54 protein-coding genes (2 of these 54 only partly in view) are annotated in these 57,671 nt (G+C 52.9%); 15 read left to right on the top strand and 39 right to left on the bottom strand.

The annotated features are described in order from the left end of the window. From ABD920_RS12630 to ABD920_RS12610, 5 genes are all read left to right on the top strand, one after another. Window positions 1–645, top strand: partial view of a hypothetical protein gene (locus ABD920_RS12630; RefSeq protein WP_345159488.1) — the 3' portion only. Its footprint begins 348 nt before the window's first position; 645 of the gene's 993 nt are visible here — the last part of the coding sequence; its start codon lies beyond the left edge, outside the window; the stop codon is at window positions 643–645. 138 nt (window positions 646–783) lie between these two features. Beyond that, a complete protein-coding gene (locus ABD920_RS12625; RefSeq protein WP_345159487.1) occupies window positions 784–1,089 on the top strand; it encodes a helix-turn-helix domain-containing protein in 306 nt (101 codons plus the stop codon). Then, window positions 1,083–1,652: a hypothetical protein gene (locus ABD920_RS12620; RefSeq protein ID WP_345159485.1), complete on the top strand. Its 570-nt coding sequence runs from the start codon at window positions 1,083–1,085 to the stop codon at window positions 1,650–1,652. The genes ABD920_RS12625 and ABD920_RS12620 overlap by 7 nt, the downstream gene beginning before the upstream one ends. Before the next feature lie 35 nt (window positions 1,653–1,687). After that, on the top strand, window positions 1,688–2,614 hold the full coding sequence (locus ABD920_RS12615) for a phage/plasmid replication domain-containing protein (RefSeq protein WP_345159483.1): 927 nt from the start codon (window positions 1,688–1,690) through the stop codon (window positions 2,612–2,614). Window positions 2,615–2,941: 327 nt separating this feature from the next. Beyond that, window positions 2,942–3,472, top strand: coding sequence for a hypothetical protein (locus ABD920_RS12610; protein WP_345159482.1), 531 nt, complete (start codon window positions 2,942–2,944; stop codon window positions 3,470–3,472). A 157-nt stretch (window positions 3,473–3,629) separates the two neighbouring features. Here ABD920_RS12610 and ABD920_RS12605 read toward each other — a convergent pair whose 3' ends face one another. The 4 genes from ABD920_RS12605 to ABD920_RS12590 all read right to left on the bottom strand — a co-directional run bounded on the left by ABD920_RS12605 (window position 3,630) and on the right by ABD920_RS12590 (window position 8,816). Then, window positions 3,630–4,616 carry an SGNH/GDSL hydrolase family protein gene (locus ABD920_RS12605; protein WP_345159481.1) on the bottom strand — a complete coding sequence of 329 codons (987 nt, stop codon included), beginning with the start codon at window positions 4,614–4,616 and terminating at the stop codon, window positions 3,630–3,632. Next, a complete protein-coding gene (locus ABD920_RS12600) occupies window positions 4,582–6,069 on the bottom strand; it encodes an MBOAT family O-acyltransferase (RefSeq protein WP_345159479.1) in 1,488 nt (495 codons plus the stop codon). Before ABD920_RS12600 ends, ABD920_RS12605 begins: the two co-directional genes overlap by 35 nt. A gap of 646 nt (window positions 6,070–6,715) precedes the next feature. Further along, window positions 6,716–7,687, bottom strand: coding sequence for an acyltransferase family protein (locus tag ABD920_RS12595; protein WP_345159477.1), 972 nt, complete (start codon window positions 7,685–7,687; stop codon window positions 6,716–6,718). 700 nt (window positions 7,688–8,387) lie between these two features. After that, the gene (locus ABD920_RS12590; RefSeq protein ID WP_345159475.1) at window positions 8,388–8,816 is read right to left on the bottom strand and encodes a hypothetical protein; all 429 of its coding nucleotides are present in this window, start codon (window positions 8,814–8,816) and stop codon (window positions 8,388–8,390) included. Window positions 8,817–9,786: 970 nt separating this feature from the next. Here ABD920_RS12590 and ABD920_RS12585 point away from each other — a divergent pair. Then, window positions 9,787–10,281: a hypothetical protein gene (locus ABD920_RS12585; protein WP_345159473.1), complete on the top strand. Its 495-nt coding sequence runs from the start codon at window positions 9,787–9,789 to the stop codon at window positions 10,279–10,281. Window positions 10,282–10,521: 240 nt separating this feature from the next. Here ABD920_RS12585 and rodA read toward each other — a convergent pair whose 3' ends face one another. The 31 genes from rodA to ABD920_RS12430 all read right to left on the bottom strand — a co-directional run bounded on the left by rodA (window position 10,522) and on the right by ABD920_RS12430 (window position 38,232). After that, window positions 10,522–11,814, bottom strand: a complete 1,293-nt coding sequence (rodA, locus tag ABD920_RS12580; RefSeq protein WP_345159833.1) for a rod shape-determining protein RodA — start codon at window positions 11,812–11,814, stop codon at window positions 10,522–10,524. 46 nt (window positions 11,815–11,860) lie between these two features. Then, window positions 11,861–13,687: a penicillin-binding protein 2 gene (mrdA, locus tag ABD920_RS12575; RefSeq protein WP_345159471.1), complete on the bottom strand. Its 1,827-nt coding sequence runs from the start codon at window positions 13,685–13,687 to the stop codon at window positions 11,861–11,863. Next, a complete protein-coding gene (locus tag ABD920_RS12570) occupies window positions 13,684–14,217 on the bottom strand; it encodes a hypothetical protein (RefSeq protein ID WP_345159469.1) in 534 nt (177 codons plus the stop codon). Before ABD920_RS12570 ends, mrdA begins: the two co-directional genes overlap by 4 nt. Further along, the gene (gene mreC / locus ABD920_RS12565) at window positions 14,207–15,073 is read right to left on the bottom strand and encodes a rod shape-determining protein MreC (RefSeq protein ID WP_345159468.1); all 867 of its coding nucleotides are present in this window, start codon (window positions 15,071–15,073) and stop codon (window positions 14,207–14,209) included. Before mreC ends, ABD920_RS12570 begins: the two co-directional genes overlap by 11 nt. A 9-nt stretch (window positions 15,074–15,082) precedes the next feature. Further along, window positions 15,083–16,108: a rod shape-determining protein gene (locus ABD920_RS12560; RefSeq protein WP_115565171.1), complete on the bottom strand. Its 1,026-nt coding sequence runs from the start codon at window positions 16,106–16,108 to the stop codon at window positions 15,083–15,085. Window positions 16,109–16,420: 312 nt separating this feature from the next. Beyond that, on the bottom strand, window positions 16,421–17,944 hold the full coding sequence (gene purH / locus ABD920_RS12555; RefSeq protein ID WP_345159466.1) for a bifunctional phosphoribosylaminoimidazolecarboxamide formyltransferase/IMP cyclohydrolase: 1,524 nt from the start codon (window positions 17,942–17,944) through the stop codon (window positions 16,421–16,423). A gap of 18 nt (window positions 17,945–17,962) precedes the next feature. Further along, a complete protein-coding gene (purN, locus tag ABD920_RS12550) occupies window positions 17,963–18,568 on the bottom strand; it encodes a phosphoribosylglycinamide formyltransferase (RefSeq protein WP_345159464.1) in 606 nt (201 codons plus the stop codon). 126 nt (window positions 18,569–18,694) lie between these two features. Then, window positions 18,695–19,150 (bottom strand): DUF1801 domain-containing protein, encoded by a 456-nt coding sequence (locus ABD920_RS12545; RefSeq protein WP_345159462.1) that lies wholly within the window; start codon window positions 19,148–19,150, stop codon window positions 18,695–18,697. 578 nt (window positions 19,151–19,728) lie between these two features. Further along, complete coding sequence (locus ABD920_RS12540; RefSeq protein ID WP_345159461.1) at window positions 19,729–20,517, bottom strand: phytanoyl-CoA dioxygenase family protein; 789 nt, start codon at window positions 20,515–20,517, stop codon at window positions 19,729–19,731. A 405-nt stretch (window positions 20,518–20,922) separates the two neighbouring features. Further along, window positions 20,923–21,435, bottom strand: a complete 513-nt coding sequence (locus tag ABD920_RS12535; protein ID WP_345159459.1) for a hypothetical protein — start codon at window positions 21,433–21,435, stop codon at window positions 20,923–20,925. Window positions 21,436–21,586: 151 nt separating this feature from the next. Continuing rightward, window positions 21,587–22,084, bottom strand: coding sequence for a DUF4442 domain-containing protein (locus ABD920_RS12530; protein ID WP_345159458.1), 498 nt, complete (start codon window positions 22,082–22,084; stop codon window positions 21,587–21,589). Between the two features lie 56 nt (window positions 22,085–22,140). Further along, window positions 22,141–22,587: a Fur family transcriptional regulator gene (locus ABD920_RS12525; RefSeq protein ID WP_345159456.1), complete on the bottom strand. Its 447-nt coding sequence runs from the start codon at window positions 22,585–22,587 to the stop codon at window positions 22,141–22,143. Between the two features lie 471 nt (window positions 22,588–23,058). Next, window positions 23,059–23,901, bottom strand: coding sequence for a geranylgeranylglycerol-phosphate geranylgeranyltransferase (locus ABD920_RS12520; protein WP_345159454.1), 843 nt, complete (start codon window positions 23,899–23,901; stop codon window positions 23,059–23,061). Window positions 23,902–24,005: 104 nt separating this feature from the next. Continuing rightward, on the bottom strand, window positions 24,006–24,200 hold the full coding sequence (locus tag ABD920_RS12515) for a cold-shock protein (RefSeq protein WP_345159453.1): 195 nt from the start codon (window positions 24,198–24,200) through the stop codon (window positions 24,006–24,008). Window positions 24,201–24,321: 121 nt separating this feature from the next. After that, a complete protein-coding gene (locus ABD920_RS12510) occupies window positions 24,322–24,819 on the bottom strand; it encodes a KdsC family phosphatase (RefSeq protein ID WP_345159452.1) in 498 nt (165 codons plus the stop codon). 160 nt (window positions 24,820–24,979) lie between these two features. Further along, complete coding sequence (iscX, locus tag ABD920_RS12505) at window positions 24,980–25,222, bottom strand: Fe-S cluster assembly protein IscX (RefSeq protein WP_115565180.1); 243 nt, start codon at window positions 25,220–25,222, stop codon at window positions 24,980–24,982. Window positions 25,223–25,327: 105 nt separating this feature from the next. Beyond that, on the bottom strand, window positions 25,328–25,657 hold the full coding sequence (locus ABD920_RS12500) for a 2Fe-2S iron-sulfur cluster-binding protein (protein ID WP_345159447.1): 330 nt from the start codon (window positions 25,655–25,657) through the stop codon (window positions 25,328–25,330). Between the two features lie 105 nt (window positions 25,658–25,762). Then, window positions 25,763–26,581 carry a Rossmann-like and DUF2520 domain-containing protein gene (locus ABD920_RS12495; RefSeq protein ID WP_345159446.1) on the bottom strand — a complete coding sequence of 273 codons (819 nt, stop codon included), beginning with the start codon at window positions 26,579–26,581 and terminating at the stop codon, window positions 25,763–25,765. Window positions 26,582–26,687: 106 nt separating this feature from the next. Beyond that, window positions 26,688–29,291, bottom strand: coding sequence for a cytochrome c biogenesis protein CcsA (ccsA, locus tag ABD920_RS12490; RefSeq protein ID WP_345159445.1), 2,604 nt, complete (start codon window positions 29,289–29,291; stop codon window positions 26,688–26,690). An 86-nt stretch (window positions 29,292–29,377) separates the two neighbouring features. Further along, the gene (locus ABD920_RS12485; RefSeq protein WP_345159442.1) at window positions 29,378–29,803 is read right to left on the bottom strand and encodes a cytochrome c maturation protein CcmE domain-containing protein; all 426 of its coding nucleotides are present in this window, start codon (window positions 29,801–29,803) and stop codon (window positions 29,378–29,380) included. A gap of 140 nt (window positions 29,804–29,943) precedes the next feature. Continuing rightward, window positions 29,944–30,273 (bottom strand): hypothetical protein, encoded by a 330-nt coding sequence (locus ABD920_RS12480; protein ID WP_345159441.1) that lies wholly within the window; start codon window positions 30,271–30,273, stop codon window positions 29,944–29,946. Window positions 30,274–30,397: 124 nt separating this feature from the next. Continuing rightward, a complete protein-coding gene (locus ABD920_RS12475) occupies window positions 30,398–30,679 on the bottom strand; it encodes a CcmD family protein (RefSeq protein WP_345159438.1) in 282 nt (93 codons plus the stop codon). After that, window positions 30,666–31,331, bottom strand: a complete 666-nt coding sequence (gene ccsA, locus ABD920_RS12470; protein WP_345159436.1) for a cytochrome c biogenesis protein CcsA — start codon at window positions 31,329–31,331, stop codon at window positions 30,666–30,668. Before ccsA (ABD920_RS12470) ends, ABD920_RS12475 begins: the two co-directional genes overlap by 14 nt. 113 nt (window positions 31,332–31,444) lie before the next feature. Continuing rightward, complete coding sequence (locus ABD920_RS12465; protein WP_345159832.1) at window positions 31,445–32,086, bottom strand: heme exporter protein CcmB; 642 nt, start codon at window positions 32,084–32,086, stop codon at window positions 31,445–31,447. Between the two features lie 144 nt (window positions 32,087–32,230). Continuing rightward, window positions 32,231–32,491, bottom strand: coding sequence for a hypothetical protein (locus ABD920_RS12460; protein ID WP_345159434.1), 261 nt, complete (start codon window positions 32,489–32,491; stop codon window positions 32,231–32,233). A gap of 12 nt (window positions 32,492–32,503) precedes the next feature. Beyond that, window positions 32,504–33,181: a phosphate signaling complex protein PhoU gene (gene phoU / locus ABD920_RS12455; protein WP_345159432.1), complete on the bottom strand. Its 678-nt coding sequence runs from the start codon at window positions 33,179–33,181 to the stop codon at window positions 32,504–32,506. Window positions 33,182–33,253: 72 nt separating this feature from the next. Next, window positions 33,254–34,018, bottom strand: a complete 765-nt coding sequence (pstB, locus tag ABD920_RS12450) for a phosphate ABC transporter ATP-binding protein PstB (protein WP_345159431.1) — start codon at window positions 34,016–34,018, stop codon at window positions 33,254–33,256. Between the two features lie 7 nt (window positions 34,019–34,025). Continuing rightward, window positions 34,026–34,883: a phosphate ABC transporter permease PstA gene (gene pstA / locus ABD920_RS12445; protein ID WP_345159430.1), complete on the bottom strand. Its 858-nt coding sequence runs from the start codon at window positions 34,881–34,883 to the stop codon at window positions 34,026–34,028. Beyond that, window positions 34,876–35,751 carry a phosphate ABC transporter permease subunit PstC gene (gene pstC, locus ABD920_RS12440; RefSeq protein ID WP_345159428.1) on the bottom strand — a complete coding sequence of 292 codons (876 nt, stop codon included), beginning with the start codon at window positions 35,749–35,751 and terminating at the stop codon, window positions 34,876–34,878. Before pstC ends, pstA begins: the two co-directional genes overlap by 8 nt. A 73-nt stretch (window positions 35,752–35,824) precedes the next feature. Beyond that, on the bottom strand, window positions 35,825–36,829 hold the full coding sequence (locus ABD920_RS12435) for a PstS family phosphate ABC transporter substrate-binding protein (RefSeq protein ID WP_345159426.1): 1,005 nt from the start codon (window positions 36,827–36,829) through the stop codon (window positions 35,825–35,827). Window positions 36,830–37,047: 218 nt separating this feature from the next. Beyond that, window positions 37,048–38,232, bottom strand: a complete 1,185-nt coding sequence (locus ABD920_RS12430) for a porin (protein ID WP_345159425.1) — start codon at window positions 38,230–38,232, stop codon at window positions 37,048–37,050. A 480-nt stretch (window positions 38,233–38,712) separates the two neighbouring features. Between ABD920_RS12430 and ABD920_RS12425 the strand changes: the two genes are divergently transcribed. The 7 genes from ABD920_RS12425 (at window position 38,713) to ABD920_RS12395 (ending at window position 53,088) form a co-directional block, all read left to right on the top strand. Next, window positions 38,713–41,505: a TonB-dependent receptor gene (locus ABD920_RS12425; RefSeq protein ID WP_345159423.1), complete on the top strand. Its 2,793-nt coding sequence runs from the start codon at window positions 38,713–38,715 to the stop codon at window positions 41,503–41,505. Between the two features lie 43 nt (window positions 41,506–41,548). Beyond that, window positions 41,549–42,895, top strand: a complete 1,347-nt coding sequence (locus ABD920_RS12420) for a T9SS C-terminal target domain-containing protein (protein WP_345159421.1) — start codon at window positions 41,549–41,551, stop codon at window positions 42,893–42,895. A 1,227-nt stretch (window positions 42,896–44,122) separates the two neighbouring features. After that, a complete protein-coding gene (locus ABD920_RS12415; RefSeq protein WP_345159831.1) occupies window positions 44,123–47,224 on the top strand; it encodes a SusC/RagA family TonB-linked outer membrane protein in 3,102 nt (1,033 codons plus the stop codon). Window positions 47,225–47,254: 30 nt separating this feature from the next. Then, window positions 47,255–48,820 (top strand): RagB/SusD family nutrient uptake outer membrane protein, encoded by a 1,566-nt coding sequence (locus tag ABD920_RS12410; RefSeq protein ID WP_345159420.1) that lies wholly within the window; start codon window positions 47,255–47,257, stop codon window positions 48,818–48,820. A gap of 202 nt (window positions 48,821–49,022) precedes the next feature. Beyond that, window positions 49,023–50,489, top strand: a complete 1,467-nt coding sequence (locus ABD920_RS12405; RefSeq protein ID WP_345159419.1) for a Gfo/Idh/MocA family protein — start codon at window positions 49,023–49,025, stop codon at window positions 50,487–50,489. A gap of 138 nt (window positions 50,490–50,627) precedes the next feature. Further along, window positions 50,628–52,370: a GMC family oxidoreductase gene (locus ABD920_RS12400; protein ID WP_345159417.1), complete on the top strand. Its 1,743-nt coding sequence runs from the start codon at window positions 50,628–50,630 to the stop codon at window positions 52,368–52,370. Between the two features lie 16 nt (window positions 52,371–52,386). Continuing rightward, window positions 52,387–53,088: a gluconate 2-dehydrogenase subunit 3 family protein gene (locus tag ABD920_RS12395; protein ID WP_345159415.1), complete on the top strand. Its 702-nt coding sequence runs from the start codon at window positions 52,387–52,389 to the stop codon at window positions 53,086–53,088. Between the two features lie 200 nt (window positions 53,089–53,288). On the opposite strand, the gene ABD920_RS12390 is transcribed toward ABD920_RS12395, so the two are convergent. From ABD920_RS12390 to ABD920_RS12375, 4 genes are all read right to left on the bottom strand, one after another. Then, the gene (locus tag ABD920_RS12390) at window positions 53,289–54,281 is read right to left on the bottom strand and encodes an AAA family ATPase (protein ID WP_345159413.1); all 993 of its coding nucleotides are present in this window, start codon (window positions 54,279–54,281) and stop codon (window positions 53,289–53,291) included. Window positions 54,282–54,430: 149 nt separating this feature from the next. Further along, window positions 54,431–54,868, bottom strand: a complete 438-nt coding sequence (locus ABD920_RS12385; protein WP_345159411.1) for a hypothetical protein — start codon at window positions 54,866–54,868, stop codon at window positions 54,431–54,433. A 313-nt stretch (window positions 54,869–55,181) separates the two neighbouring features. Beyond that, window positions 55,182–55,574 carry a hypothetical protein gene (locus ABD920_RS12380; protein WP_345159410.1) on the bottom strand — a complete coding sequence of 131 codons (393 nt, stop codon included), beginning with the start codon at window positions 55,572–55,574 and terminating at the stop codon, window positions 55,182–55,184. Between the two features lie 316 nt (window positions 55,575–55,890). After that, on the bottom strand, window positions 55,891–56,994 hold the full coding sequence (locus tag ABD920_RS12375; protein ID WP_345159408.1) for a hypothetical protein: 1,104 nt from the start codon (window positions 56,992–56,994) through the stop codon (window positions 55,891–55,893). 32 nt (window positions 56,995–57,026) lie between these two features. On the opposite strand from ABD920_RS12375, the gene ABD920_RS12370 reads away from it, so the two are divergent. After that, complete coding sequence (locus tag ABD920_RS12370) at window positions 57,027–57,362, top strand: 2Fe-2S iron-sulfur cluster-binding protein (protein ID WP_345159406.1); 336 nt, start codon at window positions 57,027–57,029, stop codon at window positions 57,360–57,362. 81 nt (window positions 57,363–57,443) lie between these two features. Further along, a protein-coding gene (locus tag ABD920_RS12365; protein ID WP_345159404.1) for a thymidine kinase crosses the window boundary here: on the top strand, window positions 57,444–57,671 show its start. Its footprint extends 366 nt past the window's final position; 228 of the gene's 594 nt are visible here — the first part of the coding sequence; it begins with the start codon at window positions 57,444–57,446; its stop codon lies beyond the right edge, outside the window.

The raw sequence follows: 57,671 nt of genomic DNA, 5'->3' as shown, positions 1-57,671 counted from the left end.
GATACCTACTTATCAGTAACAGCTGATAGTAGATCAATAGAAATTTTTGTTCATCATTTCATGACAGATATTGAAGATGCAGGTATAGAGTTTGAAGAAGAAGAAAAAGCTCCTTTTAGATATATTTTAAGGTCTAATTTCTACAACTGGCTCGTTTGGTTTAAAGGGCAGCAAAAATCAAAGAATAATGAACCAAACTTAAAGATTAACCCTAGTGTGATGCCAAAAGAGATAGCAAATCTTATTGGCAATAATAAGAGCTATACTTGGTTAGGCAATGATGATGAGTTGCCCAAACTATACAAACTACTGAAAGAGAATAAACTAATACACACAAGCACGACAGAAGAAAACTTCAAGGCAGTATTTGAAGCTAAGGCATTGCAGGAAATAAAAGAGCGTATTAAATGGCATGATGACAACGCAAGCGAGCTTTTATACTTTATCCTGCAGTTAGAGGGCTCAGATGGCTGGCTTATAGAAAAAGGAGAGCGAGCAAATTACCAACGCCTTAAAGGCTGCTTTGTAAAACCCAATGGAACACAGTTTACAGAGAAACTTAGACAGGCTAAGCAGAACCTTAAGAATTATGGCTTAGCTCCAGCCAAAAAGCAAATTATAGATATTATCATTCAGCAATTCTAACAAGCCTTTACATCTTTACCTTTACCATTACCTAAGCCTGATGTAAATACTCATTCTTTACTTGCTTGCCTATGTTTGTACTGTTATAACAGACAAAGGAAAGGCCTTTCCATTTCACTAACTTTTAACAGTTTAGGAATGGATTTACAACAAGTAGAGCAGGAACTAAAGAGTATCAAAACTTTACTCCTTAGCCAGAAAGTAGTATTCAATTTTGATGAGGTGGCAGCCTATACAGGGCTATCTAAGAGCTATCTGTACAAGCTAACCCACACCGCCCAAATACCCCACTTCAAGCCACAGGGGAAGCACATCTATTTCAACAAAGTAGATATAGACCAATGGCTGCAAAGAAAGCCAGTAACGCCTGTAGATGAGGCTGCCATAGAAGAACAGGCGGCTACTTACATCACGCTAAAGAAGATGGGAGGTGCAAAATGTTAAGTGCAGCATCCTACAAATCTGAAAGCGGGTTAATAGCGGCCTACTACAAGTATGAAACCCTGCCTGATGTTGTAAAGGCACAGCACGGCATCAGGAGCAAAGCCAGGCTGGACTGTACAGCCTACACCAATTTAACAGGGTACACAGGATTGACAGATTTTGTCAGCCTAAAAGGGCAGATATACCTGTTCAAAATTCCTGCCAGGGAGTTTGTAAGAGCCAACAGCAAAAGGCTAGCAGAATGGGCCTTGTCCAATGGAAAGCTAAACCTGTCCAGCATTTACTTTGAGGATATAGATTACCCAGAGTATGGCTATGGCTACCCAAATGCAAACAGGCTGCTAGGCAACGGCAGCAATAACCCGCTGTTCCCCTATAGAAACGACTGCTACCTGTTTATTACCAATGCAGATATAACACAAGTAGAGATACTTGTTATCATGAATGGCAGGAACCTAGTACCAGGTTACTACCAGTGCCTGATTAATGGGGATATAGACAGGGAATTGCAAAGCCTAAGAATGCAGGCCAAGCCGTTCTTTGATTATAGAATTGCTTTATAGTAAGTGGTATCTTCTGACAGCTTTTGTCATAGCACATGATAGATACTACAAAGCTATACCTCAGCCAGGAGCAAGCGGGCAGTTCTGTATGGGACTGCCTGCCATTCCTCACCAACCTCTCAGAAACCTACAGGCAGGACACCGGGCAAACCTATGTTGCTGGCCACATAGGTAATTTAAGAATAGGTGTTTTTGAGCATGGAATAAGCATTGCAGGCAGTCTGCCAAAATTCTACTTAGGCACTAACCTGTACACCTTAAACCGGTCAGATAGCAGGCGGGCCTTTGAGATGATGGCCGACACCCTGCACCTGCCTGTACAGAAAGCAACCGTGTCCAGAGTGGATATAGGCATGAACCTGCTGACTAACTGCAAGCCAGAGCTGTACTATCCTTACTTAGGGCAAAGCAGCTACTACAACCGGCTGACACAGCCTAAAAGCATCAGCTATCAGAATAACCTCAGGAGCAAGAAGTTTTATAACAAGATAGCAGAAAGCAAAAGTACAGGCACCGCCATTCCTGCCATATACCAGGGCAAGCACGTGCTTAGGTATGAGGTGTGCTATACACAAAGGCTATGCAAGCAGTTTAACCGGGCGCTCATAACACCAGGCACCCTGATTGATGAGGCGTTCTATATGAGCCTGATTGACCGTTTTGTGAAAGAATATGAATCAATAAAAAAGATAGGTATACCTAAAATGGACAAAATGAAAATGAGAACACCCAAAGGCTTTTGGGAGCAAGTGAGCACTCTGGCCATACCGCTCTTAGGGCAGGAGAACCTGCTGAGCCTGCTGGAAGAGATGAAAGCTGAAAATGGCTTCAGCACCGACAGGAACTACTACCGGATCAAGGATGAGCTAATTAAACGTGCCGGCCAAACCTCCACAGAACAGCCTGAACTGATTCAGGAACTGAATAAAAAAGTAGCCAGGGCAAAGCAAAGCTACAGGTAGGCTGAGACGCTGGTTCCCTAATAAATTCAAGCTAAGCATGTTAAGAAATGTTAAGGTTTCAGGGTATTTTGTATAGGTAGAAGAACCTGATAAAACCTGATAATTTGAGGTGCTATAGATGCTGTAGAGACTACATAAAGCTTCATATATCAGCTTTAATAGCCAGTATATGCACTTATGCACGCCTATATAGAACAGTGAAATAACAGTGAATTATTGTCAAAGTTCCCTAAGGATTTAGGTTTCATTTTTCAGCAAATCTCATTCAAAATGCCAAAATTCCCAACATTCCCGACCTTATATGATGAGGTAATAGCCGTTTCAATAATGAAGCTCAGAGAGTGGGGCTATCTAAAGCCCAACCAGAGGAGAAGCGGCACCCTTAACTGGAGCAGCAACGGCCATACAATAGGCAGCATCAGTATTGTAGTTGATACCCGCTATGATTGGTCCCATGTAGAATTGAACTACAAACACAGAGACAAGCCCGTGAACTACACCGTTGACCTTGTCTCAGTACCCTCCAACATTGGCAAAGGGGTGGTGTGGTACTTCCAGTGCCCCCACACCGGCAAACGCTGCAGAAAGCTCTATTCCATTGGGGAAAGGTTCCTGCACCGGGAAGCCTACACCGGCTGCATGTACGAATCCCAGACTCACAGCCAAAAGAACAGGAAGCTGTTCAAGCTATATGAAAAAGTATTCAGTTCTGATAAGCTATATGAGCAGCTATACAGCAAGCATTTTAGAAGTAGCTATGCGGGCAAGCCTACTAAACGGTTTGTAAAGCTGATGCAGAAGATAAAGGAGAGCGAGCGGATTACCTATAGGGAAAAACAGCTGCTGTTGATGGCTTAAGTTATATCTACAGAGGTTACAAATAAAAAATACTGGTTTTCAAGCTCATTTAAGTAGCTGCAATATCCACACAAGGTAGAGATTCAATGTAAGAGCTGATGCTAATGCAAGAAGAATTCTTAATGAGGAGTGAATATTAGCGTAGGCTTGAAATTAATTAACTTCCTATCAAGTCTGCCTTGTTTAACTTCGCTGAGAATTCTGCAGAGAAAATGTTTGCACCTTTTGCATTGAGATGAGTATTGTTGCGAAAGAGCTCTTTTCTGTTGCAAATATCACTTTGCGTAAAATCCATAAATATGTTTTCTTCCCCAGCTAAATTCTTATAAACATCTTTTATCTGATTCAAATTAACAATATGACGCTGTCCTTGAATGTATATTGGAGAAAGTACAAGAATTACTTTTATGCCTTTGCTATTGGCTTTTCTTAAAATCTCTTGATAGTTAATTATCGTCTTCTCACTTATTTCAACTTTGATTGTATCGTATTTTTGATTACTCCAATCTATAGTAACAGGATGGAAACCCTTATAATCCTTTGCATCTGCTATGTTGTGATCTAATAATTTAAAATCAAATTTGGTTTCGACCAATATATCATAAAAGTCCTTGTTATACTGAATTAAATTATAAAAAGGCACATACCTTGACTTCCACGCAAGCTCAGAGTCTATATCAGATAGGGCGTTGTATAAATTTTCATTTCCTAAATATGGTTCATATTTTTTGAATTCATAAATCTGTGTCCTTTCAGCAAGCTCAGAATAGGTTCCTGCCAAAACGATTACTTCAGCGGTTGAATAACTTAAAAACTCATTCAATATGCCTTTGTATTCATTTAAAGGAGTGCCATCTAATCCAAAGTTGTAACAAGTCTTATTTACTTTACTGGAAATGATTGAAGGGTTGAAATGAGTATATGCTACTGAAGAGCCAAATATAGCGATATCACTATCCAATGTATGATCCATCACGCCATCTATTTTTGCTTTATGCCTTAGTGCATATTTAGCATTTATCAAATTATCTAATCCGTAACCTATCAGTTTGAGAATTACTATGAGTAAAATATTAAATAATAATACTCGTGCTATGATTCTAATCTTGTTAGAATTGAAAATATATAAATGCGTTGCTTTCATAGACTCCAAATAAAATAATAGTTATTATTAACGCATAAGTTAAACCCCATCTATATATGATAGATGCATTAGACATCGCTGATCTTAAGCTTTTCTTTCTTTGAAATAGCTCAGCTAAGACCAATATTAGTATAAAGCAGATGGCTAGCGCATAATGTTCAATCTGTTGCCCTATATATAGAAGCTTTAATCTCGCGAAGTCAACATTTGATACAATAGCTTTGGCGCTTTCAGCCAGTCCGCTGAATATATGGGTGGTGATGTACCAGGCATCACCAATGGAATTGGCTCGAAAGTAAATCCAAGCAAAACAAACGAGCGCGAAAGTTGTCCCCACCTGAACAACCCTGTAGAAGTCCTCGTGCCTGTCAAGCCCAATTTTCCGGACCAGCATATCCCTTCTCTTGGACGTCAGGAAGCCGAACACCTGGTAGAACCCATGCAGGGCACCCCACACGATGAAGGTCCAGTTGGCCCCGTGCCACAGCCCGCTCACCAGGAAGACGATGAAGATGTTGTAGTACCAACGCCACTTCAGCACCCGGTTACCGCCCAGCGGGATGTACAGATAGTCCCTGAACCAAGTGGAGAGGGAGATGTGCCAGCGGCCCCAGAACTCCCGGATGGACTTGGAGAAATAAGGCCTCCTGAAGTTCTCCATCAGCCGGAAGCCCATCACCTGGGCAGAGCCGATGGCAATGTCAGAGTAGCCCGAGAAGTCGCAGTAAATCTGGAAGGCAAAGAAGACGGTGGCGATAATTAAAGGGATGCCTTCATAGTCTGTGGGATTGTTGTACACCTGATTCACCATCACAGCCAGGCGGTCTGCGATAACCACTTTCTTGAACAGGCCCCAGGCCATGAGCTTCAGGCCATCAGTCACGCGCTGGTAGTTGAAGTCGTGCTTCTTCCTGAGTTGGTCCAGCAGGTTCCCGGCCCGTTCAATCGGACCCGCCACCAGTTGCGGGAAGAAGATAACGAATAGAGCAAATATTCCTAAGTGCTTTTCAGCCTTTATCCTGCCATAGTACACGTCGATGGTGTAGCTCATCGTCTGGAAAGTGTAGAAGGAGATGCCCATCGGCAGCAGCAACTCAAAGGCCGGGGCCGCATATCCTACTCCTAAAACCTCTGCCAGATCTTTAGCCGCTGTGTTGAAGAAGTTGTAGTACTTGAAGGTGAACAGGATGCCCAGGTTAGACAACATGCTCACCCACAGCCACGGCTTGCGTTTATCCCTTTCCTCCTCAGGGTATTTGTCCATCATCCTGCTGCACCCATAGTCAATCAGGGTAGAGATGACAAGGATGATGGCATAATCCACACGCCAAAACATGTAGAAAGTGTAGGAGGCAATGAGCAGCAGCACCCACCTGAAGCGGTAGGGGAAAAGAAAGTACAGGAGAGCGACCGTCGGGAAGAAGACGAGGAACTCAAACGAGTTGAAGAGCATGCTGATAAATAATTAAGCAACTGCAAAATTGTGTTATCCTATCTTGAATTCAAAGTGTTAAATTGAAAATGGTGACATTATTTGTTCTAACACAGGTGCTTTGACTAAGGGATATTTCCTATGCTCCTGCACTAGGGAGCCTGTAGAGCCTTTAATATATCATAGAACTGTAGTCCAAGAACAGGCAACTATTCAGACTCTATGACAAAGCACAGTGATAAGCTCTATGAGCAGCTATACAGCAAGCATTTTAAAAGCAGCTATGCTGGCAAGCCTACCAAGAAATTTGTAAAACTGATGCAGAAGATTAAAGAAAGTGAGCGAATGAGCTATAGGGAAAAGGAGATGCTATCCTTTTATAACATATCTTAAACTATTTATTATGGCACTTGACAACCCACCACAACCAACCCTGAGAGGATGACAATAATACCCGAGGTGCCCATTATAGAATACATATTTACTTTTACATGGATAAGGCTGCAATATGGAAGCTGATGCCTTTCATTCTCTACACGTCACCTTATTTAGAAGTGGCTAACAATATTATTTCACCACGGCCATTTCAGGCTTATAGAACAGTTTTGCAGACACCTTCCTGCCTAACCTGATGAAGGGCCTTTCAAAGTATTGGAAGCTCACAAAACTAAGCAGCAGGGAGAGCACCGTGCACAGCACCACCTTTGCCTCCAGAGGGAGCAAATAGTACCTCCCTGACAAGTTTCTCAACAGTGAACCACACGATGGGGTGCAACAGGTAGAGCGAATAGCTGATTTCCCCTAACAACCCAAACCCCCTTTCCATAAAGGAGGGCAGACGGTAGGTTATCTTATAGGCGGCAATACAGACAAGAATACAGAGCAGGGAGAACACCATCCGCGTGTTACCCGAAATCAGGTCCAGCACCCCGCCCACGGGATAAAAGGCAAAGGCTGCCAATGAGCTGGCCAGCAGCAGCAGGGCCTTCCTGTTGCCTATCTCCCTGCTCACAAAGAACGCGCCTACCAAGAAGCCTGCAAGGAACAGGAACACCTGGTTGAGTGGGTTGATGTAAGCGTGCCAGGCACCTGTGCCATACTCCCCAAAGGAAAGCAGCACGGCATAGGCGAAGTATATATAAATTCCTATCAGCAGGGCAGTTACTAGTGCAAGCAGGCCTCGGTGCTTGCGTAAGAGGAACATAAAGAGCGGGAAGAACAGGTAGAACACCAGTTCATTGCCGATTGACCACACCCCAGTGCCGATGTACTCTGAGGGGGCCACCAGCCCAAACAAACCCGTCAGGTTGAGCAGCAGCTTGATTTCCCCTGGATAGCTCCACCTGACCAGAAGCGTGGCGAAGGTCACCACCCACAGCAGGGGCAGGATCCGGAAGCCTCTTTTCAGGAAGAAGTCGGTCATGTCCTCCCTGTTAGGCTGCATGGAGTTTCGGTAGACGTGGAACAGGGTCAGGCCCGAGAGCACGTAAAAGACAGACACCCCGTAGAAGCCCAGACGTTTAATGAACAGGTCTGTGGAGGGGTCACCGTAGCCGAAGAGGATATAATGGTAGGCCATGATACCGAAGGCGGCAAGACCTCTGAGGTAATCAAGATTGTGTAAGCGACTTACTTTCATTAGACTGATAAAGGATGCAATGTTACTATATAAAAGTTATTTACTAAATAGAAATAGAAATCAATACTTAAGCAATGCGTCCATCTTGTAAAGGGTAAAAGCATAATTATGCAATGGTTGATATAGCTGCGTTACATATAGTTGTCTTAAAAGTGACTATAACCTTGTATAGAGGAATCCACTAATTGATTAGCTCTATGAATTTGTAAAGGCCTAAGAGTAAAAATAGGGCTGCACAACAGAACTTCAAAAACTGGTATTCAGTTTATTTATTTCTTTATTATCTGAATAATTGTTACCAGTTTGTTACTCGCTGCTTACGATTAAGCTATAAAACACTGAAAAATAGCAGTTTATGCAAAGGGTGATATACCCGCTCCTGGTACTACATAAGTGATATAAAGCCCTGTAAATTAGATATTTACAGGGCTTTATTTTTTGAGCAGATATTAAAATTGCTTAATAAATCTAACTTACTGATTAAGGACCCTTCACTCTACTGTCACACTTTTTCCTTTCAGACCATTATCTGCAAGTTTAAAAGGAGAATAAAACTGAATGATGCCCTGATTCATCAGGATTGGTATTTATAGACTCATACCTACAGCCTGTAGGCCTCGCTGTGCAGAACTCTTCACCTACTGGAAATAGCTTTCTGCACCATTTGCCCGTGTTGGAGGAGATAGCAACATACTACACCTTATAATGAAGAGGCTTCTCTTTGTTTTGCATTCAGCCAATGCATGGCATCCGCTCTGCTCGTAAAAAGTTTAACTTCTATCTGAGCCCCAATTCTGCCGTACAGCATTGCCTCTCCTGCTGATTCTCCAAATGAGCCTGGACGAGCCACATGTGCTAAATACCGAATTCCTGACTCATAGGCTCGTGGTAGCCACTCATCCGCGATCCAAGCCACCGCATCAGCCCACGGGCCCGTAAGGTCTGTGTTATTATTTAACCTGTAAGCACAATGGGTATGCTCGTGTAACTCTAGACCGGCAATAATCGCTTGCTTCAAATCCTGCTTTGAGGCAGTGCCAAACCACGTGGCTTCCACAATATTGACAGCTGCTTTATATTCTATTCTATAAAATGTCCTTCCAAAGACATTTTTGACTTCCTTGTACATAGGATAGGATGTGGCTTATATAAGCCTTATTTATTAGCCTATAAAGTTAAATAAATAATCAAAAGGTAAATAATTGATGTAATATTCATTATGATTACACCATTAACAGCAACTCCTTCTTGGTCGATGACCCAACTTTATTTAACCTTCTGCATCCGCTTCAGATATCTTTTTGTGAGCTTGCCTGCACAGGTGGTTTTAAAATGCTTGCTGTAAAGCTGCTCATATAGCTTATTGCAATCAAATGCCCCCTCATATAGCGTCAGCAGCTTTATTATTTTGGGCTGTAGTTTTTGGATACCTACATGCGTTCATTATTTGCATCTCGGTGCAGGTGCTTTGCCACTATAGATAGATCTTCATGCTCCGCTTGCCGGCGTGAGGGCATCGGAAGTGTCACCCCACGCCTTTGCCAATGTTGGAGGCGCTAAGTCAACCAACGGTGTAGTTCACTGGCTTGTCTTTATGTGTATAGTTCAATGCTAAAGAGGGGACAATCATAGCGTGTGTCGGCTGTCATGCTGTTGCTGCGGCAGGGAAGTGTTCCGCTTCTCTTCTTGTTTGGCTTTAAATACCCCTACTGTCCGAGCATTAATATAGAAACAGCCAGCACCTCATCAAACAGGGTTGGTGAAGGATTTTGGCATAATGGTATTTCATAAGCAAGAAGGCTTACTGATTAATCTGCGGCTTGAATGCCTGTTCCTTTTCGCATCAGAAGCTGACACTATGCGCATATTTTCGAGGTTTGACAACATGCTCTGCCTGATAAAGTTTCTTCTTATAACATGTTTTTTTATAGGATATTTAGTTTCACGGTTATCGTAATAGAATAAAAATATATAGAAATCTGATTATTAGAGATGTTATCTATAACTATGTAAATAAAAAATCGTAATTAGTCATGTTTGGCTTAAGTCAATATACCCGCTTCTCTAATTATCATAATTATCCATTAAAATATTCGCCCATGAAAAAATTCTTATTGTTCCTGTTCCCCTTATTCCTGTGCTTGTTCATGACTGGATGCAAAGATGAAGACGAGCCAGAGCCAGAGCCACTGCCAAGCGCCGTTGATGCAGATATAAAAAAACAAGTAAAATATTCATCAGGTGCAATTGAAACAAAGCCAGCTTCTGCCATTATTCATATATGGTCCGCTGAAGATGCAGATTTTGATGTGGAGGCTTCTGGAACTGATATCTATGTTGGATCCGCATATGATAAGAACTCAGGAGAATTTAAGACCGCGATATATGGTTCTGTTGGTAGCCGTATGAAAGAGCCTGTAGAACCTGGGAAGTATTTTATCTATGTTCTTTTGAAGAAATCATCAAGTAGCGGAAGCTTGGCTTATTCCCACACGTACTTTGAGATTAAGGAAGGTGAGAATTTGCAGCTTAAAAAGACTTTTAGCCATGATGTACCTTCAGGGGCTTACGAGGAGTGGGACAAGAACAAATGAAAGGTACCGTATGCTTTGTTTCCTGCCGCTGTCTACTTATCAAGGCTTCTTAGTCAAAGTCGCTGATGATGTAGTGTAGATAGGAGCAGCCTGAATACGCTTTTAAAATAAGAGGGGGGGCTGGATCCAGCCCCCCCTCTTATTTTAAAAGCATACATGCCACCGGAGTCGTTTGCAATTACTTTCTGGGGAAGGCTACAGGTAAACCCCCGGAGGGGTACCTTAACACCAGCCGCTGCGCTACCGCGCCAGGTCCTGGCTGCGGTTTGCGTCGATGGCGATGAGGATGAACAGCAGGATGGTAAAGGACCAGAGCGAGGATCCTCCATAGCTAAAGAAGGGCAGCGGGATGCCCACTACCGGAGCCAATCCGATCGTCATGCCCACGTTCACCAAAAAGTGAAAGAAGATGATGGAGGCCACGCAATAGCCGTAAGTGCGCCCGAACACCGACTTCTGCCGCTCCGCCACCATCACAATCCGGATCAGCAGGAAAACGAAAAGGCCGATCAGCACGGTGCTGCCAACCCAGCCCTGCTCTTCGCCGATGGTGCAGAAAATAAAGTCGGTGCTTTGCTCCGGCACAAAGTCGAACTTTGTCTGAGTGCCTTCCAAAAAGCCTTTGCCCCAGAAGCCGCCGGACCCGATCGCGATTTTGGACTGCGTCACGTTCCAGCCAAAGCCGAGTGGGTCAGCCTCTGGATTGATGAGCGCTTTGATGCGGTTCTGCTGGTGCGGCTGCAGCACATTGTTCACAAAAAAATCCACACTGAAGATCATCCCAACAATAACGGCCCATAAGGCAATCATGGTTTTATAACGTCGCAGCAGGCGGTAGTCCAGCCAGGTAACGAGCGCCAGCACCACTGTGAGCGCCAGAATCAGGTACAGCTTCGGGATGAGGAGCGTGAGGATGAAGATAGCCGCTACAGAGCCTCCGATAATGAGGATCAGCGGCGATATGCCCTCGCGGAAATATGCCAGCACGAAAGCGGCGAATACAAGGGCAGAGCCCGTTTCGTTCTGCAGGATGATGATAGCAGGGGGCAACAGCGTAATAGCGGCCAGTTTCATCTGGTCTTTGAAGTTCTGCTGCCGCAGGCTGATGGTGCTCAAAAACCTGGAGGCGGCGAGGGCTGTGGCAAACTTGGCTAACTCTGCCGGCTGCAGCCGGATTCCCCCGCCCAGATCCAGCCACGACCGGGAGCCGGCAATGGGCTGGGCCACCGCCAGCGTAACGAGCAGAAGCAGGATAATAGCGCCATATATAGGGTAGGCGAGGTGCTCGTATACTTTGTAATCCACCACCAGCAGCACGACGATGAGCAGCAGCGAGGCCGCGATCCACACCAACTGCTTGCCGGAGTTAATGTCGAAGCTCATGATGTTCACCACGTTGTCGGGGCTGTACACGGCAGCGTAAATGTTCATCCAGCCCAGCGCCACCAAAAGGAAATACAGCAGTACCGTTACCCAGTCCATGTTCTGGAGCATGCGGCTGCCGGATGTGCGCCTGCTCGTTACAGGCGACATGACCGTTCTGCTGCTGCCAAGTACTTTCTGCTCTCCTCCCACTTTCTTAGTCAATGTTTAGGTACTCCCTGCTCAGCACCCATTCTTCTTTTTTCTTCTGGGTGACGGAGTCGGTCAGATACTGCTCTATCATCAGGCCCGCAATAGGCGCTGCCGACTGTGCGCCGAACCCTGCATTCTCCACATATACCGCAATGGCTATTTTAGGGTCATCCTTCGGCGCAAACGCCACGAACACCGCATGGTCCTTGCCCTGCGGGTTCTCCGCTGTACCTGTTTTGCCGCACACCTCGATGCCCAGCTTCTCGAGCGACGCGTTCCGGCCTGTACCGGACTTCACCACCGCCGCCATGCCTTCCACCACAGGGGCAAAATGACGCTCCTCCACGGCGGTGTAATGGCGCTCCTGGTATTCTGGCAGCGGCTCGCCTTTTTCACCGATAGAGCGGATGATGTGCGGCGTTATATAGTAGCCCCTGTTTGCAATAGTCGCCATAAAATTGGCCATTTGCAAAGGCGTAACGCCTAACTCCCCCTGCCCGATGCTGAGGGAGTAAATGGTGGAGAACTTCCACCGGTTCTGGCCATAGACACGGTCGTACATGGCGGTGGATGCTACGATGCCTTCTTTCTCGTTGGGCAGATCGATGCCAAGCTCCTGCCCGAAGCCAAAGGTGGTGATCTGTTCGCGCCAGCTTGAGAGGCCAATAGCCGTGTCCTTGAAGGTATTCTTCGACTTCCCCTGGTTCACAATAGCGCGGAACACCTGGTAAAAGTAGGGGTTGCAGGAGGTCTGAATGGCGATGCTCAGGTTGGAGGGAGCTGCATGGGCGTGTGAGCACTTCACGAGGCTCTGGTTGCAGGGGTAACCGGTATTAGGGGTAATCACGCCTTCCTGCAGGGCCACGAGCGCCTGCGCCAGCTTAAAGATAGAGCCCGGCGGGTTGCTGCTCGCCATTACCGGGCGGTTGAACATGGTTTTGTTCGGCTCGCTCAGCAGCGCCATATAGTTCTTGCCGTAGTCCTTGCCCGTAAACAGGTTCGGGTCGTAAAAGGGGGCCGAGATATAAGCCAGCACTTCGCCTGTTTTCGGCTCGATGGCCACCACGCTTCCCTTGGTACCGTTCATCAGGAACTCTCCGTATTTCTGAAGGTCCAGGTCGATGGTGCTGATGAGGTTCTTGCCGGCAACGGAAAGGGTATCATAAGCCCCGTCCTTAAACGAGCCCTTCTCCACGCCGCGCACGTTCACCATCTTATACTTCACGCCCCGGCTGCCCATCAGGTACTTTTCATACTCCAGCTCGATGCCGCTCTTGCCGATGTAATCGCCGGGACGGTAGCCGTTGTAGGCCGAGTCCTCGAGCTGCCTCGGGCTTATCTCGGCGATATACCCCAGCGCATGCGCCAGGCTCTGGTGCGGATAGCCGCGGGCCGTGCGGGCGTTTATATAGAAGCCGGGAAAGTCGATGAGGTTGCCCTGGATGCGGGCGAACTCCTGCGTGCTCAGCTTCTGGTAAAAAGCGGATGGCTGCACGTATGAGAAGGCGCGGGCTTTTTTCAGGCGGTCCCGCACATCCTCCAGCGGTAACTCGAGGAGCGCGCAGAGGTGCAGGGTGTCGAGGGCCTTCACTTCCTTCGGCACCACCATCAGGTCATACACCGGGGTGTTCTGCACCAGCAGCTCCCCGTTCCGGTCATAGATCAGGCCACGGAAAGGATATTGGATAACCGGCTTAATGGCATTGGTTTCAGCCGCCTGCTTGTAGCTGCTGTCCACCACCTGGATGTAGAACAGCCGGAGGGCGAAAACGGCACCCACAAGAATGAAGATGCCCTGGATAACGTATTTGCGGTTTTCTAAGTAGTTCATCGGTAATTTACGCGCTCTCGTTTAGGCGAAAAGAACAGGAGCTGCAGGATCACCATTACAATGGCCGTGAAGAAAGTGCTGAGAAGGATCTTGCCTAGGGTGTACAAAGCCGCTTGGAAATTTATTGTCTCCAGGAAGAACACTGCCGCATGGTGGAACAGGATCAGTGTAAACGAATAGGCCAGAAACCAGCGCCATCCCATCACGTGAATGTTAACGGAATCACTGGAGTCGTAACCATCGCGGGGCGTCAGAAGGTTCAATATATGCGGCCTTAAAAAGGCCAGCAGCACGCTGGCGGCGGCGTGTATACCCACGGTATCGTAGAACATATCCACCGTGAAGCCCACCAGGAAACCAAGGAATAACAGCCACAACCTATTGATTGCCAACGGCAAAAACAGGAGGAACGCGATATATATAAAGCAAAAGCCGGTGCCGAAAAGCACGAGGTTGTCCAGCAGCAGAATCTGCAGCGCCACGAACAGAAAAAACTGTATGATATATTTTATGCCAAAGCTATTGATCATCCGTCACGATACCTGCTTGTTGTTCTAAATCCTCCCGCTCATACATGGTCGTGTTCTCCACCACATACACGTAGGAAAGCTGCGCAAAGTCAACCGCCAGCCGTACTTTGATGGTGTAAAAGCTTTTGTCCTGCTCTTTCTCCACCGAGGTGATGGTGCCCACCATAATGCCCTCCGGGAAAACAGTGTTATAGCCGCTCGTCACCACGGTGTCGCCTTTTTCGGGCTGCACATGCAGCGGGATGTAGTCCAGCATGGCGGTGCGGTAGTCCCCCCCGGTCCATTTGATGGTGCCGAAGGTGTTGTCTTTCTTGATTTTGGCCGAGACCAGCATCTGGGAGTGCAGCACAGAGGTAACGGTCGCATAGTCCGCTGACACTGTTTTCACACGGCCCACCACGCCGTCCGGCGATATCACGCCCATGCCCGGCTTCACGCCGTCGGCGGTGCCGATGGCCAGCGTCAGGTAGTTGTTCATGCGGCGCACGGAGTTGTTGATCACCCGGCCCGCGTGCAGGACGTAAGGCGCCGCATGGCTAGTGTCGGAGGCCAGGTAAAGCGTGGTGTCCAGTGCGGCGGTGGTATCCGACTCCTGCTGTACGCGGTACTGCATCAGCTCCCTGCGCAGCGCAGCATTCTCGTGGGCCAGCGTGTTGTTGATGGACGTTAACCGGAAATAGTCTGTGATGCCGCTCTGGTACTCCAGCACCTGCCCCACATACTTGTTGGCGGAGTTGAAGAAGGCGGCTCCCTGGTACGTATTGTATCGCACGATCAGGTACACGCACAGCACCTCCAGCAAAACGAACACGAGGAACGCACGGAACCGGTATATAAATGCAAAAAGATTCCGCATGGAGCCCTGTTACGTCAGCAGGACGTTCTTAAATCCTTCAATATTCTTAATGGCGGCCCCCGTGCCACGCACCACTGCCCTTAGCGGGTCCTCGGCGATGTGGATCGGCAGCTTCGTTTTGGCGGCCAGGCGCTTGTCCAAGCCACGCAGCAGCGCACCGCCGCCCGTCAGGTGGATGCCGTTGTCATATATGTCAGCCGATAGCTCCGGCGGCGCGATCTCCAGGGCCTTCAGCACCGCCTCCTCTATCTTGGAGACGGACTTATCCAGCGCGATGGCGATTTCCTGATAGGTTACCTTGATCACCTTCGGGATGCCCGTCATCAGGTCGCGGCCACGGATCTCGTAATCGGCCGGTGGGTTCTCGATCTCGGTGAGGGCCGCGCCGACCTCAATCTTGATCTTCTCGGCGGAGCGCTCCCCGATCAGCAGGTTGTGCTGGCGGCGCATATAGTCCAGGATGTCTTTGGTGAAAACGTCTCCGGCGATGCGGATAGACTGGTCGCAGACAATGCCGGAGAGGGCAACCACCGCAATCTCAGTCGTGCCGCCGCCAATGTCCACAATCATGGAGCCAATGGGCTGCTCCACGTCAATGCCAATGCCAATGGCGGCGGCCATCGGCTCCTGTATCATCCAGACCTCCTTGGCGCCGGCATGCTGGGCCGAGTCGCGCACCGCGCGCTTCTCCACCTCGGTGATGCCAGACGGAATGCAAATGACCATGCGGTGCGACGGCTGGAACAGGCGCCGGCCCGTGTCAATCATCTTGATCATGCCGCGTATCATTTCCTCGGCCGCGTGGAAGTCAGCAATCACCCCGTCTTTCAGCGGGCGGATGGTCTTGATGTTCTCGTGTGTCTTTTCATGCATCTGCATCGCCTGACGGCCAATAGCCAGTACTTTGCCCGTGGTGCGGTCTACAGCGATGATGGAAGGCTCGTCTACAACTATTTTATCGTTATGTATGATCAGGGTATTGGCAGTACCAAGGTCAATCGCTATATCACTGGTTAAGAAGTTGAATAGTCCCATTTTGGCGGTTCAGGCTACACTGTGCCCAATTATATTTTAGATATACAATATTTCTAATCAGAAACTTGCAGCAAAATTAGTGAATTTCAGCGGAATTAATAACGCGGTACCCAAAGCCGTAGAAATATAAAGTTTTTTTGCACAGCTACTTAATTTATATATGGATTGTTATAACGGCTTGCGCTACGATAAAATTGAATATTCCCCTGTTTATCCCCTAAAGCGGTGACGCACAGCCTCTCCGGAAAGGCATAAAAAAATCCCTGGCCTTGTACCGGTCCAGGGATTTTCAGGAGAAACGATATATACCCGTTAGTGCTTGAAATGGCGCACGCCCGTCATCACCATGGCCATATTATGCGCGTCGCAGTAGGCGACAGAATCCTTGTCCTTGATGGAGCCGCCGGGCTGCACCACGGCTTTGATGCCGGCCTGGTCTGCGATCTCCACGCAGTCCGGGAAGGGGAAGAAGGCGTCGGAGGCCATCACCGTCTGGCTCAGGTCGAAGCCGAAGCTGCGGGCCTTCTCGATGGCCTGGCGCAGGGCATCCACGCGGGAGGTCTGGCCCACGCCGCTGGCGTACATCATCTTGTCGGTGGCCAGCACAATGGTGTTGGACTTGGTGTGCTTGCACACCTTGGCGGCGAACACCAGGGCCTTTTTCTCCTCGGCTGTCGGCTCGCGCTCTGTCGCTGTTTTGAAATCGGCCTCTGTCTCCGTGGCCAGGTCCTTGTCCTGCTCAATCACGCCGTTCAGCAATGTCTTGAACAGTTTTTTCGGAAGCTCCACGTCCTTCTGCTTCAGCAGGATACGGTTTTTCTTGGAGCGCAGCAGTTCCAGTGCGTCGGCATCATACGCGGGTGCGATCAACACCTCGAAAAACAGCTTGTTCAGCTCTTCGGCGGTGCCCAGGTCAATGGTTCTGTTCGCGATGATGACGCCGCCGAAGGCAGACACCGGGTCAGACGAAAGCGCCAGCAAATAGGCTTCCTTGATCGTATCGGCAGAGGCGCAGCCGCAGGCATTGGTGTGCTTCAGGATGGCGACGGTCGGCTCCTCGAACTCAGCGCCCAGGGCCACGGCGGCGTCCACGTCCACGAGGTTGTTGTAAGACAGTTGCTTGCCGTTCAGTTGCTCAAACAGGTCTTCCAGCTTTCCGTAGAAAGTGCCTTTCTGATGCGGGTTTTCGCCATAGCGCAGCGGCGTGCTCTCGCGCAGGCTCTGCTTGAACACGGGCGTCTCTTCGTCTGCATGCATATAGTTGAAGATGTGCGTGTCGTAATGCGAGGACACATCAAAGGCCTTTGCGGCAAAACGCTTGCGGTCCCCGATGTCGGTGGCGCCGTCCTTGGCCTGCAGCAGTTCCACTACCTCCCCGTACTGGTCACGCGACGAAACAATCAGCACATCCTTAAAATTCTTGGCTGCCGCCCGGATCAGGGAGATGCCGCCGATGTCGATCTTCTCGATCACCTCTGCCTCCGAAGCGCCAGAGGCTACTGTTTCCTCAAAGGGATATAAATCCACCACCACCAGGTCGATGGGCGGAATCTCGAACTTCTCTCGCTCCGCAAGGTCGCTCTCGTTGTCGCGGCGGTGCAGGATGCCGCCGAATACCTTCGGGTGCAGCGTTTTCACCCTTCCACCGAATATGGAGGGGTAAGCCGTCAGGTCTTCCACGGCCACCACCTGGGCGCCCTGCTCCTCTAAAAAGGTCTGTGTGCCACCCGTGGAGTATATAGTCACGTTGTGCTGCTTCAGAAGCTCCACCAGCGGCTCGAGGCGGTCTTTGTAATAAACTGATATGAGTGCGGATTTGATTTTAACGGATTGCATGGATATGGCTTGTTTGGGTTAAAGGTCTGTTTTTGGTTGATCCTGCGCTGATAGCAACTGCTCTACCACCAGCGGCAGGTGCTTGTGCTCCAGTTGCAGCACGCGGGCGGCCAGGTCTTCCGGTGTATCAGTGGGCAGCACCGGGCAGCGCTCCTGCAGGATGAATGCGCCTTTGTCGTACTCCTCGTTTATATAATGGATGGTGATGCCGGACTCTGCGTCACCGGACTGCACCACAGCCGTATGTACGTGCCTGCCGTGCATGCCTTTGCCGCCGTACCGGGGCAGCAGGGCCGGGTGTATGTTGATGATCTGGTTGGGGAACGCCTGGAGCAGGTTCTGCGGCACCAGCCACAGGAAGCCCGCCAGCACGATCAGGTCGGTGTTGAACTGCTGTATCTGCTGCAGCACCTTGTCGGATTTGTAAAACTCCTCCCGGTTAAATAAAAAAGCCGGGACGTGGTAAGTCTCGGCTCTTTGGAGGGCATAGGCGTTCGGGTTGTTGGAGAAAAGGGCGGCCACACGAATGGCAGGGTGGTGCTCGAAGTGCTCCAGCAGGCGCTGGGCGTTGCTTCCCGATCCCGAAGCGAATATGACTATATTTTTCTTAGCTGGTCGTTCCAAAAGTATGCACTTCTAATGAAACCGCAAATATAAGGGGTTTGGCCGTAGAAGCCAGCGGGTACGCCTTATTATATAGGGTATATCGGGGCGATGGAAACCAAAGTATATATAGATGCTCTTTTCGCGCTACTTTTTCAGCTGGCGCTCATATAGTGCCATCCAGGCCCGCGGCGTCATTTTCGCGGCAAGCTCACCGATGAGTTTGTAGGGTATATGAGCTGGTTTCCTGAAGCGGATGCAGCTTTTGCCCATATACAGCCTGGATTGGCAGTGCTTCGGGTACTCCTGCACAAACCATCCCAGCAACTCCTGATCCGCATACAGGCCCATATGGTACACCGCGATGAAGTTCTTCTGCGAGGCGATGCTGATGAATGGCAAGGGCAGTTGAGGGTCGCAGTGGTAGCCGGCGGGGTAGAGGGCGTGCGGCACCACATAGCCGATCATGCCGTAGCCCATGGTCTCGGCGAAGCCAGCCGGCAGGTTTTCTTTCAGCACCCTCCTCAGCGCAGCCAGGGCGTCTCTCCTGTCGCCGGGAAGGAGGTTTATATAGGCTTCGGGTGAGTCGGGTACGTCAGGCATGGGTTTTTACTTGGTGATGCTTGTGATTTCATACACTAAGGGAGTAGTCTTTACCGAACCTGCTTCTTCATCGGGCAGGAAGCTCGGGTATACAGCGGTGCTGGAAAAGGCCGAAAGCTACCGCCTGTGACCTTCGTAATATAACGTGAACTTAGAAAATATTCTGCCTATGCTGCTATCCGCTGCCTACCCCTCCGGCTTCACTACTTTCAAGTTCTATAGCTGGGTGTGGTGCTCTCAGGCTGAGAGGCCTCGTTTTCCCCTTCGGCGCTGCTGGGGGTAGGAACCCTCTATTTCGTTTCCTGTCTTACGACTGCCGCTCCCGCGGCACCGGAAGCTCTCGGAACAGGGGGACCCTACCCCCGGCGCCTCAAGGGAAAACTGGAAACAGTTTCGCCCTGAACTGACTGCCGGAGGTTTATATAGGGAGATAGTTTGTTAGTTCACAACAAATTGAGATATGCCAATTTCAAAGCTTACTTTATATAAAGCTTACTTTATATATAGATGCGGCAGCCATTGCTCATTAAATACATACTCATTTTTAAATAATACTGGGTGGCACCAAGGGCAGGCTTTTAATTATCTAAACCAATCCCCTTCCGGATGGCAGTTTCCACTGGTGCGTAAGCGGCGTCTGCCCGATGAAGCTCGAATTCTTCTGCTGCACAAAGCGGGGGCTGGGCCATGAACCGGGGTGTTTCGCCGTGGTGCGCCTGGGCTGCATGCGCCAGAAAGGGGTGACAAAGGTAAACGGTTCCTGCCTCGCCAGTGGCCAGTACTTCCTGCCTGCCAGCGGTTATATATAGCTTGTCTGCCAGTTCCATAAACGAGAGGCCTACGGCTCCGTGCGGGGCCAGGAGGCGCGCCACATCCAAATGCGAGCCTGCCCGGATACGGGTGGGGGCATCCCGCTCCGCCACATCAGAGAAAAGGAACAGCATCAGCAGGGCTCTTCCCTTCGAGGTTACATTCACCCGCCAAGAGAAAATATCAGCCGGATCTTCTCCCGGAAAACTTGCGTCCACATGCCAGCCGGCATCGCCGGGGTCAGCTGTACCCGGAAAGCGTACCGGAAACGTGCCGAGACTATGACGGGAGAGCCACCTGCCTGCGCCAACCAACTGGTCGAAAGCAGCGTGAAGCATGGGCGTGTTCACGGCTTTGTCGAAGGGCTCCTGGGCATAATCACCAAGCCGCACAACAGGCTGCGTCCAGGTTGTAGGATCTTTAGGTCCGCAGCCGGTGTCTTTCCACAGAATGCGGCGCCCTTCCTCCGCCAGACTGCGGGGAAAAGCGCCCTCCAGCCTGACATAGCCGTGCTGTATGAACTGCTGAATCTGGCTCTCGTTAAGCACCTGTCTCATTTATTCATCGGGCTGTATCTGCGGATGTTTTGCCTAACGGCTCTGCGCTGCGGCGGGCTGATAATTACCTGTAACTGCCGCCGTATGAGTTTGACTCATTTTTGGAACCGGAACGATTCGGAATCTGATGGCAACTTCTGGATTCCCTCTGTCAGGAGCCTGTTTTCTAATTTGCTCAATAGGAATTCAGCAAAGTCGGATACTTCTTTCAATTTTTGGTCAGGAAGCTTGTAAAGGTTTTTTGTTGTCCAATGTATCAAAGTTTGCCTTGTCTTATATTCCTTCTCCTTTCCCTAATGCAACGAATTATTCAGTCAATTTGATACTTATCCCGAAATTAACTGCTTGTGCATGATGTGGATGAGGCGGAGCCAAAACTTACATTATGCACTCGATTATACGGAATTATTCTTCTTCACCAGCCCTGTTTTCTACTCTGTCACTCTCATCGTCCAGTCTGAGTAAGCTTCCTTTTTGCGACTTCAGATTACCCTTCAATATAGTCTCTTTGCCATTGGCCGTAACTCTAACTCCTGTTTCCTGGCTTTCTTCTTCATCACTCCATCTTTCGTAGACTTCATATTTTACTCCATCATTATGGAAGGAGAGAGAATAGTCTCCGAAGCCAGCGTTAGCCTTTCCGCCAAAGCGTTTTACTCCGTAAAGCTCAAATGCTTTCCATGAAGATGAGTCAAGCTTTCCAGGATATTCAAATTCGATTCTTTTATCGGTACCGAACCTGTAAACCAGATACTGGTTTTTTTTGTTCTTACATATATAAATAGCCTTTAAGCTGTCAATCAACTTGAAGGTGTAAATCACTTCTTCATTCTTCTTACAAAGACCTTCGGTTTCATCGTAGGGCTGAAAGCTTGTGAGACAAAACAGAAGTGCCATACCCAAAGCAACTACCTTCATAAATTTCTGTAATTAAAATCTCGTTTTACCATAGGTTACACGGGATTAATTCCGAATAGCCACCTAAAATAGGAGAAATCGAAGCTATTTTCAATATATAAATAAAGACAACTAACACTTATATAGACCCTGAGGTAACAAAAGAAACTCCCTACTTCCGTTTTGCCTTGAGCGACCAGGTAAAGCGAAAGGTGGCGACCTGATCGCCGCTTTCGTCCACGCCTATGCTGGTGGCAGTTACCGTGACCCCTTCCCCGGTTGCCTTTGTTCTCTCAGCGGCCGCAGCGATGGCCGCCCCGTCGTGGCAGGTGAAGGCGATAGTGCCGACGGACTTTTTTGTGAAGTCGGCTTCCATGCGCACCACCAGCATCGATATGGCAGGAACCGATTTATATACCTGCATCATGCAAAGCACCCCCGTCGATAGCTCTGCGGCCATGCTGAGGCAGGCGAAGTAGATAGACCGGAACGGGTTTTTGTTAAGGTACTTGTAGGGCACGCGCACCGTGGCCAGCGCCGGCGTGATGGCCGATACCCGGAGCCCGGCCATATAGGCCATCGGCAGCCGGGACAGCATAAACAGGCGGAACTTCACCGGGGATAGCACCAGGGCGCGGAAGGTGGCGGCATTGTCTGTTTGGCGGGGCATGGCAGGGGAGTAAAGCAAATGGTTTGGCTTGCGCAAATAGGGCGGGAGGGAAGGCGCTACCGCGCGTCTCCGCAGGCGCCGCAAACCCCCTGCGCCGAAAAATGCAGGCTGTGCACCCTGTACCCGGCGGGCAATGCAGGGGCTGGCACGTCCACCTCGTTCAGGCAGAATGTCTGGCCGCAGGACGTGCAGTTAAAGTGAATATGGTTGTCGTGGTGCTGGTGCTGGTTGCAGGCCTCCTGGCAGAGCGCATACTTCACTGCCCCGCTCACGTCGTTGATGCTGTGCACCAGGCCCTTCTCCTCAAACGAGTGCAGCGTTCTGTAGAGGGTCACGCGGTCGTATCTGGCTCCGAGTTGCTTCTCAATGTCGGAGTGGGCCAGCGCGTAGTTGTTTTTCAGCAGGAGCGCCAGTACCTCTAACCGGCAGTTGGTTTTGCGGAGCATGTACTGCTGCAGCAATTCCTGTGTCTTTCGCGATACATTGCTGTGTTGGTTTTCCATAGCGTTGGTAAATATACAGTTTTAATCGCTCCTGTCCATAAAAACCACATAAACCCACGGTTAAACATCATTATTCCCGTGGCTTCTGTTTGCCTGATCGTGAACATGAGAATTGATCATGCTATTTTCCAGCGATTTTTCATCCTTAAATAGCAAAACCCGTATATATAGCTGTGGGGATTTTTAGCTTATTTGCAGACAATCCTACAGCAGCTGCGGATCACTGCTATTCAAGAGCCGATCAGGAGGAGAGGGCGCTGCAGGACAAGCCTGGTGCAGCAGGAGGCGCCAAAAACGGCACCGTCAATAGGTGCAGCGTTAGGCCGCATGTTGCTTCGAAAGGCCTCTGAGTATGTACAAGTGCCTGCCTGCCAAACTGACACCAGCTGCCGGCTGATCATACAAAAACAAATCTATCCGCCTTTATACCCTATTAGCACAAAAGCCCGGACCGGTTGGCTCGGGCTTTTCTTATACCAGTAGCATCGACAGGATGCCCAGCAGCATGATCAGTTTGTTCAGGTTACTCAGATAGGTGAAGTCAGCCTTTCGGTCGGCCCGCGCCAGTTTCACCACCATCCACACGCTGGGGGCCAGCACCAGGGCCAGCATATAGCCATCGAAAAGCAGCGGAGTGGAAGGGTGCAGCACGCTGGCGATCAGCAGGGCCATGAAAGCTGCAATGAGCGGATACAGGATGTATTTGGCACCCCGCATTCCCAGCACGATGGGCAGCGTGCGGCAGTCGAAGGAGGAGTCGCCTTTCATATCCTCTATGTCTTTGATGATTTCCCGGATGAGCGAGATGAGGAAGGCGAACAGGGCATAGCCCAGCGTGGTCTTGTTCAGCATGGCGTCATATACCGCCACCACCAGCAGCATAGACGCCGACAACAGCGCAATGGCCACATTCCCGATGAGCGGGAGCTTTTTCAGCCGCGCCGAGTAACCCCACAGCAGCAGCACCGCCCCCAGGTTGATCAGCCCCACCCGCACCATCAGGAGCCCCCCGATCAGGACGCCAGCAAAGGACAGCACCAGGTGCGCGAACATGGCCCGGCGCCTGCGGATAATACGCCCCACCAGCAGCCGCTCCGGCTTGTTGATGGCGTCTATCTTCACGTCGTAATAGTCGTTGATGATATAGCCGGCGGCCGCAATGCACACCGTGGAAAAGGTGAGGGCCAGGAAGCCCGGCTCCAGCACCTTGGCCCATTGCACCCCCGCCGACAGCAGGCAAGCCTGTACCAGCGCCTGGCTCAGCACAACCATCAGCAGGTTCTGGGCGCGTATAAGGCTTAAAAAAGGCTTCATGTGGCAGGGGGATATAACGGTGCAAAGGTAGGGGAGCAACCGGGAACAGCAATAAAAAAAGCCCCTTGCAAGGGGCTTTTCCAGTAACGGTGGAGTAGACTGTGCTAGATTCTTTTCACATTCACAGCATTGATCCCTTTCTTGCCTTCCTGCGTGTCAAATGCCACGCGGTCGTGCTGCTGGATGTCCACACCGTTCAGGCCGCTTGCATGCACAAAGAAATCCTCGTTTGTCTCGTCTTCAGTTATAAAACCAAAACCCTTTGACTCAATAAAAAACTTTACTTTTCCTGTCTTCATAAAGATGAATAATTTATTAGGTAATTAACTGATCGTAAACTAAAGATTTATTTTTATATATGCAATGTTATATTAAGAGAAATCTTCTATTAGTTTGAATAAAAAGTATATATACGGATGCCTACCACTTATCCTGTGCTTTCATGATCTGCTCAATCAGCTCCCGCACCGCACCACGGCCCCCTTTTTTCGTGGAGATGAAGGTGCTGATCTCCCGGATGTCCTCGGCGGCATCAGCCGGGCAGGCCCGGAGCCCGCAGCGCTCCATCACCTCAAAATCCGGCATGTCGTCGCCCATATAGGCTACCGTGGCCGGGTGTATGCCCTGCATGTAGATGTAGTCCTCGAAGGTATCCACCTTTTCCTCCACCCCCAGGTATATGTCCTCAATGCCCAGCTGCTTGAGGCGCTTGCGCACGCCCGTCTCGTCTTTGCCAGATATAACCGCCACGCGGTAGCCCTGCCGGATGGCGTGCTTGATGGCAAAGCCGTCTTTGATGTTGAAGGCCCGCACCTGCTCCCCGTCGGCAAAGCAGTAAAGCAGCCCGTCGGTGAGCACGCCGTCTACATCAAATATAAAGGTGTTGATGCGGGTAAGGTCGGTTTGAGTAATAGCCATAGGTTTTAAAACAAAGAAATATCAGACAATAAAATAAAACACAGCGCAGCCTCAGCCGCTTCGGCGCTGCCGTATATATGCTTAAAACAGGAAAAGGTTCTTCCCTCGGGAAGAACCTTTGAAAGGATCGGGACACGGCATATATAGCTGTCCGATAAACTTAATCCTGGTTGTCGCGCCACTCATATACCCAGGCAGCCTGGATCTGCTCCAGGTGGCCTTCGTTGGCCTGCTCGCGCGTGCCCTCAAAGTTCGGCAACGACAGGACCCAGTCCAGCAGTTCAGTGAAGCGGATGCGGTATATCTTGGACTCCGTGAAGTCGTCACCGAACTTCTCGTACAGCGCCATCGCGATGTCTTCGTAATCGTTCCAGTGGATGGGTGGCTCGTAGCTCTTGTTCATCTTATAAATGGTTTTATGGTTAAATGGCTGAATGGTTTTTAAAGGTTGAGGCCCCGGCATAGGAAGACCAACAATTTAACCATGCAGCCATGCAGCAATTTAAAATTAGTGTCCCAGGAAGTCCTGCTCCGGAATAGTCACCACCACGTCTTCGTTGCCCTGCACCACGCACTGGCAGCCCAGGCGGGAGTTGATGCGCGGGTCCACGGCGCGGTCGATGTAGTCTTCCTCCTTGTCCGAGATCTCGGGCAGGTCGTCCATGCCGGCCTCTATATATACGTGGCACGTGCTGCAGCCGCACACGCCGCCGCAGTTATGCTGCAGTCTTATGTCATTGTTGAGGGCCACGTCCAGCACCGACTCCCCCTCTACCGCGGGGTGCGTCTCGTCCGGTGAGCCATCGGCAAACTTAAAGGTTATATTTACGACTTTCATTTCTTCTGTATCAGTGTTAGGGCCGCAATTTACAAAGGCCTGCTGCCGAATCAAAACAGCTGCCCCAATGGGCTACATACTTAAACAACAGAACAGGCCTTAAGGTTAGCTTTGATCTGCCTGGTTGGGGCCGTCCGAAGCCTGTTCCCGGATGCTTTGGGAAAGCTGGCTATATATGGCCTGGTAGCGGGGGTGTTGGCGCAGCATCTGCAGGTGCGCCTGCAGCACATTCCCGTCTCCGCGCACCGCCGGTCCGGTCTGCACCGCAAAAGGGTTTTGCTGTGCCGCCTTCTCCATTGTCTCTTCTATCAGCGGCTGCAGGAGCTCTTTGGGCAGATTTGCCTCGCGCAGCAGTTGCTGGCTGATGCCCAGCAGGTGGTTGGTGAAGTTGCAGGCAAACACCGCCGCCAGGTGCAGCCGGCTCCTCGCTTCGGAAGATACCCGGTATACCTTGCTGCTGATGCTAAAGGCCAGTTGCTCTAATTGCAGCAGCGTTTCTTCCTCCTGCGCCTCCACCAGGAGCGGCGTGTTGGAAAGGTCCACAGGTTTCGATTTGGAGAAGGTCTGCAGCGGGTAAAAGACGCCTATCGATGCCCCTCGCACTGGCTGAAGCACGGCAAGCGGCTGCGAGCCGGAGGTATGCGCCACAATGGTGCCCAGGCTTACTTTCAACGCAGCCGCTACGTCGGCCAGGGCCGCGTCCGGCACCGCCAGCAGCACCACCTCTGCGGCTATATGCTCCAGATCCAGCGAAGCAACCGGCCGGGCCTGTGGCAGCTGCCTGGCCAGCGCCTCGCGCGGGGCGGGGCTGCGGCTATATATGGCGGTAATGGCGTGGCCCGCGGCGGCGAGCCCCGGCGCCAGGTGCCAGGCCACGTTGCCTGCACCAATCAGCGCAATGCGTTTCTTTTCAGCCGATTTCATATAGGGCGGGGTTTCGTTGGTATAGGCTGTTGAGCCCTGCGTGCCGCAAAATTAAAAAGCCTTCGCTGTAGGAGCAAAGGCTTTTTAACCGGTGCGTTGGCAACACTTAGGCTGTCTGCGCCTTTCTCGATTTCTTCGGGGTGGCGGCTTGCTTCGGCGTGCCACCTTCCTGGTTGCGGCGCACAATCGCCATCACAAACCCGATGCTCATCACAATCGTCCCGATCCAGAGCACGTTCACAAACGGTTTCTCCATCGCCTTCAGGATGATATAATCCTTCTGCGAGGCGTTCACCCCGATCTTAAACTTGTTATTCTCCGTGTCGATGTTCAGGAACGTGATGCGCAGGCCCAGGTCAGCGACCTCTTCCGGCACGCGGCCCATCATCTGGTCTTTGATCATCAGGACAGGGTGCGCGTGGTATTCCTTGCGCTCGCCCATGATTTTCATATCCGCCTGCACGGCCACATCGCCTTCTGCCATGGCCACGCCCGGCACCTGTTCGATGCGTTCGATGCCATTGAATACGGCCACGTAATCGTTTATGATGATAGTGTCGCCAACGGCCACCTCAAACTCCTGCAGGTCGCCCCAGTCTTTCTCCTCGTTCGGGTCTGGCACAGACGAAACGTGGGAGTACAAGTCTTTGTCAGCGAAGTGCTTAATGTCCGGGGAGGCCAGCAGGCCCATGTTCGGGTTCACCTGCGCGCGCGGGTAGAGGGTGAACGAATCATCGCCCTCGCGCTCCTTGTACTGCACCTGGTAAAACGTATTCTCCGGGGCCTCTAGATCCAGCGTGTCGCCTGTCTTGAAATAGACCTTGTCACCTACTTTGATGTCGCCGCGCGCAATGGCTTTGTATTCATCCGCCGTCGGGAAAAGCAGCTCCCGGTTCACGTACTCCGGTACGCCCTTCACTTCCTGGAACTGCCCGTGGTAACTTACGGTGTACTTGTCCATTTCCACGGGGGTGTTGCGCCACAGCAGCACGTTATCGCGGTTTATATCATCCGGGAACTCGCGCGAGTACACCATGCCGGAGGTGTTCTGCGAGATAATGTTAGAGTAGCCCGAAGAGAACAGGATGCCGATCAGCATCAGGGCAATGCCTATATGGGAGACCGCGCCGCCCGAAAGCGTCACTTTCTTGTGCAGCAGGTTCAGGATGATGCTTAGGTTGGCGAACACCGCAAACAGGGCCGCCACCAGCAGCGTGATATAGACCGGGTTATCAATGGTTTCGGAAAGCATGCCCATCTTCGACAGCACAATGATCAGGCTGGCGAACAGCAGCGTCAGCATGCCCGGCAGCATGATGGCGTCGATGAACGAGTTTTTAGTCTGCTCGCCTTTTCTCCACCACAGCAGCTGGCCGATACCGGACAGGATGGCGATGCCCACACCGGCCCACAACTGGAACTTGGTATAGTGCTCGATCTGGTCAGCAGGCAACGCGGCGTTTGACTCGATGCCGATAAAGCCCAGGAAGGAGTTATATACCGGGATGGAGGTGGTTACCAGCACCTGGAAACCGGCCAGGCAAAGCACGGCAGCGCCGATGAAAACCCAGAACTCGCCGTTGTAAGTCGAAAGCTCCTTCTCTGTCGTCGGGATGCTTTTCCATCTATATACCAGCAACCCAACCGCCAGCGCAGCAAATACCGCTAAATAGGCGAACAACTGGCCAGACAGGCCCAGGTCGGTGAAAGAGTGCACCGAGGCGTTGCCTAGGATGCCGCTTCTTGTCAGGAAGGTGGCATATAAAATGAGGATGAAAGAGGAGATGACGAGGATAAAAGAAGCCTTCAGGCCCTGCTTGCCACGGCGGTAGGCGATCATGGTATGGATAGCGCCCACCAGCACGAGCCAAGGGATATAAACGGCGTTCTCCACCGGGTCCCAGTTCCAGTAACCACCGAAGTTCAGTGTTTCATAGGCCCAGTAAGCGCCCATCACGGTGCCCACGCCCAAAACCACCGCCGCAAAGAGCGCCCATGGCAGCGCAGGCTTCACCCACTCCACAAACTTGCCCTTCCAGAGGCCGGCCATCGCGAAGGCGAACGGCACCAATGTGGCCGCAAAGCCCAGGAACAGCGTGGGCGGGTGAATCACCATCCAGTAGTTCTGCAGCAGCGGGTTGAGGCCGGTGCCATCCTGCGGTACAAAGTTAGGGTCCATGGCAAACACCGGGGCGTCTGTCATGAAATCGCGCATCAGGATGAAAGGAGAGGAGCCTATCTTCAGGTCACCGATTACGATACCCAGTATCATCGAGGTCAGGAAGAGCTGCACGAACGAGAACATCGCCATCACAGGGGCTTCCCACTCTTTGTTTCGCTTGCCGCCTTTGATCAGGGCCAGGCCCAGCATCACGTGCCAGAAGATCCACAGCAGGAAAGAGCCTTCCTGGCCCTCCCAGAAGCAGGAGATCATATAGTACACCGGCAGGTGGTTAGAGGAGTGGCTCCAGGCGTAGTAGTACTCGTAGCGGTGCTCATATATAATGTTGAACAGCGCGAACACCACCATCAGCACCGCCGCCGCGTGCACGTAAAACGCGCCCCGTGCCAGGTTGCGCCAGCTGTTGTCGCCGGTAGCCTCCACCTTGTTGCGCGAGGCCATGAAATATGCGTAAGAGGATACAATGGCCGCCACAAAAGCCACAATCACACTTGCATGGCCAATATCCCCGATCAGCGTATTAATCATTTTGTATAGTTAAGAGTTAAAAGTTATGAGTTAAGAGTTATGAGAGTAGTCAACTTTTAACTCATAACTCTTAACTTTTAACTAAATCAAAGGCTTGCCGTGTTTTGCTGCACTTCTTTTTCCACGTACTTAGACGGGCACTTGAGCAGGATCTTGTCGGCCACAAACACGTTGTTCTGCATGTTGCCGGTAATCACCACCTGCTCCGAGCGCTCAAAATCCTGTGGTTTCGGGTTGAAGTACACGACCTGCTGCTCCACGCGGTTGGTGTCCACGAGGGTAAAGGAAAAGTAGTTCGGGTCTTTCAGCGGGTCGTAGTTCATGCCCACGATGTGGCCCTGCGCGTCTTTCTTCAGGCGGCCCACCACGTGCACTTTGGTTTCGTTGCCGTCTTCGGCCCGCTCAATGGCCTCGCCGAACGACACATAGGTGCTGGCGTCGCCCGCAGAAGACATGATGATACCGATGGCGAGCGCGATGACGATAATGCCGATGATGTGTGACTTTTTCATCTATATATGAATAATGAGTGATCTGATTCCTTATTCTGATAGCCTAACACGCGTTTGGAGGTTTTAAATCCATCGCAGTTAGGGATATTTATCATTTTTTGCCTACAAAGCAGCGCCAGACACCATCGGGTTTATCCCTGTCAGTGGTTGTCATTGCCTGCAAGAGGCAGTACTCGGGCTACAGCAGTGCTTCCGTCTTCCAAACCGCTGTGCCGTGCTTCCAGTTCTACAAAAAACTCGTCTGAGTCCAGTAGCTTGTAAGTGCGCAGGTGTCGCTGCGAAATAAACCACATTTCGCCGTGGGTGTTGCCCAATATAAAGAAACACTCCGATGTCTCGCTGGCACTGTACACGCCAAGCACCTTGTAGGCAAAGGCGGGGTCAAACCGACCGTCGTTTACCGGGTGCGGCTTTACGTGGTCCAGCGGGCTAAGCGAAACGTATAGGCGGGGATTCAGGGTGATGCTCATCTTCAGAATATTAAAAGTGGATGAGCGTATCTACGCAAATAATCCCTCGGCGGCCGCCCCGGTTTCAGGTATGAAAAGCCAGCTGCCCTACATCCTGATGAAGCCCTGTCAGGTACTGTTGTTATTACCTCTTCACTAAATCGTCTTTCAGCTGCTTTTCCAGCTTGCTCACCTTGCGGTCTATCGTGATGAGGTATACCACCACGCCCACCATCACGGTGAGCAGCACCACCACCACCACGTAAATCTTCCCGTCCTGGCGCAGGGCGTCGGCCATCTCCACATCCTGCTGAGGGGCCGAAAACGCTACCTCCGTTTGCTCGGGCTGTGCCAGCAGGCCGGGTGTTAGGCCAAGTGTGGCGCCCAGCACGAAGCACCAGACAGCCAGTATTCTAAACAGTTTCATATAAGCGTTGTCTGAGTAATTCCAATCTTGATTTTACGTTCACCATCCAGATGCCGAGCAGCGTCCAGCCCACCACAGCCGGGTAAAACACCATCCGCAAGCGGCTGTCCAGGTCGTAGGTGTTGAAGCCGGGGTTGCCGCCGTTGCCCGGGTGGAGCGAGTCCGTGAGGCGCGGCAAGATGAACAGCAGGGGAATGAGCGCGGCAAAGGCGAAAATGTTATACACGGCGCTGATCCGGGCCCGCTGCTGCTGCTCGTTGAAGGAACTGCGCAGCACGAGGTAGGCGAAGTAGATCAGCAGGCCGATGGCGGCTCCGTTCTGCTTCGGGTCGTTGCTCCAGTACTCGCCCCAGGTGAACTTCGCCCACTCCATGCCGGTGACAATGCCCAGCACGCCGAACAGGATGCCCACTTTGGCTGCCTCAGCGGCAATGATGTCGTTTCGGACGATGGGGTTGCGGAGGTATTTGAAGGAGTAGACAACGGACACCAGCAGGATCAGGATCATGCCGAACCACATCGGCACATGGAAGTAGAGATTGCGGATGGTTTCATTCAGGATCGCCAGCCGGGGAACTTCTGTCAGCATGCCAGCCACCACGGTAAATACCAGGAGCAACACGGCCAGCACTTTCCACCAATTGTTCTTCATTTCTAATATATTAACAAAGCGGTTCCCGCTTTTTTAACTATAACATTTTCTTTTGCCATTCGTCACCAAAGCGCCTGAAAAATATATGAATTTCTCTGGTAATCGCCGCTCCCTTACGAACGCCAAAGGTACGGGAACAAAATGTAAGAAACAGTGACGACGATCATGTTTATGGCAAGCAGGGTGAGCAGTTCGTCGAGGCTGGCGCTACGGTCCAGGCCGTCCAGGGCGTTTTTCGACATTTTAATCAGCATCAGCAGCATGGGCACGATCACCGGGAAGCTGAGCACGGCCATCAGCGTGCTGCTGTTGGCGGCCTTGGAGGCAATGCCCGAAATCATGGTGAGGGAGGTGGCGAAGCCAAGGGCCCCAAGCAGGATCGAGAGCAGGAACATGGGCACATCCTGCACCGGGTTGCCCAGCACCAGCCCGTAAAACAACGCGCAGATCAAGGCCAGCACCAGCATCAGCAGGGCGTTGTAGATGATCTTGGACAGGATGACGCCCTGCGGACTCACGATGGAGTAGAAGTAGAGCAGCCGCCCCCGGTTCTCCTGCATAAAGCTTTTGGCAATGGCATTTACGGAGGTAAACAGCAGGATGATCCAGAGCACCGCGTTCCAGACCGGGACCGTAAGCGCGCCGGAGCGCAGGCCAAAGCTGAGGTAGCAGACAAACACCGTGCTGCTGACATACAGCAGCATGCCGTTAAAGGCGTATTTCTGCCGCCACTCCAGCACCAGGTCTTTGCGAATCAGGTAAATGATCTCTTTAAACAGCACTTTCTGGGTTTTGCTGCAAAGGTAAGGCGCAAATGAATGGGAAGGTAATTTCGGGTGGCTTTTGTTAGATGCTGATAGATGGTTGTTAATTGTTATATGGCTATATGGTTGAATGGTTTAATTGTTAAATGGCTCATTTATGCCGCAAGTTTGAGCGAAGCGGTAACTTGCGGCAGGGCATGGCGTCAAGTTTTCAACTTGTGCGTTTAGAGGGGCAACGCAAGTTGCAAACCAGCGATCAGGAAAACCACAAGTTGAAAACTTGCGGCTTGAAATATTCCAATAGAGTATCATATAACCGATAAAAAGTAAAAAAGCACGGGCCTTATCGGCCCGTGCTCTATATATAACCTTGCTGATTTCAACGATCAGCCACATACCGCCAACAGCCTAATCCTTCTTTTTCTTCCTGTCGGCCTTGTGCTTCACCACTTTGGCTTCGCGGTAGAAGATGATCTCCTCCGCAATGTTCGTTACCTGGTCGCCGACGCGCTCTACCTTTTTAATAATAGAGAGAATAACGAGGGCCTCCGAAATCTTGTCGGGGTTGTTGGCCATATACTTCGTCACGATGCCATCTGATTTGCGGTAGATCTTGTCCAGCGCCTTGTCGCGCTTGATGATGGGTTTTGCCAGCACCGGGTCGTTGTTCTTGAATGCCACGCGGCAGTCGGCGAACATGGAGATGGCCTCGTCGTACATGGGCATCAGGTTTGTCAGTTCCAGCAGCTCCATGCTTACGGGGCTACTGAGCTTTTGGGCAAACCGCGCGATGCCCGACGCGGTGTCGCCGATGCGCTCCAGGTTGGCGTTTATTTTGAGGACAGCCAGCACCAGGCGCAAATCCACGGCCACGGGTGTGAACAGGGCAAAGAAGTTCTCGCACATCCGGTCGATCTTGACGTCGAACTGGTTCACCTTCCGGTCGCGCTTCACGATTTGCTTGGCCAGTTCCTGGTCGGCGTTCAGCATAGCCTCGCGCCCGCTCTGCAGCTGGTACTCCACCAGGTCCCACATCTCCAGCAGTTTTACTTTCAGTTTATCTAACTCTACATCAATATGAGGCATCTTATCTATTTATATATGGCTGATTATATATGGCAGAATCTAACAGTATACGGCAGAGGCGCGCGCGGCGGCTCAACCGAAACGGCCGGTGATATAGTTCTGGGTGCGGTTATCCTGCGGACTCGTGAACATGGTCTTTGTCTTGGCGTACTCCACCAGCTCCCCCATGTAAAAGAATGCCGTGTTGTCGCTCACGCGGCCCGCCTGCTGCATGTTGTGCGTCACGATCACGATGGTGTAGTCGTTCTTCAGCTCATAGATCAGCTCCTCTATTTTGGCCGTGGAGAGCGGGTCGAGGGCGGAGGCCGGCTCGTCCATCAGCAGCACGGAAGGCGAGATGGCCAGCGCCCGGGCAATGCACAGCCTTTGCTGCTGCCCACCCGACAGGGCCAGCGCTGATTTGTTCAGGTTGTCCTTCACCTCGTTCCAGAGGGCGGCCCGCTTCAGCGATTTCTCCGCCGCCTCCTCTAAGATAGCTTTTTTCTTGATGCCCTGTATTTTTAGGCCATATACCACGTTCTCGAAAATGCTCTTCGGGAAGGGATTCGGCTTCTGGAACACCATGCCCACCTCTTTGCGCAGCTCATCCACGCGCACCTCCTTCGCATATATGTCGCGGCCATCCATCAGGATCTCCCCTTCAGTCCGGAACCCCTCTATATAATCGTTCATGCGGTTAAATGTTCGGAGAAACGTGGATTTGCCACAGCCCGAAGGCCCGATGAAGGCTGTCACGTTCTTTTCTTCCATGGCGATGTTGATGCCTTTCAGCGCCTGAAAGTCGCCGTAATAGGCATCGAGGTTAATTGCCTCCAGTTTATTCGTTCTTTTACTCATGGGTATCTTACCACTTGATTTTTTTCTGCTGCCTGTTACGCAGGTATACGGCAATGCCGTTCAGCAGGAAGGTGATGATCAAAAGGATGATGATGGCCGCCGCGGCGTTTGTCTGGAAAGCCCCCTGTGGGCGTGATGTCCAGTTAAAGATCTGGATCGGCAGCACGGTGAACTCGTCCAGGGGCGAGGCCGGGGTAAAGGGCACGTACGCCAGCGCCCCGATCACGATGAGCGGCGCCGCCTCGCCCACTGCCCGGGACAGCGCCAGGATGATGCCCGTCAGGATGCCCCCGAACGAAGCCGGCAGCACCTGGTTCCAGATGGTCTGCCACTGCGAGGCGCCAAGGGCGTAAGAGCCATCCCGAATGCTGCGCGGCACGGCCTTGATCGCCTCCCGGGTGGTAACGATGATAATGGGGAGGATCAGGAGCGAGAGCGTGAGCGCACCGGCCAGCAGACTGTTGCCGAGGCGCATCTGGCGCACGAAAATCTCCAGGCCCAGCAAACCATATATAATGGAGGGCACCCCGGCCAGGTTGGCAATGTTTATCTCCAGGAAATTATTCAGTTTGTTCTTCCGGCTGTACTCCTCCAGGTAAACTCCCGCCGAAACGCCCAGCGGGAACGCGATGAGGGTGGTGAGGACCAGTATCCAGACGGTGCCGACCCAGGCGGTCAGGATGCCGGCGCGGCTGGCCCTGCGCGAGGGCAGGGTGGTGAGAAAGTCCCAGTCGATGCGCTGCACCCCCTCCAGGATAATGTCAAAGAGAAAAATCCCCAGCACCACCAGCCCGATGAAGGTGCAAAAGATGCCGAAAGCCTGGAAGGCTTTGTCTTTGAGCCTGTTGATGTCAGAGTTAGTCATACTTTTCCTGGTATTTCTTCTTGATCCAGAAGCTGAGGTTGTTCAGCGCGAACGTAAAGATGAAGAGCGTGATGCCGGCCGCGAAAATGGTCTTGTACTCCAGCGAGCCCTGCGGCACGTCCCCCAGGCTTACCTGCACGATATAGGTGGTGATGGTTTCGATGGGCACCAGCGGGTTGAGGGTAAGGCGGGGTTGCTGCCCGGCGGCAACGGCCACGATCATCGTCTCGCCCACGGCCCGGGAGATGGCCAGGATCACCGACACCACAATGCCTGAGGAGGCGGCCGGCACCATCACCCCGAATGCTGTCTGCAGGCGGGTGGAGCCCATGCCGTAGGCCGCCTCGCGCAGCGAACGCGGCACGGCGCTGATGGCGTCTTCGCTTAAAGAGGAGATCATCGGGATAATCATGATGCCCATCACCATGCCCGCCGAAAGGGCGTTGAACCCGGCGAGCCGGGGGATAAGCGTCTGCAGGAAAGGCGTCACCACGGTTAAGGCGAAGAAACCATATACCACCGTCGGGATGGTGGCCAGCACCTCCAGCATCGGTTTCACTACCTGTCGCATACCGGCGTGCGCGTACTCGTTCAGGTAGATGGCAATGGTTAGCCCGATCGGCAGCGCGACGGCAATGGCGATGGCGGTCGTCAGCAGCGTACCGGCCACAAGCGGCGCAATGCCAAATTTCTTATCGGCAAAAAGCGGCGTCCACTCCTTCTCTGTCAGGAAATCGACAAGCGAAACGACCCGGAAAAAGCCAATGGCCTCAGAAAGGAGAACCCAGATGATGCCGATCGTGATGAGAATGGTGATGACGGCGGACAACCACAACAAACCCTCGATAATTTTCTCTGATACTCTCAAGGTGCTTTTTATTTAAATGCCGCTGCAGCCCCTGACTGTAGGGCTGCAGCAGCACCGGTTAAGTGGTAGCGGGTTACTGTTGCGCCGCGGTCTCGGCAGGTGCTGCGCTTCCGACGAAATCACTGAACTTCGCTTTCTGCTCCTGGTACATTTCTGTGGGCATCGGTATATAGCCCACCTCTTCGCTCAGCGTAGCCGCATTGTCCAGGTAGAAGTTCACAAACTCCACGCCCGCCGGGTTATCGGCAATTTTAGAGCTTACGTAGATGAACAGCGGGCGGGAAAGCGGGGCATAGGTTCCGTCCTTCACTGTTTCGATAGACGGAAGGATCGCGCCGGTGCCGTTGCTGTCGTCCTCATCGTTCACCGGTATTGCTTTCAGCTTATCCCTGTTCTCCTCAAAGTACGCGTAGCCAAAGAAGCCGAGGGCGTTCGGGTCGGTCGATACGCCCTGCACCAGCACGTTGTCGTCTTCGCTGGCCGTGTAGTCTCCGCGGCTGGAGTGGCTTTCGCCTACAATCGCCTCCGTAAAGTAATCGTAAGTGCCCGACTCCACGCCCGCGCCATATAGGCGCAGCGGCCTGTCAGGCCACTCCGGGCGTATCTGGTTCCAGGTCTTGATGGTGCCCTGGGCGGCAGGCTCCCATATCTTCTTCAGTTCCGCCACTGTGATGTCCTTCGCCCAGTCATTTTCGGGGTGCACCACAACTGTCAGTCCGTCGTAGGCCACCGACAACTCAACATAAGTGATCCCGTTTGTCTTCGCTAGTTCGGCCTCGGACTCACTTATTGCCCGGGAGGCATCCACGATGTCGATGTCGCCGCGCGTGAATTTTTTGAAGCCGCCACCCGTGCCCGATACACCGACCGTCACCCTTACATCGGGGGCCTCGGCGCGGAACTCCTCCGCCACTGCCTCTGTGATGGGGTAAACCGTAGAGGAGCCGTCTACCTGGATGGTGCCCGAGAGGTCGCTCTCCGCACTTTCGCTGCCGCCGCCGCAGGCGCCTAACAGCAGCGTACCTCCTATAAGTAGCGTGGCGTGTAGTTTATTATATGTGTGCCCGAAGTTCAACATGTAGGTATGTTTTTAGGTTGGTTGTAAGATAGATTAGCTATATAGGGCAGTATATGAATTATAGAGAATATACTGTAATGTGAATCAAGTGGTTGTGTTGTGCGGCTGCAGGGCTGCCACGTTTCTGCCAAAGGCTGTTTGCTGATGCAAAGTTGCTATGCCGGCACGCATCCCACACCGTTAGCCGTGTTAAGGAATTATTAAGCTTTCAGGGTTTCTTACAGGGCTACCTCCAGTTGCATCCGGAACTGATATACCTCATCCCGGCCTGCTTCCTCGATCAGCGAGACATCGGTTTGCACCTTCAGGCTGTGCCCCACTATATACTTCGATAAGCCGACGGTGTACTGCTGCTGTTCCCGGAGCCCGGTCGCCTGTGCGGGGTTGTAGGTGGTGTAGCGGCCGGCGACTTCCCAGTTCGTATCGAAAAGGTAACCGCCCTGTAAGTTTAAGGCGCTGCCGGTCACGAACGTACCCAGCGGGACACCTTCTTCAGAAGTCACCACAGGGCCTTTGGGTGCTTCCTTGTTCGCGAATTCTGCCATGGCCGAGAAGCCCCTGTATTTGAACATCGCATCCACAAACACGGTTTGCAGGTCGCGCTCGCCGCCCAGGAAACTGCCCAGCTGGCCGCGGGCGCGGGAGGCATTGTCGTTAAAATCGTAGGAGGCGGCCAACGCAAGTTTGGGGGTTTCTTCACGGGCAAGGTCGCTGCCCACGTATTCGCCTTCGCCTTCAAACTCACCGAACGGCAGCACTTCCACGCGCGCGGTATAGTCGTAGCCGCCGGCGTTGTCTGTGGTGATGTCGCGCCCCTCGCCCATCGAGATGGAGCCAATCTCGCGCACGACCACCTGCCCGAGCGCATGCACATGGTGCAGTTGCAGGCCTGCGTCGCGGTCGATGTTAAAGCGGGAATTGAGCAGGCTGCGGTCCACGAACTGCATTTTCTGGGAGGAGATGACGCGCTCGCGGTTACCCGGCAGCTTGGTCTGACCAACCCAGAGTTGCCAGTTTGGAGCAAACTGCCATTTTGCCACCGCGTCCAGTATCACGTTATCAGCGTCGTTTGTCCGGTCGGGGGTGTCGCTGCCAATGTCGCTGTTGCTGAGGCCCAACTCTATTTTATATTCCAGGTTTGGGGAGAAGGCAAACCCCTCGAACTTCAGGCGCGCCCGCCGGATCAGGAAGCGGTCGTCCCATTCTTTCGATTCGGAGTTGGTGCTGCCCTCGTACAGCGTTTGAAACCTGGTGCCAAACTTCAGGCTGAAAGAGGAGTCGGGGGCTGATATTTCAATGCCCTTGCCGAATTTGCTTTTGATAAAGCTCTGGCTGTTGGCGTGTTTGCTCGAGGCGAGGAGCGAAAAGAGCAGAAGCAATGCTCCTTTGTAGGTGTAATGCACAATGTTGTTTTTTTGGTGAGAAATAAGCAAAAATTCCTAAGGGAGTCACCCCTGAAATACATAAGCTGTTTTATCAGCAACTGTCGGTTCTTCTGCGGGCGCGGCAGTTTAGTCAGGCTGCCGCAGCGCTTCCCTCAGCTGCGGTGCAAAGTAACGGACTTCATGTTACTCTGCAGTTACCGCTATGTTAAGGTAATGTTAAGCTTCTGTGGCCGCCAGAAGCCCCGGGCGGTGCAGCGGCAAGGCCTGAATCATCCAGCAGCGCATGCAAATGGTGATTTTCCGGATTAGTGCAGGGGGCTTGCCAGGCTGTAGAACTACTGCATAACATACCGTTAATTTATGCATAATCCCGCCGTAACCTGTGCGTAACCATGCCTTAACAAAGGCGAAGCATTCTTAACCATCTCATAACCGGGTCTTAAAACTGGCATAACCTGGGCGCTGTAGTTTTGCATCGAGACTAAACAACAGTAAACCATGAAATTCCTATTAACACTTCTCGCACTTCTCACCACTAGCGTATATGGCTTTGCCCAGCAGGGAGCCCTGAAGGGCAAGGTGACAGACAAAACTACCGGTGAGGCGGTTATCGGCGCCGTGGTCTTTATTAAAGGCACGCCCAAAGGCACCACCACCGACTACGAAGGCAACTATATGCTCCCGCTCGAGCCGGGCGCGCACACCGTGTCGGTGACATTCATCTCTTATAAGCCTTTTGAGCAGGGGGTGCAGGTAAGCGCCGGGCAGCCAACCGAGGTGAATGTGCAGTTGGAGGAGAACACCACGCAGATACAGACGGTGGAGATAGTAGGCACCAGGCAGACGAACACGGAGGCGGCGGTGCTGGCGACCATGCGCGAAAGCGAGGTGGTGGTGAGCGGCGTGGCCGGTGAGCAGATCGCCAAGTCTATGGACCGCGACGCCGCCGAAACCGTGAAGCGCATCCCGGGCGTTACCATTCTCAACGACCGTTACGTGGTGATCCGGGGGATGGGCCAGCGCTACAACACGGTGCTGCTGAACGATGCCCTGACCCCGAGCACGGAGCCGGACATGAAGGCGTTCTCCTTCGACATCCTGCCGACCAGCGTCATCGACCGCATCCTTATATATAAGAACGGGTCGCCGGAGCTGCCGGGCGAGTTTGGCGGCGGGGTCGTGAAGATCTACACCAAAAACGTGGTGGACGAGAACAGCACCAGCATCGGCGTATCCGGCTCTTACCGCGTGGGCACCACATTCCAGAAATTCCTGACCGACAGCAAGAGCAGCACCGACTTCCTGGGCTATGACAACGGCAAGCGACAGATACCGGGGGCGCTGAATGCCTCCGCCAGACCCGCCCAAGGCGAGGTGCCGCAGAAAGGGCAGCTGTTCCCGAATAGCTGGGCGCCGCAATCCGTAACGGCCGCGCCCGATCTGCGCCTGTCGCTGGGCCTGAACCGCCGCTTCGATGTAGGCTTGCTCAGGATCAGCACCGTTTCCGCCGCCTCCTACAGCAACACGCAGTCCAACACCGAGGGAACGCGGGACACGTACGGCTCCTTTAACGAGGCCCTGGGCCAGAGCGAGCGCCAGCTGAGCTACAACGACAAGGTATATACCAACAATGTGCGCCTGGGCGTGATCAGCAACTGGTCAGCCCGGCTGAACAACGACAACAAGATTGAGTTCCGGAACCTGTTTAACCAGCTGGGCAGCAACGAGGTGCTGGAGCGTGAGGGGATAGACTACACGAACGGTGGGCAGCGGCAGCAGAACTACTCGCTGCGCTACGAAAGCCGCATGATCTACTCCGGACAGCTGCAGGGTACCCACGACTTCAACGATAACAACACCACCGTCACCTGGACCGGCGGCTACAACTACACCAACCGCAACGAGCCGGACTACCGCCGCTTCCGCACCGCCGACGACAGCGGCGACGGAACGTACAGGCTGCTGTACCAGCCCATCCCCACCCTGCGCGACGCCGGCCGTTTCTACTCCGACCTGAACGAGCACGGGGTGATGGCCAACGGGCAGATTGAGCACCGCTTCGCAACGGCGGATTCTGCCGCCGAGAACGCGCCTAAGATCAGGGCGGGTTTCTACGCGGAGCGCAAGAGCCGCGACTATACCTCCCGTTTCTTCTCGTTTGCCCCGGCCAATACCTCCATGTTTGACCAGGCCATCCCGCTGCTGCCGATCGACCAGGTGTTTGCCTCCCGTAACATCAACAACACCACCGGCTGGAAACTGCTGGAAGACTCTAACCCGCAGAACAACTACCAGGCCTATAACACCTACCTCGCTGGGTTTATAGGAGGGGCCACACCGCTCACAAGGGCGCTCTCTGTCGCAGGCGGTGTGCGCGTCGAGTACAACAACCAGGAGCTGGAGTCGCTGGGTTTTGATGGCCGCCCGCTGAACAGGGACAACCCGGTGCTGAGCGTGCTGCCGTCGGCTAACTTCACTTACAACCTCACCCGACGCGCCATGCTGCGGGCGGGGGGTAGTATGAGTGTAAACCGGCCTGAGTTCCGAGAGATCGCCCCGGCGCCTTACTTCGACTTCGTAAACCTGCTGGAGGTGATCGGCAACCCAAGCCTGGAGGTGGCTACCATATATAACGGGGACCTGCGCTACGAATTTTACCCCAACCCAACGGAGATCCTCTCCATCGGGGCCTTCTACAAATACTTCAACAAGCCTATAGAAACCGTTTTCCAGAACACCAGCGGCGCGAATACCATCACCTTCGCCAATGCGCAGAACGCTTACAGTTATGGTCTGGAGGCTGAAGTCAGGAAGTCGCTGCTCGACCTGTCGGAGTCGCGCTTCGTGCAGAACCTGACGCTGGTGCTGAACGCGGCCCTGGTGCAGAGCGAGGTGGCGCTAACGGACGAATATGCCTCTTATCAGCAAGGCAAGCGCCAGATGGTGGGCCAGTCGCCTTATGTGATCAACACCGGGGTATATTACCAGGACGACGACCGCAAGCTGCAGGTAAACGTGCTCTACAACGTGATCGGGACGCGCATTTTCGCCGCCGGCAGCAACCTTCGCCAGACGGTATATGAAATGCCCCGCCACCAGATCGACCTGTCCCTAACCAAAGGCATCGGGGAGCACTTCGAGCTGAAGGCCGGTATCCAGGACCTGCTGAACCAGAAAACCCGCCTGATCCAGGACTCTGACAACGATGACAAGATCACCTCTGTGGACGAGTCCTTCCGGGAGTTCCGGAAAGGCCAATACTCTACCTTGGGCGTGACCTATAAATTTTAACAAACCGAAACAACACAAACCAAACACTTATTAACCATCACTTATGAAAAAGTTATTTAACCTGTTAATGGTTGCCTTGCTCGCCGTGTCATTCGTTGCCTGCGACGACGACGATACCGATACACCGGTCGTAGCAGGCGAGGAGTTTACGACTGAGCAAGTAAACGGCATGACCGTTATTTCCGGCTCCACAGAAGAAGACTTTACGATGAACGCGAACACCAAGTACCTGCTGAGGGGCTTTGTATATGTGAAAGACGGCGCGAAGCTTTCCATTGAGCCGGGCACGGTGATCATGGGGGAGAAAAGCACGAAAGGAACGCTCATCGTGGAGCGTGGCGGCATGATCATGGCACAGGGCACAGCCTCGAAGCCTATCGTGTTCACCTCTGCGCAGCCAGCGGGCTCCCGTGCCGCCGGCGACTGGGGTGGCCTCATCATCCTGGGCAATGCCCCGGTGAACCTGGGCGCTGCTGCAAAGATAGAAGGCGGTGTGGACCGGGAGTACGGTGGCTCTGATGCTGCTGACAACTCCGGCACGCTGCAGTATGTGCGCATCGAGTACCCGGGCATCGCCTTCCAGCCAGACAACGAGATCAACGGCCTTACGCTTGGCGGTGTCGGGTCAGGCACTACCATCGACTATGTGCAGGTGTCTTACAGCGGCGACGACTCTTTTGAGTGGTTCGGCGGCACCGTGAATGCCAAGCACCTGATCGCTTACAAGACTGTGGACGACATGTTCGACACCGACAACGGCTACGCCGGCAAACTGCAGTTCCTGCTGGGGATCGCGGACCCGAACGTGGCCGATGCCTCCGGCTCCAACGGCTTTGAGTCTGACAACGACTCGCAGGGCTCTGCGGCTACCCCGATCACCGCGCCGACTTACTCCAACGTTACCCTGTTCGGCCCGCTGGGCGCCACTTCCAACATCAACGCCAACTTTAAGCGCGGCCTGCACATCCGCCGCAACAACCAGACGAAGCTGCACAACTCTATCGTGCTGGGCTGGCCTACCGGCCTGCTGCTGGATGGCACTCCCACCGAGCAAAACGCTGCCAGCGGCGCGATGATGGTTCAAAACACGGTGATTGCGGGTATTCCTTCGGGCAAGGCACTGGCTGTGGTCGACGGCAGCACCTTTGACCTGGCAACCTGGTTCAACGCCGCCGAAAAAGGCAACGCCGTGGTAGACGACGCCTCTACACTGGGTGTGGGCGGGGCTTACAGCGCTACCCCTGCCTTCACGCAGGCTACAACAACGGTTGTACCCAGCTTTACGGGGATGGACAGCTTCTTTACAGCTGCGGACTACGTGGGAGCCTTCGGCGCTACGGACTGGACGGCTGGCTGGGCAAGCTTCAACCCGCAGAACACCGCCTACTAAGACTTTAAATAGATTGGTTGCACATGTATGGGTGAGAAGCATCGTGGCAATCAGGAGCAGGACGGCTTAGTCTCCCGCCCTGCGAGAAGCCCGCCTTTTGGCGGGCTTCTTTATTTATATAGGATGTATACCCAGCGGACCGGATCGCAGGAGGCAATAGCCCCGGCGCTGTACCCGCCGCTGTTGCCGCAACCCGGCAGGAATCAGCTCTCCTTCGGCTTGAGTATATATAACTTTTTATATATGGCTTGAGGAAAACAAAAAGCAAGATGGTTGTTATTTGCCCCTGGGAGGGAAAACACAAGCATAAGATGGGCCGGCTTCGTCAAGCCGCTGCTAAATCGGTTTATAATCCCGTCTTCCCGTGCTGTTCTATATATACCGCCTTCCGGAAACCTGCCTTGTGCAGCAATCCGCCTGTTTTAGCGCGATGTGCTGGCGTTCGACCGGCGGTTTGGGGTTGTTGCACAATACATATCTGATTCAAAAACAGCTATATAGCGCAGGGGCCGGAAATAAAGTAAGGTAAAGTATTGCGGAAACTAAATAGGTTGCTATATTTATGGGACATAAGTGCTCAATCACTCAAATCCTTTAGATGCAGGCATGGGCCTTTGTCGTGCGCCAGTACTGACAAAGGTCAGGAGAAGGAGAGGGGTTGGTTGCAACCGAACCAGCTAGCGAGTGATGACATCTAAAATACTTCATCAGCTTTAAGAATATATACAAGTACTGCAAGCCACATGTGTACCCCACAGTGGCAGTGCCTGTACCCACTACCTGCCCGCATCCCTTTATCTGAAGGGGTAGCAGGCAGGCCATGTATTTCATTGCGACTGCATACCAGACAGGGACTGTCCTGCCATATACGTTAAGCAGCCGCCGCGAAACGGCGCAGGCCTTGCTCAGAGAGACGGAGCCTGTCATCTCAGAATCCTTTCAAGCGGCTATACTGCTTGGACGCCTCTTTAAAATTTGCCTATTCCTTTTGCGCATACGCTTACCGAGTGCCCTTGATTACCACCTAAGTTGTCTATTCACTAAAACTGTAATTATATGAAACACCGATTTACAAATTTGTTTGATCGTGATCATGCAAAAGTAAGGGGACGGTTCTTCAGCGCCGGCATTCTCTCTGTTGCATTATGTGCAGGACTAACCGCCCCGCAAAGCCATGCAGCGGCCATGCCAGACAGATCTATTGATTCCTTTGTAAGGGGAATTCCCATGAATGCCCCGGTGGCTTATGCCATCCAGGTAACAGGTAAGGTGACGGACACGAAGGGAGAGGCGCTTCCCGGGGTTTCTGTAGTGCTGAAAGGAACAACAATCGGGGCCAGCACAAGCGTGGACGGCACCTATAGCCTGAATGTTCCGGACGGGCAGGAGAACGGGGCGCTGGTGTTTTCTTATATCGGTTTCTTAAACCAGGAGGTGCCAATCGGGAACAAATCCGTGATCAATGTGCAGCTTCAGGCTGATGTGAAGGCGCTTGAGGAGGTGGTTGTGATCGGCTACGGCACCCAGCGCAGGTCAGATGTGACCGGGGCGGTTGCCTCGGTAAAGGAAGCAGAGCTTCGGGAGCGCCCGACCCCTTCTTTGAACCAGGCCCTGGCCGGTAAAATGCCCGGCGTGCAGGTGAACACCAACTCAGGCCGCCCGGGCGGCAGAACCAATATCCGCATCCGGGGTTTCAGCTCGATTAACTCCTCCAACAACCCCTTGTATGTAATTGATGGGGTGATGATGCCGCAGAGTAACCTGGCGCAGTCAAGCTCACCGATCGATTATATCAACCCCAACGACATCGTGTCCGTCGAGGTGTTGAAAGATGCTTCCTCTACGGCCATATATGGCGCAAGGGGCGCTAACGGGGTAATCCTGGTGACGACCAAAAAAGGACGCTCCGGGGAAGGACAGATCAGCTACAACGTAGATTTCAGCACGACTGCCATTGGTCCGAACCGGCCGGAAGTGCTTAACACAGCGGAATACCTGGCAGTAGAGGAGCTGGCCTGGCGGAATATGGAGAAGTACGATCCGGAGGGCTGGGCCTCGGGCAAGTGGGAATCCCTGAATCCGGCCCTGAAGCGGTCTAACCCCTTCCTGGTTGCGCAAGGCGTTTTCGATGCCAACGGTAATCCTGTGCACGACACCGACTGGCTGAAAGAAACCACGCAGTCCAAGCTTTCCCAGAACCACCAATTAGGTTTTAGCGGCGGTAACGACCGCACCACGTACTCCCTCTCCATGGGCTACCGCGATGACCAGGGATTTCTGAAGAATTCCTATATGAAACGCTACTCCGGCCGGTTTACAGTGGATGACCAGATCAAAAAATGGCTGAAAGTGGGCGGAACGCTCAGCTACAACAACCAAACAGAAAACCTGGTGGATATATCGGACCAGGTGGCCCGGCAGATTGTAGAGGACTTCCCTTTCCTGCCGGTAAAATACCCGGATGGTACGTTTGCCAACAACCGGGATTACCCACTGGCGGAAGGTACCATGAGTTCGATGCACCGTTTGCATGGCCGAAAGTACCTGCTCAATACCCAGACAACGATTGGTAGCCTCTATTCCAACATCCGGTTCGCGGAGGGGCTGGAAATGCGCACCGTACTGGGGGCCAATATCCTTACCCAGGAAAACAACGAGTCCACGACCCGGACGCTGGACATCGGTAACCGCGGAAACGCCGCTGCCCGGAACCGCAAGGAAAGCTTCTGGTCTTTGGAGAATTACCTGACCTATAACAAGACGTTCGGCGACATACATGCTTTTACCGGCTTATTGGGTATATCCTGGCAGGAGACCAATAATTTCGACATGAACGCTTCCGTTCGAAACTTCTCGACCGACTACTTCCTGTACAACAACCTGGGTGCCGGCAGCACGTCGCCGTCCGTGGGCTCAGGTGCTTCCCGAACGGCCTATAACTCGTATTTCGGCCGGGTAAATTACAGCTTGATGGACAAGTACCTGTTTACCCTGACCGCGCGGGCCGATGGCTCCTCCCGCTTCGGGGAAAACCACAAGTTCGCGTTATTCCCTTCGGCCGCCCTGGCCTGGCGGGTATCAGAAGAGGATTTCCTGAAATCGAGCAGTGTGATATCAAACCTGAAGCTGCGCGCAAGCTATGGCCTGACGGGTAACTCTGAGATTCCGGCTTATTCTTCTTTAGCGCTCTTGAGCTCTAACTATGCCGCAGTTATAGGGGATATACGAGTGGGCGGAACCGGCCTTACGCGCCTGGCAAACCCGGAATTGAAGTGGGAAAAAACAGCTCAGACTGATGTTGGGGTTGAGCTTGGATTGCTGAACAACCGCATTACCCTGGAGGCGGATGTCTACTACCGCAAAACCACCGACATGCTGCTGGACGCTCCCGTGCCGCGTACTACCGGCTATGCCACTATCCGGAAGAACGTGGGTTCCATGGAAAACAAGGGCATAGAATTCTCTATTAACAGCGTGAACATCGAAGGGGGTGATTTCTCCTGGAGCACGGGCTTCAACGTGTCCATGAACCGGAACAAGGTGCTGACGCTGGCCTCCCCGGCCGATATCTTCGGAGTGGGCGGGCCTAACTTCACCAACCAGACGAACATTATCCGCATCGGCGAGCCGGTGGGCTCCTTCTGGGGTCTGACCCGCGTGGGCATCTGGAGTGAGGCCGAAAGAGACGAAGCGGCCCAGTTTACGAGCTACCGCCCCGGCCAGACGCTCATGCCCGGTGACATCAAGTACCTGGACGTGAACGGCGACAATGCCATTACTGACGCCGACCGCAGCATCATCGGCAACGGAAGCCCGAAGGCCTGGGGTGCGCTCACCAACACCTTCCGCTTCCGTAATTTTGACTTGCTTGTGGACCTGCAGTACTCCTACGGCAACGATGTGCTGGACATGACCCTGCACTCCAGCGAGGACCGCCAGGCCCTGGCGAACAGTTACAAAACCGTACTGAACGCCTGGACGCCGCAAAACCAGAACACCATGATCGCCGAAGTGCGCAATACCCGGGCCGGCTATATCACCAACGTCGACACCCACTGGATCAAGGACGGTTCCTTTATCCGGGGCAGGAACATCCTGTTGGGCTATACTTTTTCCCCTACTGTTGCCGAAAAGATCAAGCTGAGCCGCCTCAGGGTCTATACCTCTGCCCAGAATCTGTTCTTGCTTGTTGATGACGAGCTCATCGGAGACCCGGAAACAGTGGGCATCAGGGATTCAGATGCGCAGAACGTGTTCTCGCAGGGCCAGAACTGGCATGGCTACCCGAAGCCAAGAACCTTCCTGGTAGGTCTGCAGATCGGCTTGTAATTCATGTATCTATTTAAAAAGACATTCATCATGAAGAGATATAAATTAAGAAATTTAGCGGGTGTTTTCCTATGCGGCACGCTCCTGCTGGGCGCTGCGGGATGTAACGATTTCCTGGAGGAGACGCCGCCTTCCAACCTGACCCCGGATAACTTCTATACCATACCGGATCATGCAGAGGCCGCCTTGGCCGCTGCGTACGCCGATACCCGCCTGGTGTATGACGGGTCTGGTATCTTTTCGTCGACCTGGCAGATGCTGGAGGCGCCCACCGGCACCGCCACGACCGAAACCGGCCAGAACTCGGACCTGAACAACCTCTACGGATTGATATATGATGGCACGACCGGCCATGTCGCCAACTATTGGAACGGCCTTTACCGGCTGATAGCACAGACGAACCTCCTGCTTGACAGGGTTCCGGCTATCACGCCGATGGATGAGGCCCATAAAAAGAAAATCATGGGTGAGGCCAAGTTCCTGCGGGCATGGGCTTATTTCCGGGCAGTGCAGTTGTGGGGGGATATCCCGTTGATCACCACGCCGCAAAGCCTTACCTCGGAAGACTTTATGCCTGCCCGGGCCTCGAAGGAGGAGATTTACCAGCTCATTATCGCCGACCTGACCGAAGCGGAAGAGGCCGGCCTGCCCTGGATGGACGCCACCGGGCGGGTATCCCAGGCGGCAGTCAAATCCATGCTGGCGAAAGTGTACCTGACGATGGCGGGTTACCCGCTCCAGAAGGGCGCCTCTCATTACCAGTTAGCCGCTGATAAGGCCTATGAGGTGATATCCTACGCGAACGCCAACCCCGGCATGATTAACCTGTTCGATACCTATGCGGATGTGCACAGCGAGAGCACGGAGAACACGCTGGAGCACATTTTTATGGTGCAGTATAACAACCTGGTGGCGGGCAACCCGATGGAGAACATGTACCCGAACTTTAAGCCGGTTACATATGCCGGTCCGTCCGGAACCGGAAGCACAGTGCCTACCACGTCGTTTTACGAATCTTATGAAGACGGCGACCTGCGGGCCAAAAACCAGGAGGGCTATTTCTATACCAGTTATTACACGAACGGCACGGGAGAGCCCTTTGAATTAGGCGCTCCATATATCTTCAAGCACTTCAATACCACCTCCGCCGGTGCGCCCGGGCTTACGCCGACGCGCAACAACAACCTGAACGTGCCCATTATCCGCTATGCGGAGGTACTGCTGATATATGCCGAGGCGCAAAACGAGCTGACCGGCCCTACGCAAGAGGCTTATGATGCGCTGAAGCGTGTCCGCGACAGGGCACAGTTAACGACCCCTCCGCTGGGCACCTACGACCAGGCCTCCTTCCGGGAGGATGTGTGGCGGGAGCGCTGGCACGAACTCGCATACGAGGGCATTACCTGGTATGACATGGTGCGGCTACGCAAAGTCTACAACGAAAACACGAACGGCTTTGATGATTTTGTAGGGCACGTGAACCTCAACTCGAACAAGGCCCTGGAGGAGAAGCACCTGCTGTTCCCGCTGCCTACTCCGGAGATGAGAAACAACCCGAACCTGAGGCCTCAGAATCCGGGTTACCCTGAGATATAAACAGCTTCTGAAAGCCTGGTACGCCTTGTGCCAGGCTTTTTATTGTCATTTTTTCAAAAGCCCCCGCCCGGTAATAAAGCGACGACGGCAGGATATGGCCGGTTTAAGCTGCCAGGAAACCATGCGCAACGGCTAACCAATGCTGATCCGCAAGGGGCTTTACTGTTTTGATTTTAGAGAGCAATATTTCAAAGGAACAGCCATGAAGAAGGAAATTACAAACCAGGGGCAACCGGCCACCAACCGGAGAGGGTTTATAAAAGCGGCGGCGGTAACGGCAGCCGGATTTATGATCGTCCCCCGCCACGTGTTGGGCGGCAAGGGCTTTCTGGCTCCCAGTGACCGCCTGGTGGTTGCCGGGGTCGGCGTTGGTGGCAAAGGACGCTCCGATATAGACTCGTTTCACAAAAGCGGGAAAGCCGACATCGCCTACCTGTGCGATGTAGACGACCGACAGGCCGCTACTTCAATTCAGAACTTCCCCAAAGCCAAATATTACAAGGACTGGAGGGAGATGTTCGACAAAGAAGCGAAGAACTTTGATGCCGTTTCAGTATCAACCCCAGACCATACGCATGCCGTGGTGGCGATGGCCGCGATGCAGCTAGGCAAGCATGTGTATGTGCAAAAGCCCATGGCGCACGATATATACGAAGCCCGTAAGTTAACTGAAGCCGCGGCCCGTTACAAAGTAGTAACCCAAATGGGAAACCAGGGCGCTTCGGGCGACGGCGTGAGGCAGTTACACGAGTGGTTCGATGCCGGGGTAATCGGCGATGTGGAAACTGTGTACTGCTGGACCAACCGCCCTATATGGCCGCAGGGCATTCCCTGGCCGACCACCAAAGCAACTGTTCCGAAAGAACTGGACTGGAATTTATGGCTGGGCACCGCGCCCTATAAAGAGTACGTGGATGAGGTGGTGCCGCGCAGCTGGCGGGGCTGGTGGGATTACGGCACCGGTGCCCTCGGCGACTTAGGTTGCCATCTGATGGAGGCACCTTTCCGGGTACTGAACCTTAAATATGCCACCGATGTGCAGGCAAGCGTGGGCAGCGTGTTTGTGGGTTGGGGAAAGCGGGGTATTTTCCCGGATAGCTGTCCGCCGTCCAGCCATGCCACGCTCACCTTCCCCAAAACCAGCAAAACCAAGGGGCCCGTCACCCTGCATTGGATGGACGGCGGCATTAAGCCCGAGCGCCCGGAGGAGCTTGGGGCGAACGAGCTGTTTGGGGATGGCAACAGCGGCATCCTGTTTGTCGGTACCAAAGGCAAGATGATGGCCAGCGAATACGCTGCCAACCCCCGTCTGCTGCCCCTCTCCCGCATGGAGGAAGTGAAGGTGAAGCAAACGTATGCCCGCGTTCCCGGCAGCGCCGACGGCCATTATGCGCAGTGGGTGGAAGGAGCTATCGCGGGGTACGGTAAAAAGGAAATGAGCTCGCCGTTTGATTTGGCGGGCCCGCTGACCGAGGCCATCTTGATGGCAAACCTTGGCATCAGAGGCGCGGACATCGCGAAACCAAGGGCTTCGGGCAACGGCTTCGACTACCCCGGCAGCAACATGAAAATGCTCTGGGATAACCAGAACATGCGGGTTACCAATTTCGATGAGGTGAACCAGTTTGTGAAACGCACTTACCGCGAAGGCTGGAGCTTAGGCGTTTAGCTTACGGCTGATCTGAAGGCGCCTACTGCCCTGCACCCTACACCTGCTGTTTGAGGCAGGTCCGGCGCAGGTTATTTGCCAAATTATAAATAAAATTATTTACCTTTTAGAAGCGCTTAGATAAATCAAACCAACTTTATGGCATTTCAAATTAAAAAGAAGGGCGAAGTATACGATGTAGTGATTGTAGGCTCCGGGGCAGGAGGCGGTATGGCGGCAAAAATACTTTCGGAAGCGGGTGTTAAAGTTGCCCTGCTCGAGGCTGGCCCTGATTACGACCCGGCCAACCCGGATCAGCAGACACAGCTGATGTGGTCTTACCAGTCGCCGCGCCGCGGGGCAGGCACCACCCGGGCTTTCGGCGACTTTGATGCGGCCTATGGCGGCTGGGAAATTGACGGCGAACCCTATACCCGTAACGGGGGCACTGAGTTTGACTGGTTCCGCGCCCGGATGCTGGGTGGCCGCACCAACCACTGGGGCCGTATCTCCCTGCGCTTCGGCCCGCATGATTTCAAGCATAAAAGCCTGGACGGACTGGGCGACGACTGGCCGATCTCTTATGAAGACGTGAAGCCGTATTACGACCGCGTGGATAAGATGGTGGGGGTGTTCGGGACTAACGAAGGGCTGGTAAACGACCCCGACGGTTATTTCCTGCCGCCGCCGAAGCCCCGCCTGCACGAGCTGATGATCAAGAAAGCGGCGATGGGCATTGGCGTTCCGGTTATCCCGGCGCGCAAGTCGATGCTGACCCGGCCCATCAACAAAGACCGCGGCTCCTGTTTCTTCTGCGGGCAGTGCGGCCGGGGCTGTTCGGTGCACGCCGACTTTTCTGCCTCCACCTGCCTTGTGAAGCCGGCCCGCAATACGGGCAATGTAGAGGTATATACCAACGCCATGGCCCGCGAGGTGCTGACTGACAAGACCGGGAAGGCCACCGGCATTTTATATACCGACAAAACCGACCTGCAGGAGTACCAGGTAAACGGCAAAGTGATTGTGCTGGCCGCCAGCGCCTGCGAGTCCGCCAGGCTGCTGCTCAATTCCAAATCGGCGCAGCACCCCGACGGGCTGGCCAACTCCAGCGGCATGGTCGGCAAGTACCTGCACGATTCGACCGGCGCCTCGCGCAGCGCCTTCATTCCCCACCTCATGGACCGCAAGCGCTACAACGAAGACGGCGTGGGCGGCATGCACGTGTATTCGCCGTGGTGGCTCGATAACAGCAAGCTGGACTTCGCCCGGGGCTATCATATCGAATATGGCGGCGGCATGGGCATGCCGGGCTATGGCTTCGGCTCGGGCATTGAGAACCTGAACGGGAAATATGCCGGGGCCGATGGTAAAACGAAACCGGCCGGTGGCTACGGCGAGTCGCTCAAAAATGATTACCGCCGCTTTTATGGGGCCAACGTGGGGTTTGCGGGTCGCGGCGAGTGCATTGCCCGCGAAGACAATTACTGCGAGATAGACCCTAACGTGGTGGATAAATACGGCATCCCGGTGCTGCGCTTCAACTACACCTGGAGCGACCACGAAATCAACCAGGCCAAGCACATGCAGGATACCTTCGAGAACATCATCGATGCGATGGGTGGCGTGGCGCTCGGTAACAAACCGGGAAAGGATGAAATGTATGGTTTAGCGAACCCTGGCCGCATTATTCATGAAGTGGGCACTACCCGCATGGGGAATGACCCGAAGCGCTCGGTGCTGAACAAGTTCTGCCAGGCGCATGAGGTAAAGAACCTGTTTGTGGTGGACGGCGGGCCTTTCGTGTCGCAGGCCGATAAAAACCCGACCTGGACGATCATGGCTTTGTCCATGCGGTCCTCCGAGTATATGATGGATCAGCTCAAGAAGCAAAATATAGCATAGTGTAAAATTTAATAGTATGGATAGAAGAGAATCCCTGAAAGCGCTGGCCATTGGATCGCTGGGTGCCGGCACCCTGCTCATAGGTTGCGACAGCGATACCAAAACTGACCAGAAAAGCGCCAAGGACGTCAGGAAAAACGCAGCGGCTGAAGGATATGGCCGGACAGAGGAAGAGAAAGAGCGCGATGCCCGCCTGATGGAGGAACAGTTCTTTACCGAGGCGGAAATGGCCACGATCACGGTGCTGAGCAACATCATCATCCCGGCTGACAGCCGCTCCGGCAGTGCTTCGGACGCCGGCGTTCCGGATTTTATCGAGTTTATCGTAAAGGACCGGCCTGAGAACCAGACGCCGATGCGGGGTGGCTTGCGTTGGCTGGATATCAAATCGAACAAGCTTTTCGGTAAGTCTTTCGTGGACGCGAGCAAGGCCCAACAGATCGAGTTGGTGGATATGATTGCTTACCCGGAGAATGCCGCCCCCGAGAACAGGCAGGGGGTCGCCTTTTTCAACCAGATGCGCAACCTGACCGCCACCGGCTTCTTCTCGAGTAAAATAGGCATTGAAGATATGAACTATATGGGCAACAAACCCAATGCCTGGGACGGCGTTCCGGAGGACGTGCTGAAGCAGTACGGGCTGGCCTACGACGAGAAAACGCTGGCGGAGTGCCTCAAAAACGAGGAGCGCGGCCAGATCATGACCTGGGATAGTTAGTGTCGTTACTACTGTTCAAGCTGATTTGCAGTATATATAAAAAGCGAAGGCGGCTGTTCCTTAGAACAACCGCCTTCGCTTTTTATATATAGGGTGTTTTGTAAGTGTATATATAGAAGTGCCTGATGCGCAGCCTTGTTGCTCCCTGCGCTTATATAGGTATATATAGCTGCAGGTGCTAATGAAGGGTGATCAGGGGCTTAACTAATCGGGACCTTCCGCAGAACGGCTTCAATGAAGTCTTTGGACCGGACGCCGTCTGCCTCGGCCTCGTAGTTTAGAATGATGCGGTGGTTCATCACGTCGTGCGCCACCTCTTTTATATCCTCGGGCAGCACGTAGTCGCGCTCATCAAAATAAGCCACCGCCTTGGCCGCGCGGTTCATAGCGATGCTGGCCCGCGGCGAAACGCCAAACTGGATATAAGGAGCGAAGTCGCCCAGGTCGTACTCGGCTGCGCGTCGCGTCGCGAACACCAGCTCGATGATGTACTTCTCCAGGGTCTCGGATATCTGCACCTGGTTTATCTCGCTTCGGATAGAGAAGATGTCCTCCTTCGACAGCACTTTCGAGACCGTATCCGAGTAGCTCATGTTCGACATGCGGCGCATAATCTCCAGCTCGTCCTCTTTTTTCGGGTAATCTATATATACCTTCATCATAAAGCGGTCTACCTGGGCTTCGGGCAGTGGGTAAGTGCCTTCGTGCTCCACGGGGTTCTGCGTGGCCAGCACCAGGAACGGCAGGTCCAGCCGGTAGGTGGTCTCGCCAATGGTTACCTGCTTCTCCTGCATCGCCTCCAGCAGCGCCGACTGCACCTTGGCTGGGGAGCGGTTTACCTCGTCGGCCAGAATCAGGTTCGCGAAGATCGGGCCTTTCTTCACTTCAAAAACAGAGGCGTTCTGGTTATAGATCATTGTCCCGATCAGGTCGGAGGGCAGCAGGTCCGGGGTGAACTGGATGCGCTGGAAATCGAGGTGAAGGGCTTTGGACAGGGAGTTGATGGTGAGCGTTTTTGCCAGCCCGGGCACTCCCTCCAGCAGGATATGGCCGCCGGTAAACAGGCCGATCAGGAGGCGGTTTACCATATAGTTCTGGCCCACCACCACTTTGCTGACCTCACTCAGCACCTGTTTTATCTTCTGCTGGTGCGCCTTTACTCTGTCCGGGTATATCAGTTCTTCTACTGGCATGCTGCTCTTGTTCCTTAAACCGCCTCAATATAGTCATAATACGAGATTTGTGCGGGAATATTGTGCGAACGAAAAGGCCTTCGGGCCGTGCAGCTATCTTGCAGCTGCACGGCCCGAAGGCCTTTTACCGGATACTTCTATATGTTAACCTAAGCCGCGACAGGCATTTGTTTCTTCAGCTGCTCCAGGCGGTCCCGCTGCGCCACGCGCACCGTGTCGATGAGCACATTTATGCCGCTGCTCTCTTCCACCACATCCATGGGCAGCACCATCACCGAGTCGTGGGTCCTGATATGGATTTTGCGGTAGCGCGTCATAAGGTAAAGGATCAGGAAAAAGCCGCTGAAAAGTGCAAAGGAATTATCGAAATAGGCAGTCAGCGCCATCGCTATGCTCAGACCCAGGTACAGGGGAGTGCCCGTTTGCTTGATCTCCCAGGTAACGATGTCCTCCAGCATAATGGAGTTCTTCCTGGGTTTAGCCCAGGAGAAACCGGATTTCATGAGGCGGTGCGTTGTGAGGATGATTTTCTTATCGACCGTCTGGATAAGGCACTGTTCTCCTTCGAATAGCTTTTTCGCAGCCATAAGTAATGACGTATTAAGTTTGTGTAAAGTGTTTGTTATAGCGCAGTATTTTATTATCACAGCCTGCTGAAACCTTCTTGTAACAGAGATTCCGAAAGCTGACAAAGGGTTGCAAGCACATTCTGAAAAAAACCTGAATTTTAATTGCAGGGCCGAAAGTAAGCGTAAAACCAACTCAAAGCAACAACTAATTCTGATAACGCAATAGTTCCGGGGAAAATTGCATCGCAATATGGGTATTGTATAGCAGCGGCATGAAAAAGCCCGTTCTGACGCGTCAGAACGGGCTTTCGGGGTATATGCTCAGGCAGGGTTACTCTGATAAATACAGGTCGCCCTCAAAACCGTGCGCGCGCTGGTTTTTGAAGCGCGTAATATCGGTCTGCATGTTGTCGTATATCTCCTGCACCTCCTCGTACTCCTGGGCGAGTGGTTTTATATGCTCGCTTAACAGCTTGGCTGCCAACGGGTAGAACTTGGCGTCGTCCGTGTTTTTCACGTTTACTTTGAAGGAGCTAACGGCGTTCTCCAGCTTTTTCATGGCAGCCGGGTACTTGGCTTTAAACTGCTGAATGGTGTCGCGGAGCTTTTCCCGTATCATCAGGTACAAGTCTTCCTCAAAGGTCATTCCGAAGTCATCATCCTCTTCCTCGTCGTCAAAGTCGTTGTTGGCGAAGTCGTCGTCGTAGTCAAAATCTTCTCTCATGGCTGATAATAAGGTTCTCTTTTGTGAATTACGGGTATACTTTCTGTTTGTGTCAGGTTCGGCTGATTTTCCGGGTTAACAAGCCGTGCCGATTTTTAAGTTCCGGAGCGGCCGTTGTTCGCAGCCGCTGCATAATTAACGTTTCATAAGCGCATTTGCAACATGCCTACGCCGCTCTTTTAAGGTTGTTGCCTATTTTTCGGGCAGGGGCTTATTTTATCTTGCCAAAGGTCCAAAAGGCTGTCCCAATGGATATAAACGAATAGCGCCGCTGTTTCTGCAGCGGCGCTAATTGCACTGTATTTTTCAGGCGCTGTCAGGAGTACTTGCGCTCGATGAGGCGCAGCAGCTTGTTTACGTGCTCTTGCTTTTTGCTCCAGTCATACTTACCGGCTACCTCGCGCGTGATGTAACGCTTGGCTTCCTCCGGGTCTGTGTACTCGTCCAGGGCCTTGATGGTGTGGTAGTACGTCATGTTGTCGCCGTTGAAAAGCTCGTTGATGAAACTGAAGCGCTGGTTGATGGAAATTGAGTTCTTCAGCGACTCGATCTTCTGGTTGCTGTGCGAGTCGGCGAGCGAGGCGGCAGGGGCTTTCCGGAAGTTGTCGTTCAGGGTCGGGCGCACATTGGCGGGCGCAACCTCCTCAGCATCGTCATCGTCGTGGCGGTAGGCCGGCCGTGCCGTCGGGGCAGAGGCCTCGCGCTGCGCCGTGTGGATGGGCGAAACGACTTCCTGCTCCCGCACCGGGGCGGCCGGCGTCGGCTTGGGCAGCGGGGTAGCCTCCACAGCGGGGGCGCCTTGCCCGGCGGCCTCCTGCTCCGTGATCGGCAGCAGGCTGCTGAACTTCTGCAGCAGCTCGTGCAGCGGGGTGCGCTTGTCCTGGTTGGCGTTGATGTAGAGTTTAAACCGGCTCAGGATATACTCCCGGTCACGGCTGCTGGGCGAGAGGGTGTCGATGAAACCGGCAAAGAGCGGCTTGTCGATGTCGATGTACTTCAGGTTCTCTTGCAGCTTGGGCAGGGCGATCTCCTCCTGAATGCGCAGAAACTTCTCCTCAAACGTGGTGACAGGGGCCAGCACCACCAGAAAGGTGTCATATATGGCTTTCTGCAGCAGCGGTTCAAACGCATTGCGCTTCATCAGGATCTTGCGCGAGATCACATTCATAAAGTTCAGCAGCGCCTCTTTCACGTCCTCATGCTCATAGTCGAAGTAGGGGCTGCGGAGATTGGCCATCTCCTGGTGCCACTTCAGCAGCAGCTCTTTTATCACGAAGAGGTTTACCTGCTTAATGGGCGTAAAGTGAAGCAACTGAGGGCCGTTCAGGGTGTCGTAGGTGGCAAAGTGGCGGTCGCAAAGCAGATTTGCCAGCTGTTTGCTGTAACGCTCCAGGTGTAATTGATTATATTTGTCTTCCATGGGTATGCTATCTCCTGTAAAGTTATAAAATTATGCCGAAGTTGACGGTGCAAAACCTCGCGCAGCTTCAAGTAAAAATTGCACCGGGGCAAACCCTGCTCGCCGCCCTGCAGGCCCAGGGCCAGGACTGGATGCACGCCTGTGGGGGCAAGGGCCGCTGCACTACCTGCCGCATTATTGTGCTGCAGGGGCTGGCGCATTTCGGGCCGCTGACGGAGGCCGAATTGCGCTACCGCAGCCGCGGCCGCCTGAAAGATAACGAACGGTTGGCCTGCCAATGTACATTGGAAGGCGGCGATGCCACCGGGAAAGTGCCAGAGCAAACCAAGCTGCCGCACCTGCGCTATACTCAGAGCACTGAAAGTTAAAATGAAAATGCTTCAGGGAGGCAGCAATCAACCATTTAGCCATATATCCATTCAACCATATATAAGAACACATCATCCGAAATGTTTATTGAACCACGCGTAGGCAACATTAACCGGGCTGCCAGAAGAGGATGGATTGAGGTGATCTGCGGATCAATGTTTTCGGGGAAGACAGAGGAGCTGATCCGGAGGCTGAACCGGGCGAAGATCGCGAAGCAGCGTATCGAGATATTCAAACCGATCATCGACAAGCGCTACCACGAGGAGGACGTGGTGTCGCACAACGCCAACTCGATCCGCTCCACGCCC

It is taken from the genome of Pontibacter saemangeumensis (assembly GCF_039541895.1).
GTDB lineage: Bacteria > Bacteroidota > Bacteroidia > Cytophagales > Hymenobacteraceae > Pontibacter > Pontibacter saemangeumensis.
This window is presented reverse-complemented; position numbering and strand designations above follow the sequence as displayed.

Bases quoted from the DNA above. Each gene is read 5' to 3' on its own strand.
- ABD920_RS12625 (WP_345159487.1), top strand. From the start codon at position 784: ATGGATTTACAACAAGTAGAGCAGGAACTAAAGAGTATCAAAACTTTA.
- ABD920_RS12620 (WP_345159485.1), top strand. From the start codon at position 1,083: ATGTTAAGTGCAGCATCCTACAAATCTGAAAGCGGGTTAATAGCGGCC.
- ABD920_RS12615 (WP_345159483.1), top strand. From the start codon at position 1,688: ATGATAGATACTACAAAGCTATACCTCAGCCAGGAGCAAGCGGGCAGT.
- ABD920_RS12610 (WP_345159482.1), top strand. From the start codon at position 2,942: ATGAAGCTCAGAGAGTGGGGCTATCTAAAGCCCAACCAGAGGAGAAGC.
- ABD920_RS12605 (WP_345159481.1), bottom strand. From the start codon at position 4,616: ATGAAAGCAACGCATTTATATATTTTCAATTCTAACAAGATTAGAATC.
- ABD920_RS12600 (WP_345159479.1), bottom strand. From the start codon at position 6,069: ATGCTCTTCAACTCGTTTGAGTTCCTCGTCTTCTTCCCGACGGTCGCT.
- ABD920_RS12595 (WP_345159477.1), bottom strand. From the start codon at position 7,687: ATGAAAGTAAGTCGCTTACACAATCTTGATTACCTCAGAGGTCTTGCC.
- ABD920_RS12590 (WP_345159475.1), bottom strand. From the start codon at position 8,816: ATGTACAAGGAAGTCAAAAATGTCTTTGGAAGGACATTTTATAGAATA.
- ABD920_RS12585 (WP_345159473.1), top strand. From the start codon at position 9,787: ATGAAAAAATTCTTATTGTTCCTGTTCCCCTTATTCCTGTGCTTGTTC.
- rodA (WP_345159833.1), bottom strand. From the start codon at position 11,814: ATGTCGCCTGTAACGAGCAGGCGCACATCCGGCAGCCGCATGCTCCAG.
- mrdA (WP_345159471.1), bottom strand. From the start codon at position 13,687: ATGAACTACTTAGAAAACCGCAAATACGTTATCCAGGGCATCTTCATT.
- ABD920_RS12570 (WP_345159469.1), bottom strand. From the start codon at position 14,217: ATGATCAATAGCTTTGGCATAAAATATATCATACAGTTTTTTCTGTTC.
- mreC (WP_345159468.1), bottom strand. From the start codon at position 15,073: ATGCGGAATCTTTTTGCATTTATATACCGGTTCCGTGCGTTCCTCGTG.
- ABD920_RS12560 (WP_115565171.1), bottom strand. From the start codon at position 16,108: ATGGGACTATTCAACTTCTTAACCAGTGATATAGCGATTGACCTTGGT.
- purH (WP_345159466.1), bottom strand. From the start codon at position 17,944: ATGCAATCCGTTAAAATCAAATCCGCACTCATATCAGTTTATTACAAA.
- ABD920_RS12545 (WP_345159462.1), bottom strand. From the start codon at position 19,150: ATGCCTGACGTACCCGACTCACCCGAAGCCTATATAAACCTCCTTCCC.
- ABD920_RS12540 (WP_345159461.1), bottom strand. From the start codon at position 20,517: ATGAGACAGGTGCTTAACGAGAGCCAGATTCAGCAGTTCATACAGCAC.
- ABD920_RS12535 (WP_345159459.1), bottom strand. From the start codon at position 21,435: ATGAAGGTAGTTGCTTTGGGTATGGCACTTCTGTTTTGTCTCACAAGC.
- ABD920_RS12530 (WP_345159458.1), bottom strand. From the start codon at position 22,084: ATGCCCCGCCAAACAGACAATGCCGCCACCTTCCGCGCCCTGGTGCTA.
- ABD920_RS12525 (WP_345159456.1), bottom strand. From the start codon at position 22,587: ATGGAAAACCAACACAGCAATGTATCGCGAAAGACACAGGAATTGCTG.
- ABD920_RS12520 (WP_345159454.1), bottom strand. From the start codon at position 23,901: ATGAAGCCTTTTTTAAGCCTTATACGCGCCCAGAACCTGCTGATGGTT.
- ABD920_RS12515 (WP_345159453.1), bottom strand. From the start codon at position 24,200: ATGAAGACAGGAAAAGTAAAGTTTTTTATTGAGTCAAAGGGTTTTGGT.
- ABD920_RS12510 (WP_345159452.1), bottom strand. From the start codon at position 24,819: ATGGCTATTACTCAAACCGACCTTACCCGCATCAACACCTTTATATTT.
- iscX (WP_115565180.1), bottom strand. From the start codon at position 25,222: ATGAACAAGAGCTACGAGCCACCCATCCACTGGAACGATTACGAAGAC.
- ABD920_RS12500 (WP_345159447.1), bottom strand. From the start codon at position 25,657: ATGAAAGTCGTAAATATAACCTTTAAGTTTGCCGATGGCTCACCGGAC.
- ABD920_RS12495 (WP_345159446.1), bottom strand. From the start codon at position 26,581: ATGAAATCGGCTGAAAAGAAACGCATTGCGCTGATTGGTGCAGGCAAC.
- ccsA (WP_345159445.1), bottom strand. From the start codon at position 29,291: ATGATTAATACGCTGATCGGGGATATTGGCCATGCAAGTGTGATTGTG.
- ABD920_RS12485 (WP_345159442.1), bottom strand. From the start codon at position 29,803: ATGAAAAAGTCACACATCATCGGCATTATCGTCATCGCGCTCGCCATC.
- ABD920_RS12480 (WP_345159441.1), bottom strand. From the start codon at position 30,273: ATGAGCATCACCCTGAATCCCCGCCTATACGTTTCGCTTAGCCCGCTG.
- ABD920_RS12475 (WP_345159438.1), bottom strand. From the start codon at position 30,679: ATGAAACTGTTTAGAATACTGGCTGTCTGGTGCTTCGTGCTGGGCGCC.
- ccsA (WP_345159436.1), bottom strand. From the start codon at position 31,331: ATGAAGAACAATTGGTGGAAAGTGCTGGCCGTGTTGCTCCTGGTATTT.
- ABD920_RS12460 (WP_345159434.1), bottom strand. From the start codon at position 32,491: ATGTGGCTGATCGTTGAAATCAGCAAGGTTATATATAGAGCACGGGCC.
- phoU (WP_345159432.1), bottom strand. From the start codon at position 33,181: ATGCCTCATATTGATGTAGAGTTAGATAAACTGAAAGTAAAACTGCTG.
- pstB (WP_345159431.1), bottom strand. From the start codon at position 34,018: ATGAGTAAAAGAACGAATAAACTGGAGGCAATTAACCTCGATGCCTAT.
- pstA (WP_345159430.1), bottom strand. From the start codon at position 34,883: ATGACTAACTCTGACATCAACAGGCTCAAAGACAAAGCCTTCCAGGCT.
- ABD920_RS12435 (WP_345159426.1), bottom strand. From the start codon at position 36,829: ATGTTGAACTTCGGGCACACATATAATAAACTACACGCCACGCTACTT.
- ABD920_RS12425 (WP_345159423.1), top strand. From the start codon at position 38,713: ATGAAATTCCTATTAACACTTCTCGCACTTCTCACCACTAGCGTATAT.
- ABD920_RS12420 (WP_345159421.1), top strand. From the start codon at position 41,549: ATGAAAAAGTTATTTAACCTGTTAATGGTTGCCTTGCTCGCCGTGTCA.
- ABD920_RS12415 (WP_345159831.1), top strand. From the start codon at position 44,123: ATGAATGCCCCGGTGGCTTATGCCATCCAGGTAACAGGTAAGGTGACG.
- ABD920_RS12410 (WP_345159420.1), top strand. From the start codon at position 47,255: ATGAAGAGATATAAATTAAGAAATTTAGCGGGTGTTTTCCTATGCGGC.
- ABD920_RS12405 (WP_345159419.1), top strand. From the start codon at position 49,023: ATGAAGAAGGAAATTACAAACCAGGGGCAACCGGCCACCAACCGGAGA.
- ABD920_RS12400 (WP_345159417.1), top strand. From the start codon at position 50,628: ATGGCATTTCAAATTAAAAAGAAGGGCGAAGTATACGATGTAGTGATT.
- ABD920_RS12395 (WP_345159415.1), top strand. From the start codon at position 52,387: ATGGATAGAAGAGAATCCCTGAAAGCGCTGGCCATTGGATCGCTGGGT.
- ABD920_RS12390 (WP_345159413.1), bottom strand. From the start codon at position 54,281: ATGCCAGTAGAAGAACTGATATACCCGGACAGAGTAAAGGCGCACCAG.
- ABD920_RS12385 (WP_345159411.1), bottom strand. From the start codon at position 54,868: ATGGCTGCGAAAAAGCTATTCGAAGGAGAACAGTGCCTTATCCAGACG.
- ABD920_RS12380 (WP_345159410.1), bottom strand. From the start codon at position 55,574: ATGAGAGAAGATTTTGACTACGACGACGACTTCGCCAACAACGACTTT.
- ABD920_RS12375 (WP_345159408.1), bottom strand. From the start codon at position 56,994: ATGGAAGACAAATATAATCAATTACACCTGGAGCGTTACAGCAAACAG.
- ABD920_RS12370 (WP_345159406.1), top strand. From the start codon at position 57,027: ATGCCGAAGTTGACGGTGCAAAACCTCGCGCAGCTTCAAGTAAAAATT.